This is a genomic window from Marinobacter sp. (assembly GCF_048269445.1).
Lineage (GTDB): Bacteria > Pseudomonadota > Gammaproteobacteria > Pseudomonadales > Oleiphilaceae > Marinobacter.
The window spans coordinates 115343-173013 of sequence record NZ_JBLXIQ010000008.1 but is presented as its reverse complement, the minus strand read 5'-3'; the positions used below and the strand labels follow the sequence as shown (position 1 = coordinate 173013).

Below are 57671 nucleotides of genomic sequence, written 5' to 3'. Positions count from 1 at the left end.
GTCGCTCCGGCCGCCGGTCGGCGCTATGGGTGCGGCGTTGGACGATGTGCGAAGCAACGTCCGAATGGAGGTAAATGCTGCCCCGCAGGACATCTTCTATCGCATTGATGACCTTTGACGCAGCCTGCTCTTTATTGATATAGCCGTGAGCACCGGCTCGTAAAACCCGTTCTGCGTACACCATGTCGTCATGCATTGAGGCGACGAGAATCTTGATCGAAGGCTGATAACTATGGATCCGCTTGATCAGCTGAAGCCCACTGCCCTCAGCGAGCGTGAGATCAACAATAACCAACTGTACTGCCTCCTTTTTCAGAAGCCCCATCGCTTCTGTCGCCCCTGCGGCCTCGGCGACAACCTCATACCTTTGGTCGCAGCTAATCAGATTCGCCAGGCCGGCACGAAATATCGGGTGATCGTCCACGATCATTATTTTAGCTGTCATTGCTGATTACCCGTGTATTTTATGATCTGGCGGTCGTTCCAGCCGACATACCACCTTTGTTCCGTGCGGATGGAAATTGGTTATCTTCAAATCACCTCCGACCAGGCCGCAACGATACTGCATGATGCGTAAGCCCTGACCTGAGTAACCAGCCTGTTTCGCTTTGGACACGCCTTGGCCATCGTCAATAACCTGCAATTCAATCCGGCCTTGCTTCCCAGAAAGGCTCACGACGATCTGTTTGGCCTTGGAATGTTTCCTGGCGTTATGAACGGCCTCCTGGGCAATACGAAGCAACTGGATCTCTGTTTCCCGATCCAATCCCATGACTGGCTCTGAATGGGACAGGTGAAAAATACATTCAACCCCTTCCTGCGGGGGAATAGATCTCGCCAATGCTTCCAGTGCATCAACGAGTCCGCCGTCAGAAACATCAATCGGGGCAAGATCAAAAATAATATTTCGGAGCTGTGAGATACACCTTTGCAGTTTTTCACTGAACTCCCTGAATTTGGAAGCTGCGTCCTTGTTCGTTTCAGCCATCTCTTCGGAAATAACACGCGTGTCAAGTGACATTGCCGCCAGCTCCTGGCCCAGACTGTCGTGCAGCTCCCGGCTAATTCGGCTACGCTCATCCTCGGCAATTTGCATAACCTCCCATTCCAGGTGTCTTTTCTCACGTAGGTCTCTGAAACTTACCGTAAAGTTATCTTCTTCGTCGACTCTGGCCAGAGCCATTTCCACCGGGATTCGCTCGCCACTCTTGTGCATACACAAAGACTCTCGGCGAACGTTTGGTGCTTGCCCTACGGTCTCTTCAGCACAGTCTGCCAGCGCATTCCTGAAAATCATCGCGCCAGATTCGGTGAATAATTTCAACAGGCTTGTGCCAATCAATTCATCTTCGGCATAACCGAAGATCCGGGATGTCGCCCGATTCAGGGAGTGGATCATGCCTTCCCCGTCAATGCTGACAATCGGGTCTGCAGCGGCATTGAGCACCGCCATGATCTCCTGACGGCTGGCAAGATACTGCTTCGCCCTGAGCTGAACCCGCTCTTCAAGTTCCTGATTGAGTGTGAACAACTCGGACTCGAGCCTCTTTTGGGCCGAAATATCGGTCAGGGATGCAAACCAGCTTAATTCGCCCGGATTGAGCTTTCGATCCAGTTCGCTCTCCAGAAGTACGGTCTTGGTTTCTCGGCCTTTTGTCTTGATTTTCAGCTCAGTTACCTGCCTGGTGGAGCTCTTCACCAACCCATAATGGTGCAGGTGGAGGTCGTCCTGAGAGTCCGGGGTCACAAAATCGTGGATGGGGTGACCGATAATATTCTGAACCGGAACCTCAAATAATTTCGCGCCAGCGCGATTACAGGTCAATATATCGCCTCTCGTTGAGAGGGTCAGGAAGGCAACCGGAGCTCTGTCGTAAAGCGCAGCATATCGATCCCGGGCCGCCTGCAGGTCGCGCTGTATATGCCGCAGCTCTTCATTCTGGACCTCGAGTTCAAGTTTGTGAACGCTGAGCTCTTCGACCAGGGTGTCGAGCTGCTCATGTTCTTTTCCCTCTGCAGCTCGTTGACGGCGCAGTTTTTCTTCGGCTATTTGCCGTAACTTGCTACCAGGGCCTGTAAGCTCATTGTTGGAATTATCCTCTTCACGCCCTTGTTTGTTCATCGTGCACTCACCCAAGCCAAGACCGGTTCATCCATGCCCGTAAGCAATTTTCTGATCTCAAGAGTCCGGGATTGGTTCCCCACTGCTGCATTCCCGGAAGGTTCGAGTGCCAACAGCGCCGAATCCTGAGTGCCATCAAGCACCTGCCCCAAGGGACCGAGAAAATCCTGAACCTTGAACCGCCCTTTAATGAGGTCTGCAAATGGCTTTCCTTCGACAGCGGCTCCCTCAATACCCAATACTTTAACCATAGCTTCACTGATCTGAAACACAACTCCACGAGCGTCTACCAACAGAAAGGGATGCGGCAGTTGAGACAGAAGCGTTCGAAAACGGAGTTCCGAGTTTTCCGTGTTCTTGATCTTGTCAATTTCAACAAAACTGCATATGAGGCCGTCTACGACATTTTCACGAGTGCGATAAGGCAACAGTTTCATTAGATACCAGTGCCCCTGCACCGTTTTCACCTCTTTTTCGATACCCTGCAGCGTCGACAGAACGTGTTCTGCGTCCTCGATCAAATGTTCATTTTCAAGGTATATGGCCAGCTCGTTGATGAGCCGCCCCTCATCAGAATCCCGGACTGCAACTATCTCTCTCGCTTTATCGGTGAATCGCTTGAGTTTCAGTTCGTTATCCAGATACAGAATTGCCATGGCTGTGCTGTTCAGTAAATTCGCCATATCATCATTGGCATCTGAAAGATTATTCACCTTTTCTATCAGCTCCGAGTTGATGGAGCTCAACTCCTCATACAACGATTGGGTTTCCTCTTTGGCCGTTTCCAGCTCTTCATTACTGCTTTGCAGTTCTTCGTTGGTAGACTGCAGCTCTTCATTGGCAGATCGTAGCTCCTCATTGGAGGTTTCAACCTGCTCCAGCAAGGCCTGATACGATTCCCGGGAATGCTCTAGCTCCCGCTCAAGCTGGAAAACATGTCCGGAGGGCTCGTTCTCGCCACGCTTCTCCTTCGCTTTCCTGGTAACGCTTTCCGGAGGCTGTTCGGTCCTATCACGGAAAACAATAAGAAAAAGCCCTCGCATTGCCCCCGGGGACTGGAGCTTCTCGACACTCACACTAGCGGCTCTTCCGGTCTCCCGATCAACTGTCATGACCTTCTCAATCATTTTTCCCTCGGAAGATGCAGCCGACCGGATCAGCGCCGGAAGCTCTTTCGGTATATTGCCCCGGCCCATTTCAAGAACGTTATAGCGAGGCTTGCCTTCCGCCGGTTCCAGCAGACTCCCTGCCTTACCATGAAAATAAAAAATGTCGCCTCGTTCACTGGTCACGAGAGCGGAGGGCGCATACTTCAGGGCGAGAAGCTTCCAGACATGGTGGGCGAGCTCATCGGGTTTCTGATTGCGCGAAGCTTGAACCGGAGGGGTTCCCTGTGCCAATGCGTTTGGGAGCCCCATTTCACGAAAGGCTCGCATCGGATCACGGTCGGAAAGAATGTCTGGATTCCGTTTGAATACCTTCCACTGCCCGTCAATGATTTCAAAAAGCTTGGAAGATTCACCGATGGACTCCGACGGCCCAAGTATCAGGGTTCCATCTTGTCTTAATGCCATATGAAACATGGACAACAGACTTAGCTGTGTGACCTGTTTCAGATAAATCAGGAGATTGCGGCAGGATATAAGGTCGATATGGGTAAAAGGCGGATCCTTGATAACATTGTGGGGAGCAAATACGATTTGCTCACGAATGGATTTACAGATTTTGTAATGATCGTCGGAGTATACGAAGTAACGGTTCAGCCACGTCTCTGGCACTTCGCTGATAATGCCTGCAGGGTATTCCCCCCGCCTCGCTATCGTGATCGCATCGGCGTCCAGGTCCGTGGCAAATATCTGAAAATCTCGGTTTATGCCACTTTCGCGGATAACTTCACTCAATAGAATTGCGATCGTGTAGGCCTCTTCTCCCGTGGCACAACCAGGAACCCAGACACGAAAGCTCACGCCTTCGTTGTGTTGACTAAGAAGCTTCGGGAACAGTGTGCTCCTGCAAAATTCCCACTGCTCCGGATCTCGAAAGAATCGCGTCACCCGAATAAGCATCTCACGAAACAGCAGGCCGGCCTCTGATTCATCCTGATTGAGGTAGCGAATGTAATCGGTTACGTTGTTAATGCCATGCAGGGCCATGCGCTTGGCTATGCGGCGCTGGATCGTACTGGGCTTGTATGAGGAAAAATCATTGCCGGTCCGGGCATGGAGACGACCGCAAATTCGATGAAGGTCGATGTCCGGGATGATTTCCGTGGCATCCTCTCCGAGGTCATACTCTCCTCCGTTTCTGAGGTAATTCTCAAGTGGCGGGCCCATGTCCTCGGGCCGCAGAATGAAGTCGGCAAGCCCTGTGGCAATGGCATTCTCCGGCATGCCGGTGAACTCGGCCGATGCCGGCTGCTGAACCAAAATCAGACCATCGCGCTCTTTAATGGCCTTCAACCCAAGTGCTCCGTCACTTCCTGATCCGGATAGCACAACGCCAATCATCGGCTGCTTGAACTCTTCGGCAATCTGTTGAAAGCTGAAATCAACCGGATGGTAAACCTTAACCGGCGAGTCTGCAGTTTTGGTGTCTCGAAACGCATATTTTACGGCCCGGTCCTTCCCGAAAAGCTTGAAAGCGCCGTTTTCAAGCGCCGTAAACCACTCTCCCGCAGGGTTGCTGTAAATGCAGTTTGGCTCCATTTTCATGCCGTCCGCAATTTCCAACGCCCGCCTCCCGGAGCTTCTGGCAAGCAGCTCCGGCAGAAGACTTCGTTGTTGACTTTTGTGGTGTGTGATAACCAGATAGGCACACTGAGTGTCCCCTGACACACCTCTGAAAAAAGCATTCAGCGCGTCCAGCCCACCGGCGGAAGCTCCAATCACAACAACGGGAGGCTGTTGAAGGTCTTTTTTTGGTTTGGCACTCGGTCGAGCTTTATTCATGACATCTAGTCTTCTGACTGTTATTTAAAGAAGCATAAGGGAGTTGATAATAAAGTGAATGACCCAGTCTTCACCAGCCCCCGACAATTGCCATCAAGTGCCTCTCAAATGATAGCCGGTCTTGACCTTCGGGTATGGTTTAGGGATTTCTCTTAAGCCTTATTCAAAAGGTTCCTTATATTTTCCGCCTGGATGCACGCCTATAGTTTCAACCTCATGGGTAAGAACTCCTGCAGGGTCTAAGCGGGACACCACAGGTACGATCAGACAGCCACGGAGTCAGGTTATGGTGCAAAATCAGCAGGTAAAAGCAAATCAGTCTTCCCTCCGGGGCATGGATGGCTACAATCGGACAGTGAGTCAAAGAGTGAGTTTGAAGATAGCCAATACAATAAAATACAGCTTTACCTATCTGTGCCTGGATGAACTTACACCGCCTTCAACCAGTGCTGGACAGACCTCTAGCGGGTATGACTGTTTTGCAGAGGCGACACAGCTAATCAGAAAGCTGCTCCCCCCAGAAGCTGCCCTCTACCATACCGGCAGCGGCGAATCAGTCCTCATTATGGAGGAGGATGATCAGCACTCGGCGATTCCCGTTGCCCTGAAGCTCATTAACGTGGTTCGCGCCCGTTTTCAGCTCTCGAACAGTGCCGGTGCCCGCGTGGGGTTGTCGGCCGGTATACTGATACTCTCCCCCAATCCGTCAAGGCTCAAACTGAATACCACACTGATCATTGAAACTGCCCGTCAACTTTGTCGTGAGGCTCGAGAGCTGGGCAACAATGCGCTTCAAGTATATGACATGAATTCTCATCAGGCGTCAGCATCGCCGCTTTGACGCTGCCGCAATGGACGATCTATTCCGTGGAAGCTCAAATCTTGTGTACTCATTTGGGCTCTGCTAGCTTTCAATTAGCCAGTCGTGAATTACAAGCAATAACAGCCCTACCGTAAAAACAAGACCTAAATCGCCTTCGACAAGGCTTGGATTGGCAGAGGAAAGCACCATGGAAGATCTCAGAGGTAAAACCGCCATTGTTACGGGTGCATCCCGTGGAATCGGCAAAGAAATTGCGAAACTACTCGCCAAGCGCGGCGCTGACGTGGCAATCAATTATGTATCCCGGGAAGCAGACGCCAACTCCGTGGTAAAGGAGCTTGAAGATCTGGGTGTGCGCGCCCTGGCGTTCCAGGCAGACCTCTCGCAGATGTCAGCAGGCCGTGAATTGATACGCAAGGTTCAGAACGAGTGGGGGCGAATTGACATATTGGTCAATAATGCCGGCATCACCCGCGACAAGGCCATGAAAAACCTTACCGATCAGGATTGGACGGAAGTTCTCGATACCAACCTGGGGAGTGTCTACGCGACCTGCTCAGAAGTCCTGCCGATCATGATGGAGCAGAAGTTCGGGCGCATCGTCAATATCACCTCGTTCGTGGGACAGGCAGGTAACTTTGGCCAGGCGAATTACGCGGCCAGCAAGGGCGGAATAATTGCGTTTACCAAAACCCTGGCGCTCGAGGGAGCCCGACACAACATCACAGTAAACGCCATTGCGCCGGGCTTTACCGAAACTGAAATGCTGGCCCAGGTTCCCGAAAATATTCGCCAGAAAATCATCGCCCGTGTACCTATGGGGCGCTTTGGCCGGCCTGAAGAAATTGCCAAAGCGGTCGTGTTTGTAGCTGCGGATGGAGACTACATCACTGGCCAACAGATCAATGTCAACGGCGGCGTTTATATGTAGCTGCAATAACTCCTGCTTGCTTGAGCCTTATCAGACGCGCTGTTTCCGATCCGGTTAAGTGCGTTCTGGGGGCTCAGGCTAGGCATTTCCCGATACATTTCCTTTTCAGGTTGTTAGCGGCCCGCTCCGTCTAGGTCAGACGCCAAGCCGCCGCATTTTTTCATACAAAGACGCGCGCGATATCCCCAGCACTTCTGCGGCCTGTTTTCTGTTGCCATTGGTTCCTGCGATAGCCTGCCGCAGAATCGTCCGCTCAGCGGCGGCCATCTGATCCTGCAGCGGCACCTTTACCTGATAATCCGGCACCCGTTGCGTTTCTGAACGCCGGTCCTCTTGTGCTCCCACGGAATTGCCTTGCAGGTCGACACCTATCAACTCCCGAATCAGGTCAGCGCCTATCTCGGGGTTGTTATCTGAGAGAATGATCGCACGCTCCAGCACGTTCCGGAGTTCGCGTACATTTCCAGGCCAGATATGCATGCGCAGCACCCCGAGGGCTTCAGGCGTCAGGAAATACAGCTGAAGGTTCAACTTGCTCGTGAGTTCGTCAAGAATTCGCTCCGCGATCAGGTCGATGTCCTCCAGGCGGTCCCTCAACGCCGGCAAATGGATAGGCATCCCGTTGAGTCGGTAGAAAAGGTCGGCCCGGAACTGGCCATCCCGTATCATCCCCTGCAAGTCCCGGCTGGTGGCTGCGACGATTCGGACATTGGCCTTCTGGACTTTGTTCGAGCCAACCGCTTCGAACTCCTGATCCTGCAATACACGAAGCAACTTGCTTTGCACGTTCGCTGGCATATCGCCTATTTCATCAAGAAACAGGGTTCCGCCTCTTGCCAGTGCAAGCTTCCCGTCTCTTCCCGCTTTGCTTGCCCCGGTGTACGCGCCAGGAGCAACCCCGAAAAACTCAGCTTCAATAAGGTTTTCCGGAACCGCGGAAACGTTCAGGGAGACAAAAGGCTTGTGGGATCGATGGGAAAGCTGGTGAATGGCATGGGCAAAGAGCTCCTTGCCAGTACCTGTTTCGCCGGTGAGCAAGACGGAAATATCGAACCTGGCGACCTGTCTGAGTTTCTGTTTCAGCCCCTGTAACTCCCGACTGCGTCCTACGATATGGGAGAGACGATATTTACTGCGCCGCTCCAGATCCAACTGGCTTGTAACGCTGTCCAGCTCTTTCTGCAACTTGTTGTATTTATTGGCCAGCTTGCCAAGACTGGTGTTGTCCGCCATGGCAACAAAGCCAAACCCCCCAACGATGTCACCGGTCTCGTTCTGCAGAGGCAATGCGCTGACGATGACCCACTGCTCACGTACGTAGAGCAGGTCGAGGAAAACCGGTTTGCCGGTATCAACGACACGCGGCATGAAACTGTTAGTCACGTGGCGGGTGATGGGCTCGCCCAGAGGTTCATAATCGAGCCCCAGGAACCGCAGGTAACCTTCGCTGATCCAAGTGATTTTGTGATCTGTGTCGACAGCAATGGCATGCTCATAGAACGTGCCGAACGACTCGGCCAGCATTTGCACTGCACTCTCTCTCACCCCTTCGGGGGGCGAATTTAATTTGGTCACCTCTACCTCTCTCGAAACTCACCGGTCACTAGCATGTTCAGAATCTTAGACAAAACATGTCTTATTTACTAGACACCCATGTCCAGTTTACTTAACACGAAATTGAAAGAATATATTCGAATGGTTCTAAAACAATGCCTTAGGATAATGGCACGGTTGTTGATGAGTCATCTTATACAACGATAAATATATGACTGGTTTACAACACTATGAATATTGCCAAGACCCTGCAGGAATCGGTAGTGCGATATGCGGATCTCGCTGCCCTCACAGACGCGCATGGCGTCACCGTTACTTATTCAGAATTCCATAACCGTGTTCAGCGCCTGGCTGGCTGGTTCCAGTCCGAAATGGGCCTCGAGCCTGGTGCCCGGGTCGCGATTTTCATGGAAAACCGGATGGCCTATCCGGAGATCATGCTGGCCGTGTGGTATGCCGGTCTGGTGGTCGTTCCTGTCAATGCCAAGCTCCACATCCGGGAATTCCTTGATATCGCGGAGAGAAGCGATACCAGCGTCGCCTTCGTGAGCAACAAAGCCGCTGCCAGCATCGCTGAATCAGACGACCTGCCCTCTTGCGCCGTCATCAACGTGGATGAACCGAAATATCAGGCTTGCCTTAATGGCAAGCCAGGCAACCTTGTTGAACGCAAACCGGATGATCTCGCCTGGCTGTTCTACACCAGCGGAACCACAGGCAAGCCTAAAGGCGCCATGCAGTCCCACCGCAACCTTTACGCCATGCTGGACGGTTTTCTGAACCGGGTTAAGAACGTTCAGCCCGGCCAGGGTGTCTATCATGGCGCGCCTATGTCTCACGGCAGCGGCTATTACATACTTCCGTTTCTCGCCAACGGCGGGTGTCAGATCATCCCTCCTTCCGGTGGTTTTAGTGTCGAGGAGCTTTGCTCCATTCTCGCCAAATACGACTCGGTTTCGTTTTTTGCGGCCCCGACGATGGTCAAACGGCTGCTGGACCGCCCCAATCTGCTCACGGAATCTGCCATCGCCGGCCTTGACTGCATTATTTATGGCGGTGGCCCAATGTATCTCCATGATCTGGAGCGCGCCCATACGGTGCTGGGTTACAAGCTGGTTCAGATCTATGGCCAGGGCGAGTGCCCGATGACTATTACTGTGCTGGATGAGACTCATCATCGGGATACGGAACACCCACGCTACCGCAGGCGATTGTCATCAGCCGGTCAAGCTCACGCGGGCATTGAGCTGCGCATTGCAGATAGCACTGGCAAGGAACTACCAACGGGAGAAACCGGCGAAATCCTGGTCCGCGGCGACGCCGTGATGCTGGGGTACTGGAATAATCCTGATGCTACCGCGAAAACTCTCACCGAGGATGGCTGGCTCCATACGGGCGACGTGGGTCACCGGGATAACGATGGCCTTCTCTACCTCACCGACCGATCCAAAGACGTCATTATCAGCGGTGGTACCAACATCTATCCACGCGAAGTGGAGGAGGTTCTGCTTCAGCATCCAGATGTCCGGGAAGTTTCCGTGATTGGCGCGCCGGATGCCGATTGGGGAGAGCGTGTGGTCGCCTGCGTGTCCACTAAAGATGGCCAGCCCTGCCCACCCGAAACACTCACTCAGTTCTGCGAGGGTCATCTCGCCCGCTTCAAACTTCCAAAAGAATACCGATTCTTCGAAGAGCTACCTAAGAACGCAACCGGGAAGATTCTGAAAACCGCCCTTCGGGACGGGGTTGGAGAGATTGGAGGAGACCGCCATGTATGAAGCCGTTATCTCCGGCATCGGCCACACGCCGTTCCGGGCCCACGAGGACTCCCTTGAAGAACTCTTAACGGCCGCGGTTCGCGAAGCCCTGAACGATTCAGAGATTCCCGCTTCGGAAATCGACGAAGTATTTCTCGGCCATTTTGGCGCCGGCATGGATCCTCAGGGATTTATCTCCTCGCTGGTGTTGAACGCTGATCCGGCTTTCCACCTGAAGCCGGTGCACCGACTGGAAAATGCGTGCGCCAGCGGGTCGGCGGCAGTTCATGCCGGCGTCCGTGCGGTCATTTCTGGCCAAAGCCGCTGTGTTCTTGTTGCGGGTGTCGAAAAAATGAGTGCCTGTAATCAGGTTGGGCAAGCGCTGGCCACGGCCAGCTACCAGTCAGAAGAAGCTCGCTACGAGTCGTTTGCGGCTCTTTTTGGCGAAATCACGGAGCAGTATTTTGAGCGCTTCGGCAACCACGAACGGGCAATGGCTCAGATAGCGGCCAAGAACCATCGCAATGGCCTGGACAACCCCCTCGCGCAGCTCCGGAAGGATCTCTCCGTGGACTTCTGTGGTCAGGTCTCGGAAAAGAACCCCAGAGTTGCCGGAACTCTGAAGCGTACCGATTGCTCTCCAGTTTCCGACGGCGCCGCAGCGCTGATCATAAGCCGTCCCGAGTGGGTCCATTCCCCTTCACGTGCTGTTCGCTTCCGTGCCATTGCCCAGGTGAACGATTACCTGCCTCTTTCAAAGCGGGATCTCTCGGAGCTTAGGGGTTGCCGTGAAGCATGGAATCTGGCGTTTCGGCGAGCAGAACTGTCCGGGGTCACGAACCTGGATTTCGTCGAAACCCATGACTGCTTCACCATCGCTGAGCTGATGCAATACGAAGCCATGGGCCTAACAGAACCCGGCCAGGGATTCCGGGCTCTGGACGAAGGTTGGGTGATGGCAGACGGGCGCTTGCCGGTCAACCGTTCAGGAGGCCTGAAAGCCAAAGGCCACCCCATTGGTGCAACCGGCGTTTCCATGCATGCAATGGCGGCACTGCAACTCCAGGGCCGGGCCAACGCCATGCAGCTGAACAACGCCTCAATCGGTGGGGTTTTCAATATGGGCGGCTCCGGCGTCGCCAACTACGTGAGCATCCTGAGTCTGTAAGGAGCAACAACAATGAATAACGACAACATACTAATCACCGGCTCCACCAGTGGTATCGGCCTCGCGACCGCCCGGGTGCTGGCGGCTCAGGGGTTCAACCTGATGCTTAACGGTTTGGAGTCTGAAGCCGAAGGCTCTGCGCTGGCTGATGGGCTCAAGAGAGAGTTCGGGGTAGTCGCGTCCTATTACCAGGCCGATCTGGCCAACACGGATCAGCTTTACAAGCTGATTGAAAAAGCGGAGACCGACCTGGGCCCCATTGGCGTTCTTATAAACAATGCCGGCATTCAGTACACAGCAACGCTGGCCGAGTTTCCTCCCGAAAAATGGGACGCAATCATCGCGATTAACCTGTCAGCGGCGTTCCACACCATGCAACGCTTGATGCCCGCCATGAAAGAAGCAGGCTGGGGTCGGGTTATCAATATTGCCTCGGTGCACGGTATTGTCGCCTCTCCCCAAAAGGCTGCGTACTGCGCCGCAAAGCACGGATTGATTGGGCTTTCCAAAGTCGCTGCGCTCGAGTACGCGGAGCATGGCGTTACCGTGAACTGCATTTGTCCAGGCTGGACCGACACCCCCATTCTGAATCATCAGTTCAATGAATATGCCAAGGCCCATGGGGTCAGTTTTGAAGAGGCGAAGTCCGGGCTGATACAAACCAAGGCGCCCTACCCTGAACTCATCAACCCTGAAGCCATTGGCAAGATGATCCAGTTTCTGATTTCCGACAGTGCAGATGCCATCACCGGAACCTCTCTTCCGATTGATGGTGGCTGGACTGCCCAGTAGTGCACCAACCGGAATGTTCCGGACATTTACCAAAAACAAGAACCCGAGGTATTTCTCATGACAAAACTGAAAACACTCTCAAAGGCAATCATGGTCACCGGAGCGGTGGCCCTGTCCGCCCCGGCAATATCGGCTGACCGTCTTCTGCTGAAAACCCCGGTAGCATTCAGCACCAGCCTGCCAGCGCTGGGCACAACCATTACCTGGGTATCCGAGCGGCTGAGTGAAATCAGCGACGGCAATGTGAAGATGAAGCTTTACGAGCCAAACAAGCTGGTAAGCCCCTTTGAAATCCTGGATGCGGTTTCCACGGGTAAAGTGAACTCCGGTTATGCGCTGCCAATCTATTGGCAGGGAAAAATCCCGGCTGCGCCGCTGTTCTCGGCCGTACCCTTTGGCCCCGAAGCGCCGGAATATATGGCCTGGATTTACAAGGGTAACGGCCTTGAGCTGTACCAGGAAATGTATGACAGCCACGGTTACAACGTGAAGGTGCTTCCCTGCGCCATCGTTTCCCCGGAAACCTCAGGATGGTTTTCCAAACCAATCAATTCGCCGCAAGATCTGGAAGGCCTTAACATACGCTTCGCCGGCCTCGGTGGCGCCGTTCTGGAAAAACTGGGCGCTAATGCATTGCAGATTCCGGGGGGTGAAATCTTCGGTGCTCTTGAGAAAGGCGCCATTGATGCCACTGAATTCTCCCAGCCCGCCATCGACGAACTACTCGGCTTCCGGAAAATAGCGAAATACAACTACTTCCCGGGATGGCACCAGCAGGCAACCATCTTTGAGCTACTGATTAACAAAGACACATGGAACGACATGTCGAAGAGCCATCAGGCGATGCTCGAAACCACCTGTATGGCGTCTATGACCAATTCTGTGGCTGAAGGTGAAGCCATGCAGTTCCCGGTTATGGCCAAGGCGAAGGAAAACGGCGTGGAAATCCGCTACTGGAACGATGAAATGCTGACCGCCTTCCGCGACGCCTGGGACGAAGTGGTCGCTGAAGAACAGGCCAAAGACCCATTTTTCAAGAAAGTCTGGGCGGACATGAGTGAATTCCGCAAAGGCTACGAGCTCTGGGAAGACAACGGCTTTCTGCCGCGCTGATCTGACCAACTTCGAAACCAGCCGGGCGAAATGCCCGGCTTACCTTCCTCCGAGCATTTGTGATTGCCATGAACGCTGACATTAAAGCTGTGCCGCTCTGTGACCGGATCGATTCGGTGTTATACCGGATTGGCTACGTTATGGGGTGGTCTTATGTATTGCTGGTTCTGGTCATTATTCTCCAGATCACCCTGCGAAAGGGCTTCAGTGGCGGGTCCATTGCACTGGAAGAACTCCAGTGGCATTTGTACGCCGTTGCCATGATGTTCGGTCTCACCGCCGCCCAGGTCAAAGACAGCCATGTTCGGGTCGACCTGTTCTATTCCCGCTTTTCACCGCACACCCGGTATCTGATCGAGGTTATCGGGATTTGTGTGTTGCTGATGCCATTTCTGGTCGTCGTATTCTTGAACAGCCTGGATTACGTCTGGGAATCCTGGCGGGTTGGCGAGCGTTCTGACGCCAGCGCAGGCCTGCCCTACCGCTGGCTGATTAAAGCGGTCATTCCTGCGTCGTTCGGTTTGCTGATTCTGGCGGCACTATCCCGCCTGGTTAGAGACTTCGTACTGTTGACCAGCCGTGGAGTATCCGATGGACGCTAATACCATTCTTGTGATGGCCATGTTCATCACCTTTATTCTTCTGCTATTCACCGGTTTTCCTATTGCTTGGGTTCTCGGCGGTATTGGCGTGCTGTTCGCCTTTATAGGCCAGCTATCAGACAGCTATTTTGGCACCTGGACCGGCCTGGACTACACCACGCTGGGCCTGGTCGTGAACAGAATCTGGGACATCATGGATAACTGGATTCTGGTGGCGCTGCCCATGTTCATTTTCATGGGCGTGATGCTCGACAAATCCAACATAGCGGAAAAGCTGATGCAATCCATGCAGGAGCTGTTTGGCCAGGTCCGTGGCGGACTGGCCATTACCGTAACAGCCATTGGCATCATTCTGGCTGCCTCTACAGGCATCATTGGCGCCTCCGTGGTGCTTCTGGCAATGATGTCACTCCCTGCCATGCGCGCACAGAACTACAACCAGCCATTTGCCCTGGGCACTGTCGCGGCTGCAGGCACCCTGGGCATCCTGATCCCGCCTTCCATCATGCTGGTAATCATGGCGGACCAGCTTGCCCTTTCTGTGGGTGACCTGTTCATGGCAGCGGTGTTTCCCGGGCTATTGCTCGGCGCCCTTTATATGGTCTACATCCTCGCTTCGAGCTGGTTTCGGCCTGGTCAGGCGCCATTACCGGAACAGGCTGAGCCGGTCAGTTTTTCGATCGCTCTGAAAGTACTCAAGGCAACCGCCCCAACGATTCTGCTGATCGTGGTGGTCCTCGGTTCCATCTTTGCAGGCTTTGCCACGCCAACCGAAGCCTCCGGCGTGGGCGCCCTTGGCGCAACTGTGCTGGCCGCACTCAATCGCAGGCTAAACTGGGGCGTGCTCATGGATGTGGTCGCTAAAACAACAAACACCACGGCCTATATCTTTGCGATTTTTATCGGTGCAACCTGTTTTTCTCTGGTACTGCGCGAGTTGGGCGGCGATCAACTGATCGAATCGTTCCTTACGGGTATGCCTTTCGGCGACTACGGCACTGTGTTTTTCATTCTGGCCGTGATTTTCCTCCTTGGCTTCTTTCTGGACTGGATTGAAATCACTCTGATCGTTCTACCGTTGCTTGCACCAGTGGTTAACGCTCTTGATCTTAACATCACCGGCCCCGACACCATTGATAACGTGAAAATGGTCTGGTTCGTCATGCTCGTGGCAATGACATTGCAAACGTCTTTTCTGACACCACCGGTTGGTTTCGCCCTGTTTTATCTGAAAGGGGTATGCCCCCCGGATGTGAAAATCACCGACATCTATCGCGGCGTTCTGCCATTTATCGCTTTGCAGCTTATTGCACTGGCAGCTTTGATCCTGTTCCCCGTCATCGTTACCTGGCTACCGTCAGTGGTTTATGAGTAGAAAGAAGTCAGGTCAGCCAGTATCCAAAAGAACATATGTCTGCAAACCCGGACGGGAATGTCCGGGAAGTCTGACAGTTCTGAAGCGGTTTGCTCCCGAGCTGTCCTAATTCCGGGACACTTGCTGCAAAAGACTGAAACAAAAAACTCGGAAGAATAGAAAAGCGCTATAAAACAGTATCCTATGTTCTTGGCACGGTTTCTGTATAGGAAATAGTCACAGTAATAACTATAAAAACTGCCTGAAAAACAACTCGTTAAGAATGCTGTTTTTCACCTTTGCTCGGATAATAATAAGGAATAACTATGCGTCTTCTCCTTCTGGCTCTTTTGCTGGTAAGCCCTCTTTGTTTCAGTAAAACCGTTGTTATCATCCAAAGCTATAACATCGAGTACAAATGGGATGCGGATTACATCGCTGCCGTTCAGTCCGTCCTTGGCGACGATCATGACATTCACGTTCTTGAGCTTGACACCAAACGCCTGCCCAAGGCGCAGTGGCCTCAGAAAGTCGAAACCACACAACAAGCCATTGCGAAAATAAATCCGGACGTCGCCATTCTGGGTGATGACAACGCCTTTTCATTAATGGCCGCACATCTGGTTGAAAAGAATATTCCCGTTGTCTTCCTCGGTGTTAACGGCGGTGTCGCGCAGCACCCTGTTCTCGGACATCCCCTGGTCACCGGCATACTGGAACGGCCTTTTTTCGCGGAAAGTATCCGCCATCTGAGGAAAGTACTCAGTCAGAAAGAGCATTTTCTGGTGTTGATGGACGATTCACCAACCATGCGCAATGCCGTCAATGAATACTTCGGTGACAAAAGACAAGCCACCCTTTTTGGCTCGCAACTGGATATTGTGCTTACCAACGACAAGGACACCTGGTTGCAAAGCGTTTTCAATGCGCACGAAACCTACGATGCCATAGTGGTGGGCACTCACCACACCATTCGCGACAAGGCGAATAACTACACCACGCCAAAAGAACTAATGACCGAGGCATTTACCCGCACCCGGATTCCGATCTTTTCATTTTGGGATATTTTCATCGGCGAGGAACAAAGCATCGGGGGATTCACTATTTCCGCTCACCAGGAGGGCCTTACCGCGGCCCGCCTCGCCTCCCTGATCCTGAACGGAGTCAAGCCCAACCGCATACCCCAGCTCAAGTCCCTGAGTGGCCACTACGTGTACAGCGAAAGTGGATTGAAACACTGGAACCTGGATTTATCGCCACTGATCGCCAGCCAGGCGAACTTTGTTGACTAAATCGCGACGTTTTACTCCAGACAATCCACGCTCGGTCGTTAACTGAACTATTGGGCACTTTCGAAGAGGTTGTACAGTGACTGCCACCATTTTTGAATCTATTGAGCGTCGGCTCGGCGTGCGCGGCAAACTGCTGATCGCACCGGTGTTTATCCTGCTGCTGTTTGCGCTTGTCACCTTTTACAGTGTTCGCGAGTTCCGGAGCCTGGATAGTCGAATGGGCACGGTCGCCAGAGACCTGGCTCCGGAAACGGCAGTTGCCACAGGTGTTCTCATCAACCTTTACCGATTGAGACTTTGGGTTTTCGACTATTACGCCACCGGTAACCAGGAACTCCTGTCCCGTCTTGACCAGCTCGAGTCCGAATTTCTCAACGATTTAGCAGACGCTCAGGCAAACATCCAGGCCCCGGAACGCACCCGGCTGGTCAAGGAAATCGAGCAGGCCACTTCCCGGTACGTTAGCATCTTCAAAGAAGAGCTGGTGCCCGCCAAACAGCAGGTACAGCGAATTGTTGCCGAGGAACTGGACCAATACGGCCCGGCTGCCTCCGAAGCCTTACGCAGAGCCATAGACGGCATCACAAACCGGGAGCCGGACAGTCCGCTCCGGGTCGCGCTTGAGCAGATGATCCACGACACGCTCCTGATGCGAATGGCAACCCAGCGATATTTTGCCGATGGCACGGAAAACTCCGAGAAAGCGTTGAGTTATGCCATGGAGGATGTATCAATTGCCCTGTCCTTTCTTGATATGGATGCAGTGCCCGATTTCATTCGCCAATACCTCGATACGGCCATTGAAGCGCTGGAAAAATATCAGGCCTCAGTGAACGATCTCCTGCTTCATCAAAGCACCATGAACAGAATAAAAACAGAACAACTGGATGTTCTGGGTCCCGAAATCACGCAACTGGCCAGGGACCTGGAGCAAAAGGTCTTTGTTGCGCTGGAAGCCGTGGCAGATCAGGCAGAATCAGAAACCGACACTGCCCTTCGCTTTACCTTGCTTGCCTTCACAACCTCTGTGGTGCTGGGGCTGGTGGTTGCCTTCCTCTTTAGCCGGATTATGGCCGCTGGCGTGAAACGCGCTCGCGCGGAAATTCTCGGATACCTGGAAGACATTGGCAACAGTCGAGGCAACGTCTCAACCCGGCTCACCAAAGGCCGGCCTGATGAAATCGGGGATTTCATTTCAGCCGTCAATTCGTTTCTCGCGACCCTCGAGGAAATAATCTCAAAGATCGCCACGGCATCCCGCGGGTTAACCAACGAATCCGAGTCCCTGTCCGGCATTACCGACAGGACGACGACGAATTCCGAGCAGCAAAGAGATCAGATTACCCAGGTATCAGCGGCGATGCAGGAAATGGTGTCCACATCCGATGAAATTGCTTCCAATACCAACGATACGGATGAATCTGCCCGGCAGGCAGCGAAACTGGTCGATACCGGTCAGGCAACCGTGACCAATGCCATTCAGTCGGTAACCCGGCTTGCGGAACAGGTTCAAGAGGGCTCCACACGCATTCAACGTCTGGAACAGGAATCCGGTGAAATTGGTGGGGTTCTCGAAGTGATACAGAGCATCGCAGGGCAAACCAACCTCCTGGCCCTTAACGCCGCCATTGAAGCCGCCCGGGCGGGTGAAGCCGGACGGGGATTTGCCGTGGTTGCAGACGAAGTGCGCGGCCTCGCCAAGCGGGTTCAGGATTCCACGGTCGATATTGAGCGGATTGTATCGAATCTCCAGAGCGGTGCCGCGGGGGCCGTGGTTGATATGAGCAAGGCCAGACAGATGGCTGAGGAGGCCAGCGAAGAAGCCGGCAAGTCCGGGACGGCGCTGTCGGACATTCTGGCAGCAGTAAACCGCATTGTGGACATGACGACACAGATTGCCAGTGCCACCGAGCAACAACGGGCGACCGCCGCTGAAATGACTCAGAACGTTGAAGCCAGTAGTGGTGCCATCGATGAACTGACTGGCGACATTTCCCACGTCAATCACTCAAGCAAGGCACTTGCCGGTATGGCCGAAGAGATGGACAGCCTGGTTCGCCGGTTCCAGGTTTGATTTCTTTGGTGGGATGGCTGGCTGATGTGAGCGTCAGCTCTGCAGCCGGTCCTTGAAAACCTTCCAGTCGACTACGTTGCCATCCGAGTCGAAATGAACGTAGCCGCGGAAACTGGGGTCTTCTTCCCAGGCCTTCACGAAGCCTACGGTTTCACCTGCGTCGGAAACGATTTCAAACGCCTCGCTCCGGGCAACTGCAATTTCGCTATCAGGGACAATCTCAGAACGTTTGAGGGTAACGGAAGAGTCTAAAGGTAAGGTGCTTTTCAGGAATTCCTGGATCATCGTCGAGCTCTCCTTTCAGGGTGAACCGTTGGGGTTCTGGAGGTAGCCAAACTATAGACTGAACCGCTCATGGAAAATACAGATTCAGATCAACTTTCTTATACTTTTTCGAGATAAAAACACTTTAAGAACAATGGCATATTTCATTTTTGTGACATTGCGTAAACCCTGAACTGGTGATTTTCTCACCAGTTCAGCAAGTTACCGGTGTAATTGCCGGTCAGTTCTTCCGGATCAATATTTCCAGAAAGGTGTACTCAGTTTCTGTTCAACCATTTCGGGGGAAAACCCGACGTCGTTCAGCAAATGACGATCCATAGTCATAACCAGGTGAATGAAGTTACGCTTCATCCGCCAGCCTTTATAAAGAGAAGCTGCTCTTTTCATTTCTATACTCCTGAGTCAACGCAAAATGTCGGTCGTTCAAAACCGGGACCTTGTTTAAGTAGGATCCTATTTTAGAGTTGACGAGGAGTTATCTAAATACTTGGAAACCCGTACACACGCGGTCTCTCAGCATTTTTCCGTGAAATTCAGGTTACACCTTCATTGTGTATTTATGATGACTTACCGTTTGAAACCAGCGTCTGGTAAAGAGCATCTTTTAGCTGGGCGCGCTTCTGTTTCATGCGGTGCAGTTTGTCGTCACTGATGGGCGAATCCCTCTTTTCCAGCCCCTCTATTTCCTGATCCAGCTCAGCGTATTCCCGGAATTTTTCATCAAACCTCGGGTCGCTGGTCTTTAGCTCGTCAATAAGGTCGCTGTACTGGGGAAATTCTTTGTGAAGCTCATGGCTGGAAATGCCCATCGTCTTGCTCTCCTCTTCTGTGCAGAGTTATGCATCGTGTCGATCAAAGCTGATCACATTCAGCATAGACGAGCCTGCCAGTTTCTGGGCTTCTTTGACAAATCGCTAATTACGCACGACGTTGCATGGGTATAGCATGGAAGGACGTTAATCCAGTTACGCCTCGGGACACTCGCGAATGACCTTTGCACGAATTACCGGCACCGGCTCTTACCTGCCAGACAATATCGTTACCAATAAAGACCTTGAGAAGATGGTCGATACAACAGACCAGTGGATTCGCGAGCGTACAGGGATCGAACAACGGCACATTGCCATTGAGGGCCAGACCACGGTCGACCTCGCCGAGCAGGCCGCGCGGAACGCCATTGAAGCCGCTGGAATCGACGCTCAAGACATTGATCTGATTGTGTTCGCCACCTCAACGCCTGACAAAATATTTCCCAGCTGCGCCTGTATTCTTCAGGCCCGGCTTGGAATCCATGGCTGCCCGGCTTTCGATATTCAGGCCGTCTGCAGCGGTTTTGTCTATGCGCTGGCAACCGCTGAGAAGTTCATTAAAACCGGCAGCAGCAAAAAGGCGCTGGTCATCGGTGCCGAGGTGTTCTCCCGCATCATCAACTGGGAAGATCGTGGCACCTGTGTGCTCTTCGGGGACGGTGCCGGCGCGGTGATCCTGGAAGCCGACGAGGAAACCGGCATTCTCTCCACACATATCCATGCCGACGGCCAATATGAAGAGTTACTTCATGTGCCCTGCGGCATTGCGCATGGTTATGACCAGGTCAAAGCCGGGCGCGCGTTTGTGGAAATGAAGGGCAACGAAGTGTTCAAGGTGGCGGTGAACACCCTCGGTAAGATCGTTGACGAAACCCTCGAAGCCAACAAGATGCAAAAATCGGATATTGACTGGCTGGTGCCCCACCAGGCCAACCTGCGAATCATCTCGGCCACTGCCAGAAAACTGAACATGTCCATGGATCAGGTGGTGGTGACTGTCGGCCAGCATGGCAACACCTCTGCCGCTTCGATCCCCCTCGCTCTGGATGTCGCCGTGCGCGATGGACGAATCAAGCGCAATGAAGTGATCCTGCTGGAGGCCTTCGGTGGTGGATTCACCTGGGGTTCGGCACTGCTGAGATACTGATTTCCCCTTCCCGTACCCTGCCGTTCCGGGCTTCAGCAACCGCTGAAGCCCGATCGCCATTGTGTTGACTGCCCCCTGTCGGATAGACTGTGTTTTTATACAGTACTAATAACGCTCACTGCGAGGAATGACCATGGCAGTACAAGCAGTCTACTTTTCCGATAGGGACGGCCTGGATATGGCACTGAAACATCCTGATACGATGCTGTTCACCTCAAAAGCCGAAGCCGATGCCCGGGACAAGGTTCTGGAGCTGGCCGAAGAGATTCAGGTATTTCTCAGCCGTAAGGTTGAGGGCCTTGGCGATGACCTGGCTGAACGCTGCGCCATGGCCATCGCTGAAGAAAAGGATCTGTTTCAGAAATCGCTCAAAAAGCCCGATCTGCTTAACGCGGAGCAGGAATAAGAGCCAGGGGCGGCCGGTAGAGGCCGCCCTGCCTCACACCACACTCTTCCACACCCCATTGCAGTAACGCTCTGCGCCATTCTCAGACAGCCGGCACAGACAGACCCACTGATTCTCCACCAAGGCCGCCACATCAGGCTGTCGTCGAATCACGGATTCAATACGCTCCGCCGGGGCATCAATCAGCACTGTCAGCCGAACCGGTTCGTGGCGCCAGTAGGTTCCGTCGTGCACCGATTGCAGGGGCAGGCCGATCCTCAGATGCGAACCATTACCCTCAACCACGCCGACATTGCCGCCAACGACTGAGTGCAGCAGCTTGTTCCCTGAGCCATACACTTCCGGAACCGTTACCGAGGCAAAGTACTGGAGGTTAATCCAGTTGGCGACGATCATGGGAGCTGCAAGCAATCCTTCCAGAAGGCTGCCATCGCCATCCCGGGCGGGATCGTAATCGTGCAGAAAGACCCGCCCTGCAAGGTTCCTGCCACGGGTTCTTGCCCGTTTGGCAAAAATGATGGCCGCATTGTTCGCCAGCCCCCACTCGGGCCTCACTTCCGACCAGTCTCTGGTTCGGGTCTCCATGGCCTCTTCCAGCTGGGCATCACCCAACCCATTCAGTTTCAGTGGCGTTGCCCGCTCCTTGCGAACCCGAACACCCGCCGCCTCAAACCCGGCCTCCAAATCCGCCAGCTTCTGGATGTGGGAGTCCGGAACCAGATGGCGATCTGCAATGGTCACCTTGTCTGTCGCTGTGCAATGCTCAGCCGCGATGGCCCAGGTGTAGTCGGGAATCCTGATGCCCCGGGCGGCCAGCCCTACCCGAACCTGAGGCTCGTTGACCAGGCGAGCAGCAAGGCGCGCGTTTACACCGCCACTCTGCCCGCCACAGGCGCCGCAATCCAGGCCGGCCTGGTTCGGATTGTTATCGGTGTGGCTGCCATGGCCCACAAACACCAGCAAGGGCGCAAAACCACCGGTTAACGACATGCCCCGAAGCATGTTCTCAACCAGCGTTACCTTTTCCGAATCTGAAAGCGGGTCGCCGCCGTGGTTATGAACCAACCGCCCTTCACAACACTGTTCACCCCTGCTGTGCTGGCCACGCTTCAAGCTATCCTTCAGCAATTTCCAGGCCCACGCGAGCCCGGTCGTTTCCACCAGGGTGAATGTTGAAAGACTGCTGTATTTCGCCTTCCTCACCGATTCACGAGCAATTTCCTTCTGATCAATGGCCCTGTTTTCAGCGAGATCTTCCCGTGCATTGCCATTGGTATCGATCAGCCGGTATGGCGCTGGCAACAGCCCGGGCAGACGCCGGACAGGCGCGAACGGCCCGTGTTCCTGGTGCGCAATGGGCATTCCAAAAAAACCTGCAAAGCCCAATGTCTGCATGCCCGGATACACGTCTTCCAGATGCCTGCGCATCACTTCAGACCGGACATCGATACAGAACACGGCCTGGACTTCCGGCGTCCCGCTTGCTGGAACCGGGACCGAAACCATCCCCGCCCCCGGTTCGAATCCTAGCGACTGCCAAAGAGTGCGCTGATAACCGAGCTCAAATGCACGCTGCCATACCCAGAGCCTGCTCCGATTGTTATGGTCGCTGGCACGGCACGCCCGGGTTCTCTGTTTCTGCCAGTCGGCTCTCTGGGGCGAAGAGGCAAAGCCAACGCCGAGGGACTCCCAGACCAGCATGATGGCAAGCAGTTCTGCGCAGCGATCAGACGACGTGCCCTCCAGGTCAGCGCGCCAGTCCTCTCCACGGCACCAGGAGGCCCAGCCGTTTACCCGAAGCAACAGACTGTGGAAAAGAGCCTCCAGTTCCTGATCAGACCCCCTTATCGCCTTGATTGACTCCGCAATCGCCTCATCCATGGTTTCCGGCACGGATTTGAAAAACGCTCGGACACCGGGCAGACCGGTTCTAAAGTCCAGCGAACGATCCTCGCGAACCGACTCAAGCCAGAAGCCGAACAAATTCGTGCCGCATCCGCCTCGGGTAACAGACCAACGGCCCTGACGGTGGTCAAAAAAGGCACCACAGGTTTTCGAAACCTGATCGCAAACAATCTCAGCCAGGCTCTCCTCACTCATTTCAGCTGAATTGGCCCGGCCTTTTGAAAAGGTATCAAGAATAGATCCCTGCAAGGGCCCAGCGGTCTTCGTCGTGCCGCCGAGCCAGTCCAGATACCCCGTAAGATCCACCTCCTCGCCAAGCTCCTCAAGACTCGCCTGAAGGTCCTCTTCCCGGATCCGGCCGCCTTCCCAGGCTTCCCGGTAGTAGTCCGCCGGCATCAGAATATTAATTCCGCCACGCGCCTGGAGAGCCTGGTCTGCCATCGATGCCGGCAGGTGCCTGAGCCCCCAGAACGGGTTAACCGCAATCCACTGATCCAGTGGCCAGACCGGAGCGATGAGAACGCAGGCCTTACGAAACGACTCACGCCAGGCATCATCCATTACCTGCAACTCCGGCACCGACACAGATAAATTGGTCATGATCTTTCCTCCAGTCTGAATGGATGATGGGGAACCCTACGAAACATGGACGGCACCCTTAGCGCTTCGGCCGCCAGCTGACGGGTCAGCCGGTCAAACGGCAATTCAAGGTAGAGCCCTTGCCGGAAGTGGGCGCAGAGCACCCGGGTAGCCCGGAAACGGGCGCCCAGAATAATCAGCAGGGAACACAAAGCCAGAACGGCCACCATTACCAACCCCATCGCGTATCCAGCTGGAGGAACGGCGAAACCCTGATGCACCGGCACCGCCGGCCCCACCAGCGTATGAAGCAGTGAATAGACCGGAACCAGAAACACCGCCATGCCGGCAAGTTTGAGTTTTACGGTAGCGGTTGCGCCGGCCGGTATGCCCATGGCTGCAGCGGAAACCGCAAGTACCAGCAGAGTGCCGAAAACCAGGTTATGCTCAACTATCCACGGAGCCTGGAACAGGATCAGGGTTGCGACCAGCCCGGTTGAGCCCGCCCAGAGCAGCCGCCTCGCCACTGGAGACTCGGGAAAAACACCTGCCGCCGACACCACCACTGTGCGCCCCGAGGCCAGAAAGGAGTGGGCCTTATACAGTGAATGCGCCAACAGATGCAGTAGCGCCAGGGTGTAGGCACCCATACCGATTTCAAACAGCATGAAGCCCATCTGGGCACAGGTGGACCAGGCCAGGGCATGTTTCACGGAGTACTGGGTCATCATGGTGAGAACGGCAACGACCGCAGTGAGGCCGCCAATCCCGAGAAGTATCAGGTGTCCGGCGGTGAAACCGTCGAAGACCGGAAACAGTCGCAGCCACAGAAATCCGCCGAGGTTGATCACGCCCGCATGCAATAGAGCGGAAACCGGTGTCGGTGCCTCCATTACGCGGATAAGCCAGCCATGGAAAGGGATTTGGGCACATTTGAGAATGGCCGCCAGTGCCAGGACCACCGAGGCCATGGTCAGCTCCTGCGAGCCGCCTGCGCGAGCGCTCTCACTCGCCACCATCTCGGGCAGGTTGAAGGTGCCGTAGTGGAGATACAGCAAACCCACGCCGGATATCACCAGAGCATCACCGACGCGGCTGACAATAAACTTCTGTACCGCAGCCATTCGAGCCTGTGGTCGCTCCCGGTAAAGGGTAAGCAGGTGGTGCAGAGCCAGGCTGACACCAATCCAGGCGCCTGCCAGAATCAGCAGGTTATTGGTGAAGACCAGAACCAGAACCGAGGCGATAGTCAAAAGGAACCAGGGTAAGAAACGATCTCGGCCGGGATCCTGGCTAAGATAAGTGTTCGCGAACCTTAGAATCACCCACCCGACGAACGCCACCATCAAGGCCATCCAGACGGCAATACCATCGGGGTACAAACCAAAACGACTGCCAAGGGTAGCCAGGTTGTTGCTGTCACCACCAAGCACGTACTGGATGACAAGCAAAGTGGCAACCAGTAAAGACGCGGCCATTGAGAACACCATCAGCCAGCCGGCGATATTCCAGCAGTGATTCAGCTTCAGAGGGCTTTTCAGCCAGCCGCTCAGTCCGGCCAGACCGAACAGGGCCACCGGTAGCATCAGCCAGATGGCCAGTACCAGTAACGAAGAAAATTCAGCAATTGGAGTCATAGGGCAAACCTTCTGTTTGGCGGTTCCGTTTGGCAGTACTTTGCCCGTGGTCGACCGATATAAAAAATGGTTTATACTGATCACTTCATTCTGTTTTTGAGAACAGTTGATGATGAAACTCAATTACCACCATCTGTATTACTTCTGGAAGGTTGCACGTACCGGCCATCTCACCCGGGCCGCGGATTCGCTGCACATCTCCCAGTCCGCCCTTTCCGGGCAGATCCGGAAACTGGAGGAAAGCCTCGGCCACGATCTGTTCATTCGGGAAGGACGCCGGCTCAAGCTGTCCGAGGCCGGGCGCATGGCTTTCTCTTACGCCGAAGAGATTTTCCGGCAAGGTGAGGAGCTGTCGGCCCTGTTTGCCTCTGGCGCACAACCCAACCGGGAAATGCTTCGAATTGGCGCGGTCGCGACCCTGTCACGAAACTTCCAGGAGGGATTCCTCCAGCCCTTGCTGAACCGGGAGGATCTGGAACTGAGCCTGCAGAGCAGCCACATCGATGAATTACTGAGAAGACTCTCGGCCCACCGGCTGGATCTGATTCTTTCCAATCAGGCCGTACAGGGGGATGAGCAGAACCCCTGGCGATCCCGCCTGATCGCGAAACAGCCCGTGAGCATCATCGGCCCCGTGGGGCTGGAGATGCAGGGAGAATTCCCCGACGTACTCAGGGGCCGGAGCCTGATTGTTCCCGGGCCGGACAACAACATTCGCCAGGCATTTGATCAGCTCTGCGAATACCACAGACTCCGGCCCAGCATTGCCGCTGAGGTGGACGATATGGCGATGATGCGACTGCTGACAAGGGACACGGGCCACTTTGCCATCATGCCGCCGGTGGTGGTGCGGGACGAACTGAAAACCGGAGCGTTGGCAGATTACGGTGCCCTGCCCGGCGTCTTCGAGGAATTCTACGCCATCAGCATCCGCCGGCAGTTCGAGACGCCGGCACTCCGGGAGCTGCTGTCACAGCCGTTTGATAATTTCCTTACCCGGGGCCCGGTTGATCGTTCTGACTAGCCAGTCTGACCAAAAATGTCATCCATCAGGGCCAGTTACACCCGTATACTCGAGCCTGAAAGACCACAACAATAACGACGGACAAGCCTCCATGACCCAGCACAGCGAACGTGCACGCCCGTCCATTCTGATTATTGGCACCGGATTCGGTGGCCTCGGAATGGCTATAAAACTGAAACTGGCGGGCTACACCAACCTGACACTGCTGGAAAAGGCCGACCGCGTCGGTGGCACCTGGCGTGACAATACCTACCCTGGCGCCGCCTGCGATGTGCAGTCTCACCTCTACTCCTACTCGTTTGAGCCCAAACACGACTGGTCCAGGAAGTTTGGTCTGCAGCAGGAAATCCTGGGATACCTGGAACACTGCGTTGCCAAATACCAGCTTGCTGGTCACATCCGCTTTCATTCGGAAGTGCAGGCTGCGGCTTTTGATGACATCACCAATCAATGGACCGTCACGCTGGCGACCGGAGAGCAGCTGACAGCCGACGTAGTGATTACGGCGACCGGCCAGTTGAACCAGCCTGCCTGGCCAAAGCTCAATGGCCTGGACCTCTTCCAGGGCAAGATGTTCCATTCAGCCCGCTGGGATCACGACTACGATCTGACCGGCAAACGGGTCGCTGTGATTGGTACGGGCGCCAGCGCTATCCAGTTTGTCCCGGAGATTGCCCCCAAAGTGAAGCAACTGGACCTGTTCCAGCGCTCGGCAGCCTGGGTGCTGCCCAAGCCGGACCGCCCGTTTAAACCCTGGGAGCAGACTCTGTTTCAGAAGATACCCGTTTGGGACCGGATCTACCGCTATCTGATCTACTGGAAAAACGAAAGCCGGGCCCTGGCATTCACCAGATTCAGCGGATTGCTCGAGTTCTATGCCAGGCAGGCAAAACGGGAAGCCAGCAAGCAGGTCACCGACCCCGCAAAGCTGAACCACATCATCCCCGATTACAAAATCGGCTGTAAGCGCATTCTGATTTCCAACGATTGGTATCCGGCCATTAACCGCCCGAATGTGAATCTGATTACCGACCCCATTGACCATGTTGATCACACCGGTTTGGTCACCCGCGCCGGCCACCACCACCCGGTGGATGCCATCATCTGCGGCACCGGGTTCCGCGCCTCTGAGTTTCTCTCCCCCATCCGGATAACCGGACGCGGCGGGAAAGCCCTGAACGACGCCTGGAAAAATGGCGCAGCCGCCTTCAAAGGCATCACCGTCAGCGGCTTTCCCAATTTGTTCATGCTGTATGGTCCCAATACCAACCTGGCCCACAACTCCATTCTGTATATGCTGGAGTCTCAGTTCCGTTATGTTCTCGGTTGTCTGGAGGCGCTCGGTAAGTACCCCGGCTCCGCCATGGACGTTCGCCAGGACAGGCAGGATCGTTTCACCCATGTTGTGCAGCACGGGCTTGAAGACACTGTCTGGAATGCCGGCTGCACTTCCTGGTATCTCGACGCCAATGGCCGGAATACCGTTAACTGGCCCGGATTTACCTTCACCTACCGGTTCGCCACCCGGCGGGTCGATACCGCCGATTACCAGTTTATCTATCCGTCCCAGCCCGCCCAGTGAACCAAAACCCGCACCTGCTACTTGAAGCTTTGCTTAATTCATAGGATGATTGGTTCATCGGTTTAACAGATGATAGACACATGCTTGAGCGTATCCGCAAAGGTTCTCTGGTGGAAACTGCCATTGAAAGCCTCAGAAATGCCATTGAGAAGGGTGACTGGTCTGTCGGCGCCCGTCTGCCGGTGGAATCGGAGCTGTCAGACTCACTCGGCGTCAGTCGGAACACCGTCCGCGAAGCGGTTCGTGTGTTGGTGCATGTGGGTATGCTGGAGACTCGCCAGGGAGACGGTACCTACGTACGCGCCACCCGCGATGCCGGCGAAACCCTCCGCAGGATTGCCCGCACCCAGCTGGCGGATCAGCTGGAGGTTCGCATCATGCTGGAAACCGAAGCTGCCAAACTGGCTGCGGCAAGACGCACAGAACAGGATTTGCGGAACATGACCGGCGCCCTCGATGCCCGGGCCAAAGCTGGTGACGACCTGCAGGGCCGGATCCGTCATGACGAGGCGTTTCATCATGCCCTGGTGGCAGCCTCCCATAACTCGGCACTGGTTGAGCTCTACGATTACTTCTCCCACGCCGTCAGCCAGACCATCGAGCAAACCGAAACCAACACCGATCTGCCGGAGCCCTCCCAGGAAGATCACGAATTGCTGCTGGCTGCCGTGCGTCGGCAGGATGAAAACAAGGCAGAGAGCCTTGCCAGGGCGCTGTTGAAACCGAGCCTTCAGGCGCTGAAGCGCCAGGAGTCCTGAGCCATGAAATTCAGGATCGATACCTTTACCTTGCTGCTGCTCGGCACCATTGTTCTGGCAACCTTTTTGCCTGCCACTGGCCAGGCGGCAGCCATTCTGGCGACGGCGGGTACGGTGGCCGTTGCCCTACTCTTCTTCTTCCACGGGGCGGCACTGTCCCGGGAGCAGATCATTGCCGGGGCTACCCACTGGCGCCTGCACATTCTGATCACCTCGCTGACGTTTATTTTCTTTCCGCTGGCGGTATTACCCATCAACGGGCTCAGCGACATTGTTCCAACCTGGATGCCGAAAGATCTGGGACTGGGGTTTCTGTATCTGGGCGTGCTGCCCTCTGCAGTCTCCTCCTCCATCGCCTATACGGCCATGGCCCGGGGAAACGTGCCAGCGGCCATCTGCAGCGCCGCCGCGTCCAATGTCTTCGGCATGATGCTGACACCGTTCCTGCTTCTGCTGCTGGTGAGCACCTCCGGAGGTGCGGACTTTTCAGTGGCCGAAGCGCTGAAAGACATTGTCTTGCAGCTACTACTCCCCTTCGCGGTTGGCCACGCCATGCGGCCCTGGCTGGGCGGTTATCTGGCCCGGAATGAACGCCTGATGGCGCGCTACGATAAGTGTGTCATCTGGCTGATCGTCTACTCGGCCTTTTCCTTCTCGGTGGAAAGCGGCCTGTGGCAAAAGCTGCCGTTGCAGGCGATTCTGTTCGCTATCGCGTTGTGTCTGGGCTTGCTCTTGCTGTTTATGGTGTTTGCGAGGTTTCTGGTGCGGAGATTCGGCTTCAGCCTAGAAGACGAGGCGGCTGTGGTGTTTTGCGGCTCCAAGAAGAGCCTGGCATCCGGATTGCCCATGGCGAAAGTGCTGTTCTCCGGCCACCCGGGCTTCGGGATGATCGTTTTGCCGATCATGTGCTATAACCAGATCCAGGTGATCGTCGGGGCTATCCTTGCGCAGAAGTATCGGGAGAAAATCGAACAGGCGAACGCAGAAAAAGCGGAATAACAGGGGCAGCGGCCTTAACCGCCCCCCATGCCGCCGAACAACGCTGCAAGGATAACCAGGCCCACAATCCAGCCAATGATTGCAGGCCAGAAATTAACCATCTGCGGCGGCTGATCTTCCTGCGCTTCCGCCATCTCGGAATCCGGGATGTTTCGGTCATCCGGCAGATCCTGAACCTGCTCAACACCAAACCAGTTAAACCAGTCCCCCAAAAACTGGGCAACGGGAGCGGGAAACGTGCCGTTTTCTGCCATTGGCCGCAGCTGGGGTTCAAGTTTGCGGCCGATCTCGCGGCGCAGGGGCCCCTCATCCGCAGGAGATTCATTCAGGATCGCTTTCCAGATACCAACATCCTTGCTTCGGGAAGGATCGTTCAGCAGAGCCTTGATCTGTATAACCACCTCACGGACGACCTGGCCGTCGCTGGCATCCAATGGACGCTCAGCTTCCTCTCCGTCAGCCTGGCCCTGATTCGCCGGTTGAGCGGCTACCGGCTGTTCCCTCACAGGCGCCGGGGCATCGCCGACCGCTTCCCGAAACGCCTGTTCGAGACGCCGGACCTCGTCGTCAGAGGCGAACTTTAGCTGTTGCTCATACGCATCCTGGATCCTCCGACGATCGCCAGTGGGCTCAATTCCAAGGATTTCCCAACAATTCATACAGCTATAACTCCCGGGCCTGACATTCATTACATTTTAGAGAGACAAAAAGCCTGTAGTCCCCTACGATACACTTCAACAATAAGATGGATTTATCCCTTTATCTCGGCAGATTATAGAACGTGAACCATGCATCTATCGACTAAAACGGCTGCAATGCTGATTGAGCGCCCTCTCATTGCAAGCCTAGTTTCCGCTTGCGCTATTGCTGTCCTCACTCCGACAACTGTCCGGGCTGAGTACAGGGATGAAACTCTTTCTGCAACCTTTCCCGAGTTCCAGAGCGAAGACACTCTTCTGCCTGAAGTCTTGACCACTACCAGACTTCGACAGTCCAAAACCCGAGTTCCAGGCACCACCACCATTATTACCGGCGATATGATCCGGGATCTGGGGGTCATGAACCTCGTTGAGGTATTTCGGCTTGTACCGGGCATGGTTGTGGCTGAAGTGGGCAGCAATACGCCTGTTACAAGCTACCACGGCACAGTGCATTATGAACAACGCCGGCTCCAGATTCAGATAGATGGCCGAACTGCCTACCGCGCCAGCCTGTCAGATATGGACTGGATTGCCATGCCCGTTGCCCTGGAACTGATCGAACGCATTGAAATCAGCCGCGGCCCAAACTCGGCCGCCTATGGCATCAATGCCTTTCTGGCCAGCATCAATATTATTACCCGATCGCCCGCTGATACCGCCGGAGTCGAGGCCTATACCTCCGTTGGCTCCCGTGGACACCTGCGAACCTTTACCTCTGTCGGTGATGCCAACCAGGACGGAAGCTGGCGACTCGCTTACGAAAAACGCAAATCGAACGGCTTTGATAAGCAGGTTGAGGGAGGCGTAGAAATTCCGTTTCACGACGGGTACAACACCAACAACGTTAATTATGACAGTATCTTGAAGCTGGCTGGCAACAATTCACTTGAACTCAGAGCTGGCGTGGTGGACGGGGTAAACCAGGAGGACCAGTTCAAATCCGGCAAGCTGGGTGCCACCACAAACCCGGACATTGTGATGGATGATTATTACCTCCAGACTCGCTTCGATGGCAACGTCTCGGATGATCATTTCTACCATGTTCAGGTCAGCTACCAAAATCAGAAAAGACGTCAGCGCTGGTCTGTCGAGATACCAGCCAACGAGTTCGTAGCGATATTGCCGCCCGGATCTCCGTCGCTGCCAACCAATCAGGGACCCTTCGTGGCGGACCTGAACGAAGACATTGAAGAATCCCGGCTCGAGTTCGAGGTACAGGACACGCTGATCTTCACTCCGAACCTCAAACTTGTCTCCGGGCTCGGTTATCGGGAAGACACTTACCGTTCAGAGACCTTCTTTAATGGCCGCGGTCATAATTACCAGGGCCGGGCCTTTGGTAACCTTGAATACTCCCCCTCCCGCTGGCTTACCCTGAACGCGGGCGGTAACTATGAAACGACCACGACCACCCATGAAAATTATTTCTCGCCACGAGTGGCAGCGAACTTCATTTTCAACAACAATCACGCACTCAGGTTCGTTTTTTCAAAGGCCGTGAGGACGCCTGATGCCTTTGAGCAGGACCCGGACTGGTCCTACACAGCGCGCAACGTCCAGCCCCCCTTCCAGGCCCTGGAAAACCAGCGGTTTCTGGTTGAGGATCTGGTTCAAACCCTCAGTGACCGGCCGTCAACATTTGGCGAGGAGCTTGAAGAAGAGCATATAACCTCTCGGGAAATAAGCTATTTCGGTCAGTTCAATCTCGATAGTGCCCTATTTTTACTTGAAGTCCGATACTTCAATGACGACCTTGATGACATGATCAGCGGCGTCATTAATGAAGAAGACTGGTTCATCGACAACAACGTGGCACTTGAGCAGGAAGGCTTTGAGCTGGAAACCTCACTCGAGCTTGCGGGAACCACCCTGAGGGCAACCTACGGCTATTTGCATCAGAGGGGCGAATACACCGGTGATCCCAGCAAACTGGTGCCGGACGACCAGGAGTATGTCGTGGATTTGCTCGCCAGGCTCTCGGCAAGGCATTCTGGCAGCGTGGCCTGGATTCAGGAGTTGCCAATGGGGATCAGTGGTGCGGCCGTGCTCTATTGGACCGATGAGTTTCGTCGAGACCAATTCGAGCGCGCGGATTTTCGGATCAGTCGGCGAATTGACCAGCCAACATTCAGCTATGAGCTAGCGTTAACAATGCAGCACTATCTGGTGAGGGATCCGGCCACCAGCCCGGATAACATAATCGAAGACCACAACCAGTTCTTTGTTGAGGCCGGAATACGCTTCTGAACCAAAACCATGGAAAGCACCCGAGCCAGGACGGTATGACACAGCCAGTAACCCGGTTGAAGAAGAAACGGACCACGGGGATCGCTTTGCTCTGCCTCGGGCTTTTTCTATTGGCATTCTGCCATGGGGCCCATGCACAGGGTAACGGGGCTGGCAGAACTGTCTATCTGGTGGGCTCTGGAAATGACGCTCTTGATCAGCACCTGTCAACCCTGCTCAAGGCGCAGCTAGAGGACAGCATTATCCTCATCCCGGTCACCGAAGATCAGGTGGCCACGATTGAAAAGTCCCCGGTCATCACTATCGGAACGGCCGCCTTCTCTCGGGTTCGCCAGGCCAACCGCTCGGCGCCCGTTCTTGCGATGCTGGTGGAAAAATCGTTTATTTCGACATTTGCCGAACGCTCGCCGGGCCAGATTTCGGGCATTCTTTACGACGTCCCCCTGATCCGCCAGGCGTTGACAGGAAAGGCGATTCTGCCCCAGGCGACCAAGATCGCCCTACTGGCAACGGCAGATTCCGTGGAGCTCTATGAACCATTGATAGATGAACTCCCGGCCTTCGGGATGGCTGCCCGGATATTCCTGGTGGAAAGCAGCGACAAGCTGATTCCGACGCTGGTAAGGGCGCTCGGGTATAGTGATTTTGTGTTGGCCGCGCCGGACAATGCGATTTACAACCCGAGAACCATCAAACATATCCTGTTGACCGCCTATCGCCGAAACCAGATTGTCATTGGACCAACCCAGGCTTATGTAAAGGCGGGATCCCTGGCCTCCAGTTATGCACCGTTTCCCGAAATGATTGAGTTGGCTAGCTCATTTCTGGACACCTACTTTGAGACCGGAAAGTTCCCTCCGCCCTCTTACCCGGATGAGTTCCGGGTTGAAATAAACAAGCAGGTTGCCCGCTCCCTGAACATCCCCTTGCCCAGCCGGGAGGATATTGCCGCCCGAGTGGATCGACAACTGAGCGGCAATGGGGAGGTGTCTGATGACTAATACACCCAGACCGCAACGCCCGTTGTCCCGCAAGCTCTTGCTCCTCGGGGCGCTGCCCGCCGTTGTCATGTTTCTCGTGCTAATGGTGTTTTTCACATCGGCCCGGCTGGAGGATGCCCGTCGCGACTTATCAGCCAGCAGCCAAATGCTGGCAGACAGTCTGGCCCCAGCTCTAGAGTACGCGGTTGTATCCGGCAACACTCTCGCCCTGGAACAGACCCTCTCTCAGTCCCTGCACCAGAGCAGAGCGGACTGGATCCGGGTATCCGATGTTCTAGGCGAGCAGATCGGTTTCGTTGCCCACGAATCGGTGAATTTTCAGGAATATCCGGAACGCTATCAGATTTTTGAAGCGGAAATTATCCAGCAGCCCCTGGAGCTCGATTCAGGGCGCACCGCAGAGTGGTTTGAGCCGGATTATGGCTTTGGTTCTGGCTCATTGAGAGTGGGGACTGTCCAGGTCGGTGTCAGCACCGATGTGCTGGCGGACCGACGCCAGGACATTTTGTGGACCTCCACTGCAGTCGGTGTTGCGTTGCTTCTGTTCACCGTCCTGATCATCAACCATTTCTTGAGCGCCATTCTCTCTCCGATCCGTGACCTGGCAGGCCGTATCGGTAAGCTGACCGCTGGCGATTACCAGGAACGACCGCTGAATACCCATCAGACATCCCGGGAAGTTGTCGCCATTGAGGAGCAACTAAATCAGCTTGCGAAACGCCTGGCTGACCTGCGGACGGCCAGAGATCAGACCCTGACGGCGTCTGAAAGCGCTCGCGAAAAGGCAGAAATGGCGAACCAGGTGAAATCCGAGTTTCTTGCAAGGATGAGCCATGAGTTACGTACGCCCCTGAATGGTGTGCTCGGCATGGTTGACCTTATCCAGGAAGAACCACTCAGCAACCGCCAGCGCGACTACCTCACCACCGCCCGCCAGTCCACCGAGGATCTTCTCACCGTTATCAGCGATATCCTTGATTACTCCCGTATGGACAGCGGAACTCTCAAGCTGGAGACCCAGGAGTTTGACCTCAAACAACTCATCTCGAACTGCACTGCTACCTACAGGCATGTGGCCGAGCTACAGGGCCTGGCACTGAATCTCAAATTCCACGGCGAATGGCCCGACACCCCACTGGTTACCGGCGACCCCGCACGTCTTCGCCAGGTGCTCGCCGGGCTGATCGACAATGCCATCAAGTTTACCGGTGACGGCTTTATCAATATTCAGGCCGGCTACTTCGCCCTTGAAGACAACTGCGTCATCCTGAACTGCTCTGTAAGCGATTCCGGTTCCGGCATTCCGGTGGAGCGCCTGCAAGACATTTTTAATTCGTTTGAACAGCTCGACGGCGGAAACACCCGGCTGCATGGAGGTACCGGGCTGGGCCTGTCTCTGGTACAACGCCTGGTGGAACTGATGGGTGGCCACATTCAGGTGGAGACTGACCTTGGTAAAGGTTCGTCCTTCCGGTTTGAACTGCCTTTTGAGCTGGCGAAATCCAGCGCCCAACCGAATTTCACCGATACCCCTCTGCGAGAGTCGATAGACGGGACCAGCCATGCCCTCGTAGTGGAAGACAACCCGGTAAACCAGCGGGTTGCCACGGCCATGCTCAGCCGGCTTGGTTTCCAGACCGATTCGGCCGGCAATGGCAGGGAGGCGTTGGAAAAGGTGACCACCAAACACAACGGGTACGACGTCATTCTGATGGACTGCCAGATGCCGGTTATGGATGGTTACGAGGCAACCCGGTATATCAGGGAATGGGAGAAGAGCAACGGTCAGTCAGGAACGCCAATTATTGCCCTGACTGCGGATATACTGCCAGGCACCGAAAAGAGCTGCCTTGATAGCGGAATGAACGACTATCTGGCCAAGCCGGTTCGGAAGGAAAATCTGCGCGAAGTACTGAGCCGATGGGTACAGCTTTGAGGCGGGGGTGCCCTTCCCTGGGCGCCTTATGGTCATTCCGGAGTGACTCAAGGATGATGAAGGGCCGACTCAGGCTACCGGTTCTCTCATGGTGACGAACTCTTCCGCTGATGTCGGGTGAATCCCCAACGTGGAATCAAACTGCGCCTTGGTGGCTCCGGCCTTGATGGCAACGGCGAGACCCTGGGTTATCTCACCGGCATCCGGCCCGACCATATGGGCACCCAACACCCTGTCGGTTTCATCGTCCACCACCAGTTTCATCAGGCTCCGTTCATCCCGTCCGCTGAGTGTGTATTTCATCGGCCGGAATTCTGAGCGGTAAATCCGCAGGCGATGCCCTGCTTCGCGGGCCTCTTCCTCGGTCAGGCCAACCGTACCGATGTTGGGCTGGCAGAACACAGCCGTGGGAATGGCGGAATAATCCATTTCGCCCTGACCATCACCAAACAACCGCCGTGACAGCACCATGCCTTGCGCCAGAGCCACCGGTGTGAGCTGTGGCGTACCAATCACATCACCCAATGCCGTGATTGAGGGAACGGCGGTCTGGAAATGGTCATCCACAACTACGTGCCCGGAGGCACTCAGCTGAACGCCTAGATCGGTCAGTCCCAACCCGTCGACCAGAGCCCGTCGACCCGTCGCTGCCATAACCAGACCGGTTTCCATGATGTCACCGTTACTAAGCTGTACCCGGTAATGGGCATTTTCAGCTTCGACCGATTCGATGGTTACGCCGAACTTCAGGTTGATGCCCTTCTTGCGCATTTCCTGTTCCGTGAACCGCCGGACATCACCATCAAACCCGCGCAGGAACAAGTCACCGCGATACAAGAGCGTGGTCTCGACACCCAGCCCGGCCAAAATACCGGCGAACTCAACGGCTATGTAGCCACCGCCCCAGACAACTGCCTGTTTGGGCAGTTGTGGCAGGTAGAACATTTCGTTGGAGGTAAGAATGCACTCTTTACCCGGTACGTCAGGAATGACCGGCCAGCTACCGGTGGCCACGGTAATGTGTTTCGCCGTAAAGGAAGTCTCGCCGACCACAACCGTATGGGCATCAGACAGAATGGCGGTGCCTTCGATAATGGTAACCCCGGCATTCTCAAGTAGCCGGCCGTAGATGCCGTTCAAGCGCTCAATTTCAGCGTTCTTGTTGGCGACCAGTTTGGGCCAGTCGAAACGGACGTCATCCAGCGGGACCTGCCAGCCATAACCGGCCGCGTCTTCCAGCTCATCATGAACGTGGGCACCGTATACAAACAGTTTCTTGGGTACGCACCCCACGTTGACACAGGTACCTCCCAGGTACCGTGATTCCACCACGGCAACCCGGGCGCCTCGTTGCGCCGACATACGAGCCAGCCGAACGCCGCCGGAACCGGCTCCGATAACAATCAGATCAAAATCCTGCTGGTCAGACACAGCCTCTCCCGTTACGAGTTAAAAAATCAGATATGGCCTGGCGCGGCCTTTTTGCTTTCCGGGTGCACTTCCCGGAACAGAACGTGATCCTCGAAATCTCCGAGCTGGATCTTGCCCAGGCTTCGAAAGCCTTCCGATTCGTAAAAGGGCAGATAACGGCTGTTTCCGGTATCCAGAACCAGTCCGCTGCCCTGCGGATTTTCTGCACAGAGTTTCTCAACCGTTTTCAGCAACAGCCGGCCATAGCCCCGGTTCTGATACTTGGGGTTCACCCCCATCAACGGCAGTTGATGGGCCTGGGGCTGAGGCAACAGGTTGCGGATTTTCTCGTGGTAATCCAGATACCGGCGCGTCGATGCGAAACCTGTGGTCAGCACCATACGGATGCGCCAGCTTATCTGGTCTGCCAGATTCATACGCAGTTCGGGATCACCGATGAAAGCCACTGCCACGAGGGTATCGTCGACCATAACCCCGATTGCGTCCTGGTTATGCTCCAGATACAGATCAATCAGTTCGCGTACGGTGGCCCTAACCCGCTGATCATAGCCCGGCCTACGGTGATCAAACAGATACTGAAATGTCGGTTCATCCCGGTAAGCGTGGAAAAGTATGGATCTGGCTTCATTGCGCGCACTGTCGTCCAGGCGAACAATGGCCGGCTCGGTTTTATTCTTGTTGTCGCTGCCGTTACTCATCACGTTCCTCTCTTGCGTCAGTTCCGGGCACCCGCCCGGGATCTGTTATTCAGAATCAGATGGTCAGGGTGAAACGAGCGGAAACGCGCCCCGGTTCACTGGCCCTGTCCATCGAGGCCTGATCGATCATCACGCCGTGGTTCGTATTCAAGTTCTCAAGCCACGCCGCAACCTCGGCGAATGGTGCGTTCTCCAGCCAGACCCGAATGGCGCCTTCGCCGCCTGGCTCAAACCGCTGCAGTGACAGTCCGGCTTCGCCAGCGGACCGGGTCACCAGGGCCATCAGGGCACGACCGTCTTCCGGCTTGTCTGCGACAGCCGACGCGCCACCCCCACCGGAATTGCCCAGCCGCTGAATCGTCTGTTCATTCGTCTCCATCCAGGCCAGCAGCTCGGCGGCATTATCCCGGGTATTCAGCGACCGATCATAAAACTCTGCCGACGGTCGCCAGACGGCAAAGTACAGAATGCCAATAAAGACTGCGATCGCGAGCGCGATCAGAGCCTGCTGGTCACGCCTCGGCAACTGATCGTATTGGGCAATCAGTTTGCCCACCGCTGGCTGATCCTTGATTCTGGAAAGCATAACCTTAACCTCCGGATACAGTCAGGCGGCCGCGGGCACCGCTGGTTTCGTTTACTACCGAACCAATCTGGGCTTCAAGGCCCTGACTGGCCAAGCCATTGCGCAAGGCACTCAGGCGGTCGTAGCTGTCGGCCCGCACATCCACGATCAGCTCTCCCCGGGAGCGGCTGTAGTTCACTGAACTGAAATTGACGGACTGGCTGCCCGGCAAGCGCGCGTATTGCTGGCCTGTGTATTTCATCAGCGTGATGAAGTCCACCTCAGGACCGCCGGCGCCGGCAACCCGGAGTTGCCCCTCGATGACACGCCTGACATTTCCGGCATGGGTTCGACGATCGGTGGGGAAGGCGTCACGGTAGATTGCCATGGCGTCATTTCGAAGCTTCTCCGCCTGGTTCTGATAATAGAAACCCATGCCAGCCTGCAGCCCGACCTGAATGACGAACCATACCGCAGCGACCGCAATCAGAGGTTTCCAGGGCTTCAACCAACTTGATTTGCCGGACGTAACCGAAAACATGCCCTGGCACAGATTGACCGGTTCACACAGATGGTGATGATGGGCGTAAGCCAGCAATTCGAGCGGCATGAGCTCGAGGACTTCCTTCCGCAGCACAAGTCGGCCAGAAGCGTTCAGCTCAGCAATGCCCGATTGGTGAAGTTCAAATTCGTCCTCGGTGCCATAGAGGGTCACGGGTATTTCCGCCACCACTTCTTCCGCGGAGGGTGCCGCGAGCGTGTGCACAAACATGCCAAGATTGGCCGATTGCATACTCAGCCACTCACCCCGTTCACTGACCATCATCGCCGTATCACCATCCAGACAGATAGACCAGCCACCAGCGGTGTAAGGTAACAGCGAGGCATCCGCATAGATTGCGTCCAGTCGCACGTAATCCCAGCCACTGAGCAGGTTTACCCACTGTGCCATGCGCTCGCGGTCAATCGCAGCTACCCGGTAGCCGTGATCGGTATGGCTACCCAGTGCCAGATGAACGGAATCAATATCCTGGGCGATCTGCTCTTCAACGGCGTAAGGCAGCGCCTGGTGGATGAAGCGACTTTGTCTGGCGGGGATGTCGGCAAGGCAATACAGTGCTTCGTCGCCGGGAATCAGACCAACCAGCAAAACGTTGTCCAGGGCGTTCTGGCCCAGAGTCTGCTCAATGCTATCGCGACTGTCTCCGGTTCCACGGGCCTGGGTATCGCCACTGGCGTCATGCAGTACCCAGTTGAACATCTGGGCACCCGGATCCTGGTCAGCGTCCGCAAAAGGCGGTATCGGGCGGACGTAAAGGCGATAAGACATGGTTATCCTTCTGAAATGGTAAAAGGCTCTTTGGTGATTCGGTTTTTCTGCCCGGTATCCCTTTGAACCGTCCGGACTTCCCCTTCCGGGGTCCGGTACACGATACTGACCATATTAACGACACGGTTATCGTAGGTAATCCTCGACGCAACTTCAAAAAAACGAGTCTGCAAACCGAGGCCCGCCGGCTTGAGTCCGAGGCCGGCAAACTCCGGTAGTGCCAGAAAGTCCTGCAGATTCTCGAAGGGTTCTTCCTCCCGCTTCTCTAGAATAGCTGCAGCCTGGGCGTCCGTCAGCTCTTCATGCAGCGAGCGAATCACCATCCCAGTGGCAGTATTGACATTGATGCCAGCCCCGGACACCGGCAGTGCAACGACATGGTCCCTGAGGGCCTGATAGATTTCCTCAGTCATGCCCTCAATCAACCGCAACTCGGTCACACTGGTAAAGGGCTGATTCCCGGCACGATAGCCCGGATCCGCCATCAGGTACTGGCCGTCCTCGGCACCGTAGGCAGTCACCGTCTGATCATTCGGGTCAATCCAGTCAACGAGAGAGTCTACTGACACGGCGGTAATTCCCAACGCCGCAAAAAGCCGGACAAAACGCTCTCGTGCCAGTGTGTCAACCTCTCCATTTTCGCCGACTAGATCGTTCAGATTCAGGCGCCCACCCAGATCGTCAATCTGCACTTCGGCCACGCCATTATCATCCAGTGGCAGTACCGCAGCGCTGGCAGCCCAGAATTCATCCAGGCTATCGACCATCAGGTTGTCTTCTTTATCTTCCTCGAAATCCCTGCTCAGAATCTGTCGGGCAAAGACCTCAGCGCCCAATGCAATGCTTTGCCCCTGTTGTTGAGCCAGGTAGTGACCCGCCTTGAAAACCCGGATGCTCTGTTGCTGGGTCATCCCTGAGGCAAGCATGACCACCAGAGCCATGGCAAGAAGCACCATGATCAGCGCCACGCCCTGCTGGCCCTTGCCGGAAAAACCGGGGATTCGCTGCATAACCGGTCAGCCCCCCTGGCCCGGAACGCCGGCGCTGCCGCCAGCCGATTCTTCCGCAGGTTGTTCTTCAGACTCGCTGCTCGCCTGATTGGCCTGGTTGATGGCGCCTTGGGCGACCGCAGGATCGAAGTCGGGCAACGCGAAGGTTCTGACGATTGTTCCAAAACGTTCATGCTCAAGGGTAATTTCGATCCCCAGGGGCAGCGTTATATCCGGACGGCTACCAGGGGTTAGCCCGGCCATCACTTCGTCGGTGGGCCATTCGGGCTGCCAGCTGCGATTCGCATCAAGAAACCGGACCTCCAGACGGTTCACGCGCTCCAGCAGCAGCACTTCGCGGCTGTCATCCTCCTGGCCCTGATCCACCATCGGCCAGTAACGCCGACGCAATTCGCTGCCGGTATATTCCCACGCGACCCGTTGGAGCCCACTGCGCCGGATACCCAAGGGGTTCCGCCAGCCTTGCCGGGTCAGCAGCAGGGCAAACTCCTCTTCATGGCTCGACAGCGCCGGTTTGAAGTCACCATAGATATCGCGAGAGGGCCTGTTTACCACTTGCAGAATATCCCGCTCCAGGAACAGCATGGCTTTTTGGAGGCCGTCGAACTGATCGGCAAGTTCATTCACCCGATCCCGTGAATTCACCACGCCGCCGATCATCTGCCACACGCCCAGACCAATCACCGCGGTAATCGTGACGGCAATCAACACTTCCAAAAGCGTGAAGCCGCCCTCGGATCGCGAGACAGGCTGAGCGTTCGTCAGCTTCATTATTCCCCCACGAAGGCAGAGAGCGTGTGGATTGGCACCGGTTCGGGGCGATCATCCCGGTACCGGGCGACGGTCACTTCAACGCGGCGCATCTTGGCTTCTGCTGTGGCCAGAACCGCGGTTGTTACCCGCCAGCGGTACGGCCCGAAATCGGTGTCCCGGGAGGTTTCAGAAATGCCCGGCAGGGTTTCCTGCAGTCGGATCTGCTGGATCCGGTTATCCGCCAGCCAACTGGCCAGGGTTTTATCCCGTATCCGTTCATAACTGGAGATATACTGGCTGCCAACCTGGGCCGCTGCGGTTGCAATCAAACCGAAAACAAGCAGCGCGATCAGCACTTCGATGAGCGTAAAGCCTTTCTGAGCCCTCACTCGCGGCTCCCGTCATCACCCGGTTTCCGCCACTCCATCGGCGACACACCATCAGATGCCAGTACCTGCTTGTAATCCGACCCGCTTCCGATCGTGAACTCCATCTCGAAAGCGGTGGTCTCGCCACTGGAGAAAAACACCACATCCGGCAGCAGGCGATCCTCGGCCGAGGCCAGCCTCGGCGCATCGCTTTCAATGAACTTGGTAACGGTCAGCCATTCGGGCAGGCTGCGGGCACGAAACAGACGCTCTCCGGATGCTTTCCAGTCGCCCGACTGATCCTGGAACGCGACAAATTGATAACCGCCCTCCTCCAGCCGAAGCCCCAGCTCCAGGTTATTGAGAACTGCCTGCTCCGAAGCCGTTTGCATCAGCAGGTAAAGTTCGCTGACTTCATTCTCGAGTTCACGCTGTTGGGAACTTCCGCCCATGGTAAACACGGCGAGGGACGCCAGCAGCCCCACAACCACCAGGACAACCAGTATTTCAATCAGGGTAAAACCGGTATGCCGGGTGCTGAGCTGCACAATGGTTCAGCCCTTGGCGTTCCAGACACTGATGTCCGCAGCGTCGCCATCACCACCTGGTTGCCCGTCGGAGCCATAGGAATACAGATCGTAGGGGCCTTCAGTGCCCGGGCTCACATACTGATATTCAGCGCCCCAGGGATCTTCCGGAACGCTCTTGAGATAACCGTCGGGGTTCCAGTTTTTCGGTTCCGGGCTGCCACTGGGCTTCGACACCAGCGCTTCCAGACCCTGTTGGCTGGAGGGATAATGACTGTTATCCAGGCGGTAAAGATCCAGCGCATTGGCGATATTGTTCAGTTGGGTTTCCGCAACGGTCACTTTCGCCTGATCGCTGCGCCCCATGATATTCGGGGCAACGATGGCCACCAGCAGGCCAAGGATGACCATAACCACCATAATCTCGATCAGGGTAAAGCCCCGGCTGCGCTTCGGTGTATTCAGGTTCTCGATCGTCATTATTTCACTCGTCATTGGCATGGATTCCATTCAGTTCGGGTCTGTCTCCTGACAACCCGGAGCGGGTTCAACCCACCAGATTACTCATGTTCAGTATCGGCAGCATAATGGCCAAAACAATAATCAGCACTACCACACCCATCACTAAAAGCATCATGGGCTCAAACAGCCCCACAATGGCAGCGATTTTCGACTGCAGGGTGTTTTCCTGCATTCGCGCCGTGCGCTCAAGCATGCTGTCAAGCTCACCACTGGCCTCCCCGCTGGCAATCATATGCAGCATCATGGGAGGAAAGTACCCTGTCTGGTCCAGCGCACGATGCAACGAGCCACCTTCACTGACCTTTCGGGCCGCGTCCCGGAGTTCCTGTCGCAGGAAATCGTTCGAGAGTACCTCGCCGGCGATACGCATTGCATCCACCAAGGGCACGCCACTGGTGGTAAGAATACTCAGCGTACTGGCATAGCGGGCGGTGTTCACCCCGCGCACCATCCCTGCAAAAAGCGGCAAATGCAGCAAACGCTTGTGAAACCGCATTCTGAACGCAGGTTTAGTCAGAAAATACCGGAACACCATCAGCGCTCCTACCAGCAATATAAACAGGTAGACACCGTAATTCGCCAGAAATTCCGACACCGTCAGCATCGCCCTGGTGAGGGTTGGTAATTCCTGCCCCTGTCTGAGGAACACATCAATGATATCCGGCACCACATAGGTCAACAGGAACACCACGATGGCGATGGCAACAATACTGAGAATGATGGGATAAATCGCTGCCAGCTGAATTTTCTGGCGAGCTTCCTGGCGACTCTCGGTGTAATCGGCCAGCCGGTTCAACACCAGATCCAGGTGGCCGGCATGTTCACCCGCAGCAACGGTAGATCGATAAAGCCTCGGAAAGGCCTTGGGAAATTCGCCAAGGCTGTCAGCCAGCGTGTAGCCCTCCATAACCTTGGCCCGGATCGCAATCAACATACTGCGAATTCTCGGCTTGGACGATTGCTGCGAGGCCGCCGATAGGGCCTGCTCAATGGGAATTCCGGACTGGATCAGTGTTGCCAGCTGGCGGGTAACCAATGCCAGGTCCGCCGCAGCAAGAGAGCCGCGGCTGCTCAGGGGATTGCTATGGGCCTGCTTCTGGACTGCCGGCTCCACGGCCAGGGGGGTCAGCCCTTTGTCCCGGAGCTGCTGGCGTACCGCCCGGGGCGCATCGGCTTCCACCACACCGTGCTTCTGTTTGCCCCGGGCATCAAGGGCCTTGTACTCGTATGCAGGCATGGTTTACCGACCCCGGTGCGTGACGCGAAGCACTTCTTCCACCGTAGTGACACCGGCCAGAATCTTCTGCACTCCGTCGGCATGGATGCTCGGGCCGTGCTGGCGGGCAACCCGCTCCAGGTCCAGTTCGCCGGCACGCTTGTGGATCAGGGAGCTGATTTCCTCAGAGATTTCCACCACTTCATAGATACCGATGCGGCCACGATAGCCAAGCTGGTTGCAGTGGGAGCAGCCTTTCGCACGGTAGATAGTCAGCGAGTGGGCCGAATCCTGCTGCAGAAATTCGCAGTGCTCGTCGGAGGGGGTATATGGCTCGCGACATTCCTTGCAGAGCACCCGCACCAGGCGTTGGGCGACGATCCCCACCAGACTTGAAGATATGAGGAATGGCTCTATGCCCATGTCCATCAGACGCGTAATCGCACCAACAGCGGTGTTCGTGTGCAGCGTGGAAAGCACCAGGTGGCCGGTCAGACTGGCCTGAACTGCGATTTCCGCGGTCTCCAGATCCCGTATCTCCCCGATCATCACCACGTCGGGATCTTGCCGGAGAATGGCCCGAAGGCCACGGGCAAACGTCATGTCCACCTTGGTGTTGACTTGGGTCTGGCCGATACCGGGCAGGTTGTACTCGATCGGATCCTCGACCGTGAGGATGTTACGGCTGCGGTCGTTGATTTCCTGCAAGGCGGCGTATAGCGTCGTGGATTTACCGGAACCGGTCGGCCCGGTTGCAAGCAGGATTCCGTAGGGTCGATGGATCAGCTTTCTGAGCACTTTCAAGTCATGGCCGGCCATGCCGAGGGATTCCAGGCGGATCGCCCCTGCCTGCTTGTCCAGCAGACGCAAAACAACCCGTTCACCGCTGGAAGACGGCATAGTGGAAACCCGGATATCCACCTCACGCCCGGCTACTCGCAACGCAATACGGCCGTCCTGTGGCACCCGCTTTTCGGCGATATCCAGCTTCGCCATAACCTTGATCCGGGAGACCAACAGAGGCGCCAGTGCCCGCTTGGGCTCAACCACTTCTCTCAAAACACCATCCACGCGGAAACGAACAACAAGCCGCTTCTCATAGGTTTCAATGTGCACGTCCGAGGCACTGGTTTTCACCGCTTCCGTCAGAATGGCGTTGATCAGGCGGATGATCGGCGCATCGTCTTCCTGCTCAAGAAGATCCTCGGTTTCCGGCACGGAATCAGCCAGCGATGCCAGGTCCATGTCATCGCCAATGCCCTCGACCATCTGCATGGCTTCGGCTGAATCATTCTGGTAGGCAGAATTCAGCGCCTGGTCGAACCGGTCCGGATCGATCGTGGCAAAACGGGCACGGCCGCCACTGATGCGGTTCGCCTCCGCCAGCGCGGAATGCGACGCGCCAGGCCGAACCAGAATGACCGGCTCGCCAGCATCCGAACGGGTCAGGATCACTCCATTACGCTTGGCAAAGGTAAAGGGAAGACGGCCCAGCGGAGCATCCTGCGGCTGAAGTTCAGTGTCTGTGGTCAAGGTCGTCCTCGTTCGTGAAACCCTTTTCGATTCAATCAATTCAGAAAGGCTACCACAGGATATGGACCCGCTGAATAACTCTATACACTATACTGCTAATAAAACGTTGCAGTCTGATAACCTGTGAGCTTTTTCGCGGCCCACTAACTTGCATTCAGGATGATCCATGCTCCTAAACAACGAACGGCTTCCCCTGGTTTTCACGCTTCTGGCAGGGGTGGCCATGGTAGCCCTGACTGCGTGGCAGGGCTACCGCTTCTGGCAGATGGAAAGCCGGCATGATGATTTCAACATGGCACAGCCCCTGGGTTCCGAGACCGATCCGGCCCGGGAACCGCCTAATGTTGATCTCTCGTCCCTGGCCCTGTTCGGGGAAGCCACAGGCGACAGCACATCAGCTGTGATAGATACCGAAAACCTGCCAGAAACCAACCTTCGGCTATTTTTGCGCGGCGTTCTGGCGGCAGACGGCGATTTTCCCGGCAGCGCACTGATCGAAGACGACAAAAGCAAAACCGAAGCCTACCTCGTGGGCGATGAACTGCCCGGCAATGCGAAGCTTCGGTCAGTCCACCCGAACCGCGTCATCATTGAACGGGCCGGCAAGCTTGAGAATCTGTATTTTCCGGAATCAGAGGATCGCGAAGGGATGTCATTCGCCGCAGACCGTGAGGCCGAACCAGCCAACGAGGTCCAGCCTGCGGCGGCCTCGACAACCTCCGGAGCGCCAGCCACCGCAACAAGCGATGACCAGCGCCGTGAGGAAATCCGCCGGCGCCTTGAACAGCTCAGGGAACGCCTCCGGAACAATAACTGAGGCCTTCCGTGGAGATGGCCGCTACCCATATCCGACGCCGCTCCGGCCTTTTGCCTGTGCTTTTGCTGGCATTTTCCGTTAGCGCGTTTGAACTCAGCTCACAGCTGATGGACTACGTACTCGACGAGTTCGGGCCCGAGGCCCACCAGCGGCTCGAGAACTGGCAACGCCTGCAGGCGTTGGCAAGTAAAGCTCCGATCAATCGTCAGCTCCGGCTGGTTAATTCGTTCTTTAACCGGGCCAACTTTGTCAGTGACATTCGCCACTGGGGCGAGGAAGACTACTGGGCCACTCCGGTGGAGCTGCTCACCACCAATGCAGGCGACTGCGAAGACTTTTCTATTGCCAAGTACCTGACCCTCAAGTCCATGGGGGTGCCGGATGAGCAAATGCGTATTGTCTACGTCAAGGCGCTTGAGTTGAACCAGGCACACATGGTGCTGGCATGGTATCCAAAGCCGGACGCCGACCCGCTGATTCTGGATAACCTCATAAACGAGATTAAGCCTGCCTCCCAACGCTCTGACCTGAAACCAGTTTACAGTTTTAACGGCGAAGGCCTCTGGCTCAACAAGTCCGGCGGCGAGCGCGAACGGATCGGAGAGCCGGGCAAGCTCTCGCGATGGCGGGACCTCAACAGCCGACTCACCGAATCCCTTCGCCCGTGAAGTACCCTGACGACAGAAGCTCTGGCGGCAAATGACAGCGCCCCTGGCGCCAACCGACACCGGCGCAGGGCGCAACTTGTATAGAATGCCCCCACATTCATTTTAAATCCGGGAGAAAAACATAGATGCGACGCTGGAATGGCTGGGGTGATGAGACGTTCAATCTGGCAATGCCGGAACAGGGTCATGACTTTCTGACCGTGAAGATCGGCACCGGCCGTCCGCTAACCGATGCAACCCTCGAGTCGGTTTGTGCCCGCGTGCCGGAAACCCGTCTGTCTCCCGAGCCGGAACTGGACGCCCTGATCGACACCAGCCAGGAGACCCGGGTACGGCACGCCTGTGGGCAAAGCCTCGCTGACTGGCTTGCCATGCGCAGCGGAGATTTTGGAGCATTCCCGGACGGCGTCGCCTATCCGTCTTCGAACCAGGATGTCCGGAAACTGCTTACCTGGGCGGCGGACCAGCAGATCAACCTGATTCCCTACGGAGGCGGCACCAGCGTGGCGGGGCATATCAACCCACTCGATAACGGCAAGCCCGTGCTGACCGTGGACATGGGCAGAATGAACCGCCTGTTGGACCTGGATACCGACAGTCAGATAGCCACCTTCGGCGCAGGCACACCCGGCCCGCTGGTGGAATCCCAGCTACGTGCCCATGGCTATACCCTCGGGCACTTCCCGCAATCCTTTGAACTCTCCACCATTGGCGGCTGGGTGGCCTCCCGCTCCAGCGGCCAGCAATCCCTGAGGTATGGCCGTATCGAGCAGCTGTTTGCCGGCGGTCGCGTAGAAACCCTGAAAGGTACCCTTATCCTGCCGACCATTCCGGCCTCCAGCGCCGGCCCTGATATCCGGGAAATGGTATTGGGCTCCGAAGGTCGCATCGGTCTCATTACCGAAGTGAAAGTGCGGGTAACTCGGCTTCCAGAACGCGAGAGCTTTCACGTTGTGTTCTTTCCGGACTGGGACCTAGCCCGTACCGCAAGCAGGAAGCTTGTCCAGGATCGAACCCAGCTGTCCATGCTGCGGCTGAGTAATGCTGTGGAAACCGAAACGCAACTCGCCCTGGCAGGCCACCCCCGGCTGATCGGCATGCTTGAACGCTTCCTCTCGCTCCGGGGAGCTGGAACCGGCAAGTGCATGATGACCTTTGGAGTGACCGGGAGTCGCCGCCAGTGCCGAAGTGCTCTGGACGAAGCCCGAAGAACCTGTAAGGCCCATCAGGGAGTCTATACCGGTACCCGGCTGGGTGATAAGTGGGCGGCCAAACGTTTCACCATGCCCTATCTCCGGGAAACCCTGTGGCAAATGGGCTATGCCGTTGACACCCTGGAAACGGCAACTGACTGGGACAATGTCGATAACTTGTTGGGGCTTATCGAAACCAACCTCCGGGAAGGTCTGGCGGAGGAACAGGAAAACACCCACGTATTTACCCACCTGTCCCATTTCTACACGCAGGGCTGCAGCATCTACACCACGTACGTGTTCCGGGTAGGCGACAGTTACCAGGAAACCCTCGCTCGCTGGCAAAGACTCAAAACGACGACCTCCGAACTGATCGTGAACAACCGCGGCACCATCAGCCATCAGCACGGTGTTGGCAAAGACCATGCGCCCTACTTGCCGGTGGAGAAAGGCGAACTGGGCATGCTGGCCATCCGTTCGCTGTGCCACACCTTTGATCCGGATGCGATCCTCAACCCGAAGACCCTGGTGGAGTAGGACCAATGATGATTCGGGCTGACACACTAAAGGCACTGGCAACCGACGACACCGGATTTGATGTCGTCGTGATTGGCGGTGGCATCACCGGAGCCGGCGTGGCCAGGGAAGCAGCAGGAAGCGGCCTGCGCACCCTGCTGGTTGAGCAGAAAGACTTTTCCTGGGGCACTTCCAGCCGCTCATCAAAGATGGTTCACGGCGGGCTGCGGTATCTGGGCAGCGGGCACTATGGCCTGACCAGGGATGCCGTCCGTGAGCGGGAACGATTGATGGCGGAAGCACCCGGGCTTATCGACCCACTTCGCTTCATCATGCCCCATTTCAAAGGCCAGTTTCCCGGGCCTCGCCTTTTCCAGTTGCTGCTCCGGGTTTACGACTTTATCGCGCAATCTCCAAGCAGGCACTTCCTGAGCCCGGCGCAATCCGAGCTGTGGGTTCCGGGACTAACCCGCGAAAACCTGGCCGGTGCCAGCGGCTTCACTGACGCGGTGACCGACGATTCCAGGCTGGTCCAACGGCTGATTGCCGAGGCTCGCCGGGACGGTGCCATTTGTCTGAACTACACCCGGGCCCAGGAAGTCCAGCGCAGTAACGGTATGGTGTGCGGCCTGATTATCCAGCCAGAAGAAGGCGCCTCACCGATAACGGTTTCCGCCCCCCTGGTGATCAATGCAACCGGTGCCTGGGCCGATCTGCTCCAGACCGGCGAAAACGGCAGCGGATCCATGAAGATCAGGCCCCTTCGCGGTAGCCATCTGGTTCTGCCCTGGGCCCGTTTGCCCGTTTCCTGCTCGGTTTCGCTGTTTCATCCACAGGACCGGCGCCCGGTGTTTGCGTTTCCCTGGCAAGGCACAACCGTTCTTGGCACCACCGACCTTGACCACGAAGGTAACCTGGACCAGGAACCCGTCATTTCAGAGGCAGAAACCGATTACCTGCTTCAGATCGCCTCTCGCCTGTTCCCGGCCAGCCACATCTCCCGGTCCGACATTCTCTCCACCTGGGCCGGCGTTCGCCCCGTGGTCACCGATGGCACCGGCAAATCGCCATCGCGGGAGAATCGCGAGCACGCACTTCGGGAAGACCGGGGACTCATCAGCATTGCCGGCGGCAAACTGACGACGTTCCGTGTGATTGCACGGGAGGCACTGAAACAGGGTCTCGGGGAAAAGGCACACAGTATTTTGCGACCGGGTAGCCAGTCGGTGTTCACTGCCCCACGGGAACTGGAGCGACCGGAACAAGTGGGGCATCAGACCTGGCAGCGATTGCAGGGACTTTACGGGCCCGACCTGGATCAGGTGATCGCATCGGGCGCCTTGGAGCCCGTGGTGCCCGACCATCCCTGGGATTTGCTTTGGGCAGAGCTGTTATGGGCTTGCCGAGCAGAGGATGTGCGACACCTGGACGATCTGTTACTCAGAAAAACTCGGCTTGGACTAATACTCCCGGAGGGTGGCAAGGCGCTGTTGCCGGACATAAAATGCCGCTGTCAGGCAATTCTGGACTGGGATGACCAGCGCTGGGCAGACGAGGAAGCCCGGTACCTCGGCATTTATCACGGCGCCTATTCCCTGGCCCCGAAGGGACCATCCGATGCCAGCTAACCCTCTGATCCTGGCCATCGACAATGGCACCCAGAGTGTCCGCGCCCTACTCTTCGACACCAGAGGCAACTTGATTGGCAAAGGCAAACAGGAGATTGAGCCCTATTATTCAAGGCAACCTGGCTGGGCCGAACAAGATCCGGAGTACTTCTGGGAGCAGCTCGGCGAGGCCTGTCGATTGCTATGGGACACAACCAGCGCCACGCCCGATCAGGTGGCCGGCGTCACCGTGACCACCCAACGGGGCACCGTGATCAATCTGGATGAGAACGGCAAACCGCTGCGCCCGGCTATTATCTGGCTGGACCAGCGCCACGCCCGGGTTGATGGCCCGGTTAAAGGGCCCTGGGGCTGGCTGTTCAAACTGGCACGCCTTGAAGACACCATCAACCGGTTCCGGGAAAAGACACAGGCCAACTGGATTGCCCAGAACGAACCCGAACTCTGGGCCAGAACCCGGCATTTCCTGCTGCTTTCCGGGTACCTCAACTTTCGCCTCACGGGTGAGCTTAAGGACTCAACCGGCAGTCAGGTCGGCTACCTGCCCTTCGATTACAAAAAACACCGCTGGGCTGGCCCCCGGGATTTCAAATGGCAGACCATGCCAGTCACGCCTTCGATGCTGCCCGAACTGGTCTCACCTGGAGAAACCCTTGGGTATCTGACGGACCAGGCCTGCCAGCATCTGGGCCTGACCAGAAGCCTTCCCGTAATCGCGGCAGCATCGGATAAAGCCTGCGAGATTCTAGGCTCGGGTGGCCTGACGCCGGACATCGGATGCATGAGCTATGGCACCACCGCCACTATCAACACCACCAATAAGCGTTACGTAGAGCCGGTCCGGCTGATGCCACCCTATCCTTCAGCGCTTCCGGGCCACTATTCAACCGAGGTGATGATTTACCGGGGTTTCTGGATGGTGAGCTGGTTCAAACGGGAATTTGGCCTGAGGGAACAGAAAATCGCGGAACAACGGGGTATTGAGCCAGAAGCACTGTTCGATGAACTGGTGGAATCCGTGCCCGCGGGTTCGATGGGCCTGATGCTGCAACCCTACTGGTCACCGGGTGTGCGTCAGCCGGGGCCGGAGGCGAAAGGATCGATTATCGGTTTCGGGGATGTCCACACCCGCTCACACATCTACCGGGCCATTCTCGAGGGCCTGGCCTACGCCCTGCGTGAGGGCAAGGAAAAGATCGAAAAGCGCAGCGGTGTGAAGATTAAAAAGCTTCGCGTCGCCGGGGGCGGATCCCAGAGCGACGCCGCCATGCAATTGACCGCGGATGTGTTCGGCCTGCCAGCCGAGCGCCCACATACCTACGAAACGTCAGGACTGGGCGCCGCCATTGATGCGGCGGTAGGCCTCGGGCTTCATCCGGACTTTGACACCGCTGTGGCGGAAATGACCCGGGTCGGGGACGTGTTCTACCCCAACGAGAAAACCCGGGACCTTTATCAAAGACTTTATTCCGAGGTGTACCTGCGAATGTACCCGCAACTTCAGCCGCTGTACCGGAAAATCCGGGAGATTACCGGCTACCCGAGCTGAGACGTTCCGCAACCCGGCCTGAAGGCAGGCTTCAGGATGCCTTCACCACCGAGTCTGCCAGCATCTCGGCAGTGATGGCCGAGAGCGTCCAGCCCAGGTGACCGTGGCCGGTGTTGTAGAACACGGTAGGCAGGCGCCCTGGCCCGACTCGCGGCATCATGTTGGGCAGCATGGGGCGGAGTCCGGCCCAGGGCACAACACGCCGGGTACAGACTCCGGGGAAACACTGCTCGACCCAGCGGGTGAGTGGCCTGATCCGGTCATCCTTGATGTCGCGATTGTAGCCGCTGAATTCCGCGGTCCCTGCGACCCGAAAACGACCATCGCCGAGTCGGCTGGTGACGATCTTGGTAGCGTCGTCCAGCAGACTGACCGTTGGCGCTGCTTTCTGAGAGGCCTCGTCGTCCAGCTCCACGGTAATGGAGTAGCCTTTGACCGGATAAATATTGACCCGGTCGCCCAGTTTCGATGCCAGCGCCCGACTGCCAACACCCGCACAGATCACCACACCATCAAAGGTATCCCGGGATTGCTCTTCGCCATTGTGCACCGTAACCCAGGCACTGTTTTCATCCGCGCTCAGTTCGGTCACCGTGTGTCCGTAGCAGGTCTTGACGCCAAGACGCTGGATCGCGTCGGCCAGACCGTTGGTGAACTTATGGATATCGCCGGTGGAATCACTCTCCGTGAAAAAGCCGCCGTAATAGTTTCCTGCCAGGGTGGGCTCGATGGCTTTCATTTCTTCCGGCGTGACTGAGCGTCGCTCCAAACCTCCGGCGGACAATAGCCGTGAGACCTTCGCGGCGTGATCAAAACCGGCCTTGTCCCGATAGATATGCAAAATGCCCTGCTTCTTGAGATCGAAATCAATCCCCTCTTCCTGCGCCCAGGCAAACAGGTGGTCACGGGCAGCAATGGCCAAACGGGCGGTTTCGGTGGTGTTCTTCTCGTACTGGGGAATGGCAGCCATGAACTCGGCAAACCAGCTCAGTTTGTGCCAGGAGGGCTTGGGATTAACGAGCAATGGCGCGTCTCTTCGAGACATCCATTTGATGCCCTTGATCACCGTCTGCCAATTGTTCCAGACCTCCGCATTGGAGGCCGAAAGCTGACCGCCGTTGGCGAAGGAGGTTTCCATCGCCGCATAGCGGTGCTTCTCGTAAACAGTAACTTCGAGCCCGCGCTTGGCAAGGGTGTAAGCCGTGGTAATGCCGGTAATACCGCCGCCAATTACAGCGATTCGCTTCATGATGATCTCCGTGTTCCGTGAGGCGTCCAGGGTTCCCTCTCTACCTGAAATCAGTAGAAAGCACCCCTTCCGTCACGGGACCTGAGAGATTCACGGGCTGCTTCAGCGAAACGGGCCGCTTGCTCCTTCGGTGTGCCGACTGACGCAGTCGCCGACAACTCTTCGGAAAGTTTTCATGTCAGCGGTCCGTTTGCCTGAGAGTTTCCGGGGCAGTTGCTCCTTCGGCGCTGATCGCCTGCTTAGGCGATTCAGTCTCTCCCGCTGACATGTCTGATCTGCAATTGGTGCTGATCAACACGAATAAACATAGCAAATAACCGGGGCCCAGGAAACCGTCCGCTCCACAGCTTTGACAGGATCAGTTAAGGTGGTGGAATGAATCAGAACTCCAGAACCCGCAAACTCCTCCAACGACAATTGGACCAGGCCCGTAACTACCAGCAATGGTATGAGGCCGCGGCCGCCCTGGACGACATGGACGGCCTGCTCGCCTGGCGCGAACAGGAAGAGACCGGGATGCTGCACGAGAGCCTGATGCGCGAACACATGGCCACCATGGACCGGTGCCGCCAAGATGGTGACCCCCGACGCCTGATCCGGGTACTGCAGGAAAGCCTCTATCGCCACCTTGGGGAGCTTTCCAATCCGGACCTGTACGCTGTCGCGCGGAGCGGCACAAACCGTCTGGTGGGTGAATTTCTTGACGCCGTGGAGACCTCCATGGCGTTCGTCTGCGACCACCCGATTCCTGAGGTCACAACTGCCCGCAAACTGAAAATGTTCCGAGACGCCGAGCGGGTCTATGGTCGGCCGGCGCTGATGCTCAGCGGTGGTGCAGCTTTCGGCATTTACCATATTGGGGTCACCCGGGCGTTATGGCGCAACGACCTGCTGCCGGATGTGATTGCCGGGTCCAGCATGGGAGCGATTGTAGCGGGAGCCATCTGCTGTCGGGATGAACAGGAACTGAAAGGTTTTTTTGAACACCCGGAGCGCATCCATCGCCAGGCCTTCCGTTGGCTGGGTATCGCCCAGGCGCTCCGCAGGGGCCACGCCATGGACCCCAAACAATTGCAGGAACATGTGCAGTACAACCTGGGCAGCGTCAGTTTCAGGGAAGCCTTTGAACACAGCGGCCGCACTCTGAATATTTCGGTCTCCCCCACCCGGACCCAGCAAAAGCCAAGATTGCTGAACTGGCTGTCCTCACCCGCGGTACTGGTGGATTCTGCGGTCATGGCCTCCTGTGCAGTACCGGGCATTTATCCGCCGGTGATACTTCGTGCCCGGGACCCGGACGGCGGGAATGACAGCAGCGTACCTTACATGCCCAGCGAAAGCTGGATCGACGGGAGTGTGCATGGCGACCTGCCACTAATGAGGATGGCCCGCCTTCATAATGTGAACAAAACCATCGTGAGCCAGGCCAACCCCCACGTGGTGCCATTTATTACCCATCCTGACGAACATGGCATAAAGGCCTGGGCCAAGAAGGCTGCAGTTTCGGTAGCCCACGGCCAGCTCGCCACAGCGCTGAAATTTACTCGCCAGAGCCTTCAGCCGGGAATTTTCCGGCCTCTCGTGGAACAGGCCTATGCCATGGCCAGCCAACGCTACCTCGGGGATATCAACATCCACTTCCCGCTCAAGCCGGCACTCTATGGCAAGGTGCTTTCGAATCCGGATGCCGACGACCTGGAGATGTATATCCGCCTTGGGGAACAGGCCACCTGGCCACGAATGGCCATGATCAACGATCAGACTCGAATCAGCCGGGCCTTCGATCGGTGTATTCGGCAGCTTGAAACGGATCTTGAAAAGGAAAGTGCGCAGGAGCCGGAGCGCTAAAAGAACCCGCCTCCTATCCCTGCTCATACTCCCGAACCAGCTCCTGCAGAAAATAGAGACCGGCGGAACTCAGGAAGCAGCGGCCTGCGCCGGAGCGAAACAACAGGTTGCGTTTTTCCAGATAATCCAGCGCTTCGGGCGCACCTTTTTCAAAGCGTGCCGCCCGAAGAATCTCCCGATATTCTTCATCCTCGGCCAACGCCGTAAGATCCTGCTCATTCAAACCGGCGTCCGGGCGGCCAAGGTAATCCAGATCGCGGCCACTGCGAGCGAAATAACGCCCGATGATCAGCAGTATGACCTGCACCCGGAAGGCGTTTTCATCGTGCTCTTCGCTCTCGTCGTCACTGCTTTCCTTGAGAAAGAAAAACGCTCCGGTCTCGTTGAACACCAGCTCGCTGCCCAGGTGTTCATAAAAGGTCCGGAAGTGGGACAGATGGTTATAAAGCAAATTATAGAGCGGGTTGGCGCGAAGCTCGGAGCGGTTGCTGTCCCATACATCACGCACGATTACCCGACCAGCCTGGAATTCCCGGTAAATCGCGGCGCTGTGGGCCGGGAGGATCTGCTCGAAGCTACTTGAAGTTTGGGAATCATCAACGGATGTGTTGGTATCGATCGCGTCGGAGAAATCAGGCATGGTGTCGCTCTTCTTGATTGGCCGGGGCAATAGCTTCCAGACGGCGCTTGCGGTAGACAAACTGCTCGCTGTCGGATGACTGATCCAGGATTCGGAAACGGTTGGTAGTGACCACCTGCAGGCCCTCTGGTGGCGAGTTTACCAGTCGGTTCAGAGCCGCCAACAGATCCGGAAAGCGATAGCCGGGGATAAAGCTATCCAGCCGGCCGTGGAGCTCCCGCACCAAGTCCGTGGTAGGCCTCAATTCCAGGGTTTCCAGCCATTGATAGAGCTGGTTGATACGCTGCACATCAATGCGGGTGTGACGGCCGCTGCCATCGACCTGCTGGAGAACCGGCACCTCGGCTTTACGGCGAAGATCGTTCAGGCGCAGTTCCAGCTCGCTAAACAGCAACTGGTAATAGCTGGACGAGTTCCCGAAGGCATAGTTTTTCGGGCGCTGCTGGGCCCGCAGACCCACCAGGAAACCGGTGCTGCGGGCAAAGCTCCCGCCTTCGAGCCATTTTCGTTTCAGGCTGAGGGTCTCGGTTTCGCCTTTGAGTTCTTGAAGTTTGCCGTAGAAATGCTCCATGGCGTTGTACTGGACCATGCCCTGGCGAGTCTTGCGGAGGAAGTGCTCCACTTCCTGGGCCACCGCCTGAATGGGTTTATACAAGGCGTTGAGGCTGATGGAAGAACGGAACAGCTGGTCCGCCAGGCTGTGATCGCCGTGGTTTTCCAGCAGCCGGACCATGGCTTCCAGGGTCTCGAACAGGTTACTGCCATCGGGCAGCCGTGTATCCGGGTTCAGGAATACCAGGGTCGGTTTGATATGGCGCTCGTAGAGGGTAACGATCTGCTCAAACAGATTCTGGCGGAATTCCAGATATTTCTCTGGCGCCCGGCTGGCGTCGCCCGACAGATCTGCAAGCTGGGCACTGATAGTCTGCATGCGCAGGACATTCTGGCGCAGCAGACCGATGAGTTGGCTGACCCGCTCGTTCAGATCGTCCCGCAATTCGGTGTGGTCCGGGTCGGCGTCGCTGAAGCTGCTGGTTTCCAGGCGATTGCGCACATCCCGCAAGGTCACCAGGTGGCCTCGCAGGCGGGCATCGGTCAGTTCCTGATACAGCGAGGCGTTACAGGCCCGCATCAGGTTGATCAGGGCATCCTGGAACACAAGTCGCCGCTCGCCCTCGGCCTTGATGATGTCGATCACCAGGCCGCTTCGGAACAGATTGTCGGTGTTCAAAGCCAGGCGCACCCGGTCCCGATCCGCCTTACCGAGGGCGCTGGTGTAGTCCATCACCTCGGCCACAAGGTCGCTCTCCCGGATATACCGGCTCTCGTTCCGGTCCATCCGCTCAATCATCCGGAACAGAATCTTTGGGTGCTCGAACAGCAGTCGGGTGGTGTCCAGGGTGCTGAAGCGCTTACTCATCCACCGGCTCCAGCAGGCTGTTCTGGGTCTGGTCGACCCAGTGGCTCAGGCGCTCGCCGTTGGTGAACCCTTCCGCCCCACCCCAGAACACCAGAGTGCGCTGCGGGCTATAGGGCCGTGCGGTACGCATCTGCCCCACTTCCAGGTGCCGGCCGATCAGGTAAATCACTTCCGCGCTGGCACTGTGAGTGGCGGCGGAGAAGAGGTTGAAGCCCTGCTGGCGTAAACGTTCCAGCAGCGAGGGCATTTGGCTGATGTCCACGCTGGCCAGCTCATCAAGCACCATGGGGAACGACAGCTGCACGCCGGGATACAGCACCCGTTTGAGCAGCCGGTACACGAGCTCCAGGTTAATCAGTGCGGTGGTGGAAGTGGACTGGCCTTTCTTGTCCAGGTTCGCGGCGTTTTCCTTGCGCGTGCGGTAGGAAATGCCGGTGATCACCTTGTCCATGGTCAGCCGATTGCTACCGCCCTCCCCGAAAAAATCCGCCACAAACACACGCAGACGGTCGTAGAACGCATCGGACTGCAGCTGGTTGCCATAAGGATCGATGTTATTGGCTTCTTCCACCAGATTCCGGAATTTGGGATCGGTGTGGATATCCACGCGAATTTCCACCAAGTCGTTGATACGCACGCCGTCC

The 57671-nt window shown here is 56.2% G+C and carries 50 protein-coding genes, 1 pseudogene and 1 riboswitch (2 of these 52 running past the window's edge); of the genes and pseudogenes, 25 read left to right on the top strand and 26 right to left on the bottom strand.

Going from position 1 to position 57671, the window contains the following annotated elements; all coding sequences use genetic code 11:
* The 4 genes and pseudogenes from ACN0XM_RS16890 to ACN0XM_RS16875 all read right to left on the bottom strand — a co-directional run.
* Positions 1-445, bottom strand: the 5' portion of a protein-coding gene (locus ACN0XM_RS16890; protein ID WP_417568103.1) for a response regulator. The gene continues 206 nt to the left of window position 1, outside the view; the window shows 445 of its 651 coding nt (coding positions 1-445); the start codon lies at positions 443-445; its stop codon lies off the left edge, out of view.
* 6 nt (positions 446-451) lie between these two features.
* Entirely contained in the window at positions 452-2122 is a 1671-nt protein-coding gene (locus ACN0XM_RS16885) for a PAS domain-containing sensor histidine kinase (protein WP_417568102.1), read from the bottom strand.
* Entirely contained in the window at positions 2119-4455 is a 2337-nt protein-coding gene (locus tag ACN0XM_RS16880) for a CheR family methyltransferase (RefSeq protein ID WP_417568149.1), read from the bottom strand. Before ACN0XM_RS16880 ends, ACN0XM_RS16885 begins: the two co-directional genes overlap by 4 nt.
* 3 nt (positions 4456-4458) lie before the next feature.
* Positions 4459-5070, bottom strand: a pseudogene (locus ACN0XM_RS16875) (chemotaxis protein CheB); the annotation flags it as partial.
* A 286-nt stretch (positions 5071-5356) separates the two neighbouring features.
* Here ACN0XM_RS16875 and ACN0XM_RS16870 point away from each other — a divergent pair.
* Together ACN0XM_RS16870 and fabG are read left to right on the top strand one after the other, a co-directional pair.
* Entirely contained in the window at positions 5357-5911 is a 555-nt protein-coding gene (locus tag ACN0XM_RS16870) for a hypothetical protein (protein ID WP_417568101.1), read from the top strand.
* 169 nt (positions 5912-6080) lie between these two features.
* Positions 6081-6824 carry a 3-oxoacyl-[acyl-carrier-protein] reductase gene (gene fabG, locus ACN0XM_RS16865; RefSeq protein ID WP_417568100.1) on the top strand — a complete coding sequence of 248 codons (744 nt, stop codon included), beginning with the start codon at positions 6081-6083 and terminating at the stop codon, positions 6822-6824.
* Positions 6825-6959: 135 nt separating this feature from the next.
* Here fabG and ACN0XM_RS16860 read toward each other — a convergent pair whose 3' ends face one another.
* Positions 6960-8399: a sigma-54 interaction domain-containing protein gene (locus ACN0XM_RS16860; RefSeq protein WP_417568099.1), complete on the bottom strand. Its 1440-nt coding sequence runs from the start codon at positions 8397-8399 to the stop codon at positions 6960-6962.
* Between the two features lie 209 nt (positions 8400-8608).
* On the opposite strand from ACN0XM_RS16860, the gene ACN0XM_RS16855 reads away from it, so the two are divergent.
* The 8 genes from ACN0XM_RS16855 to ACN0XM_RS16820 all read left to right on the top strand — a co-directional run bounded on the left by ACN0XM_RS16855 (position 8609) and on the right by ACN0XM_RS16820 (position 18530).
* A complete protein-coding gene (locus ACN0XM_RS16855) occupies positions 8609-10156 on the top strand; it encodes a class I adenylate-forming enzyme family protein (protein ID WP_417568098.1) in 1548 nt (515 codons plus the stop codon).
* The gene (locus tag ACN0XM_RS16850) at positions 10149-11303 is read left to right on the top strand and encodes a thiolase domain-containing protein (RefSeq protein WP_417568097.1); all 1155 of its coding nucleotides are present in this window, start codon (positions 10149-10151) and stop codon (positions 11301-11303) included. Before ACN0XM_RS16855 ends, ACN0XM_RS16850 begins: the two co-directional genes overlap by 8 nt.
* A gap of 12 nt (positions 11304-11315) precedes the next feature.
* Positions 11316-12095: a 3-hydroxybutyrate dehydrogenase gene (locus ACN0XM_RS16845; protein ID WP_417568096.1), complete on the top strand. Its 780-nt coding sequence runs from the start codon at positions 11316-11318 to the stop codon at positions 12093-12095.
* 57 nt (positions 12096-12152) lie between these two features.
* Positions 12153-13208: a TRAP transporter substrate-binding protein gene (locus ACN0XM_RS16840; RefSeq protein WP_417568095.1), complete on the top strand. Its 1056-nt coding sequence runs from the start codon at positions 12153-12155 to the stop codon at positions 13206-13208.
* Positions 13209-13276: 68 nt separating this feature from the next.
* Positions 13277-13810 (top strand): TRAP transporter small permease subunit, encoded by a 534-nt coding sequence (locus ACN0XM_RS16835; RefSeq protein WP_417568094.1) that lies wholly within the window; start codon positions 13277-13279, stop codon positions 13808-13810.
* Complete coding sequence (locus ACN0XM_RS16830; protein ID WP_417568093.1) at positions 13800-15185, top strand: TRAP transporter large permease; 1386 nt, start codon at positions 13800-13802, stop codon at positions 15183-15185. The genes ACN0XM_RS16835 and ACN0XM_RS16830 overlap by 11 nt, the downstream gene beginning before the upstream one ends.
* A gap of 305 nt (positions 15186-15490) precedes the next feature.
* Positions 15491-16456, top strand: a complete 966-nt coding sequence (locus ACN0XM_RS16825; protein ID WP_417568092.1) for an ABC transporter substrate-binding protein — start codon at positions 15491-15493, stop codon at positions 16454-16456.
* A 76-nt stretch (positions 16457-16532) separates the two neighbouring features.
* Complete coding sequence (locus tag ACN0XM_RS16820) at positions 16533-18530, top strand: methyl-accepting chemotaxis protein (RefSeq protein WP_417568091.1); 1998 nt, start codon at positions 16533-16535, stop codon at positions 18528-18530.
* Between the two features lie 33 nt (positions 18531-18563).
* Here the strand turns inward: ACN0XM_RS16820 and ACN0XM_RS16815 are convergent, their stop codons facing one another.
* From ACN0XM_RS16815 to ACN0XM_RS16805, 3 genes are all read right to left on the bottom strand, one after another.
* Positions 18564-18815, bottom strand: coding sequence for a hypothetical protein (locus tag ACN0XM_RS16815; RefSeq protein WP_417568090.1), 252 nt, complete (start codon positions 18813-18815; stop codon positions 18564-18566).
* 234 nt (positions 18816-19049) lie between these two features.
* On the bottom strand, positions 19050-19202 hold the full coding sequence (locus ACN0XM_RS16810) for a hypothetical protein (protein WP_417568089.1): 153 nt from the start codon (positions 19200-19202) through the stop codon (positions 19050-19052).
* A 170-nt stretch (positions 19203-19372) separates the two neighbouring features.
* On the bottom strand, positions 19373-19624 hold the full coding sequence (locus ACN0XM_RS16805) for a YdcH family protein (RefSeq protein ID WP_417568088.1): 252 nt from the start codon (positions 19622-19624) through the stop codon (positions 19373-19375).
* A 178-nt stretch (positions 19625-19802) separates the two neighbouring features.
* On the opposite strand from ACN0XM_RS16805, the gene ACN0XM_RS16800 reads away from it, so the two are divergent.
* Both ACN0XM_RS16800 and ACN0XM_RS16795 read left to right on the top strand, forming a co-directional pair.
* Entirely contained in the window at positions 19803-20771 is a 969-nt protein-coding gene (locus ACN0XM_RS16800) for a beta-ketoacyl-ACP synthase III (RefSeq protein ID WP_417568087.1), read from the top strand.
* 133 nt (positions 20772-20904) lie between these two features.
* Complete coding sequence (locus ACN0XM_RS16795) at positions 20905-21177, top strand: YebG family protein (RefSeq protein WP_417568086.1); 273 nt, start codon at positions 20905-20907, stop codon at positions 21175-21177.
* 33 nt (positions 21178-21210) lie between these two features.
* Here the strand turns inward: ACN0XM_RS16795 and ACN0XM_RS16790 are convergent, their stop codons facing one another.
* Together ACN0XM_RS16790 and ACN0XM_RS16785 are read right to left on the bottom strand one after the other, a co-directional pair.
* Positions 21211-23682, bottom strand: coding sequence for a YbcC family protein (locus ACN0XM_RS16790; protein ID WP_417568085.1), 2472 nt, complete (start codon positions 23680-23682; stop codon positions 21211-21213).
* Positions 23679-25298 (bottom strand): NADH-quinone oxidoreductase subunit L, encoded by a 1620-nt coding sequence (locus ACN0XM_RS16785; RefSeq protein WP_417568084.1) that lies wholly within the window; start codon positions 25296-25298, stop codon positions 23679-23681. Before ACN0XM_RS16785 ends, ACN0XM_RS16790 begins: the two co-directional genes overlap by 4 nt.
* Positions 25299-25410: 112 nt before the next feature.
* Here ACN0XM_RS16785 and ACN0XM_RS16780 point away from each other — a divergent pair, with 112 nt between their 5' ends.
* The 4 genes from ACN0XM_RS16780 to ACN0XM_RS16765 all read left to right on the top strand — a co-directional run bounded on the left by ACN0XM_RS16780 (position 25411) and on the right by ACN0XM_RS16765 (position 29661).
* Positions 25411-26322, top strand: coding sequence for a LysR family transcriptional regulator (locus ACN0XM_RS16780; protein ID WP_417568148.1), 912 nt, complete (start codon positions 25411-25413; stop codon positions 26320-26322).
* A 91-nt stretch (positions 26323-26413) separates the two neighbouring features.
* The gene (locus tag ACN0XM_RS16775) at positions 26414-27904 is read left to right on the top strand and encodes a flavin-containing monooxygenase (RefSeq protein ID WP_417568083.1); all 1491 of its coding nucleotides are present in this window, start codon (positions 26414-26416) and stop codon (positions 27902-27904) included.
* A gap of 80 nt (positions 27905-27984) precedes the next feature.
* The gene (locus ACN0XM_RS16770; protein WP_417568082.1) at positions 27985-28662 is read left to right on the top strand and encodes a FadR/GntR family transcriptional regulator; all 678 of its coding nucleotides are present in this window, start codon (positions 27985-27987) and stop codon (positions 28660-28662) included.
* 3 nt (positions 28663-28665) lie between these two features.
* Positions 28666-29661, top strand: coding sequence for a bile acid:sodium symporter family protein (locus ACN0XM_RS16765; protein WP_417568081.1), 996 nt, complete (start codon positions 28666-28668; stop codon positions 29659-29661).
* 14 nt (positions 29662-29675) lie between these two features.
* Here ACN0XM_RS16765 and ACN0XM_RS16760 read toward each other — a convergent pair whose 3' ends face one another.
* Complete coding sequence (locus ACN0XM_RS16760; RefSeq protein WP_417568080.1) at positions 29676-30320, bottom strand: J domain-containing protein; 645 nt, start codon at positions 30318-30320, stop codon at positions 29676-29678.
* A gap of 309 nt (positions 30321-30629) precedes the next feature.
* On the opposite strand from ACN0XM_RS16760, the gene ACN0XM_RS16755 reads away from it, so the two are divergent.
* From ACN0XM_RS16755 to ACN0XM_RS16745, 3 genes are read left to right on the top strand one after another with little or no spacing between them, the layout of a single operon-like run.
* Positions 30630-32609, top strand: a complete 1980-nt coding sequence (locus tag ACN0XM_RS16755; protein WP_417568079.1) for a TonB-dependent receptor plug domain-containing protein — start codon at positions 30630-30632, stop codon at positions 32607-32609.
* 35 nt (positions 32610-32644) lie between these two features.
* The gene (locus ACN0XM_RS16750; protein WP_417568078.1) at positions 32645-33610 is read left to right on the top strand and encodes an ABC transporter substrate-binding protein; all 966 of its coding nucleotides are present in this window, start codon (positions 32645-32647) and stop codon (positions 33608-33610) included.
* Positions 33603-35546 (top strand): ATP-binding protein, encoded by a 1944-nt coding sequence (locus ACN0XM_RS16745; RefSeq protein WP_417568077.1) that lies wholly within the window; start codon positions 33603-33605, stop codon positions 35544-35546. The genes ACN0XM_RS16750 and ACN0XM_RS16745 overlap by 8 nt, the downstream gene beginning before the upstream one ends.
* A gap of 69 nt (positions 35547-35615) precedes the next feature.
* Here ACN0XM_RS16745 and gorA read toward each other — a convergent pair whose 3' ends face one another.
* The 11 genes from gorA to gspE form a co-directional block, all read right to left on the bottom strand.
* Positions 35616-36977, bottom strand: a complete 1362-nt coding sequence (gene gorA / locus ACN0XM_RS16740) for a glutathione-disulfide reductase (RefSeq protein ID WP_417568076.1) — start codon at positions 36975-36977, stop codon at positions 35616-35618.
* Between the two features lie 26 nt (positions 36978-37003).
* The gene (locus ACN0XM_RS16735) at positions 37004-37675 is read right to left on the bottom strand and encodes a GNAT family N-acetyltransferase (RefSeq protein WP_417568075.1); all 672 of its coding nucleotides are present in this window, start codon (positions 37673-37675) and stop codon (positions 37004-37006) included.
* A gap of 55 nt (positions 37676-37730) precedes the next feature.
* Positions 37731-38261 (bottom strand): type II secretion system protein GspM, encoded by a 531-nt coding sequence (gene gspM, locus ACN0XM_RS16730; RefSeq protein WP_417568074.1) that lies wholly within the window; start codon positions 38259-38261, stop codon positions 37731-37733.
* Positions 38262-38265: 4 nt separating this feature from the next.
* Positions 38266-39570 carry a type II secretion system protein GspL gene (gspL, locus tag ACN0XM_RS16725; RefSeq protein WP_417568073.1) on the bottom strand — a complete coding sequence of 435 codons (1305 nt, stop codon included), beginning with the start codon at positions 39568-39570 and terminating at the stop codon, positions 38266-38268.
* A 2-nt stretch (positions 39571-39572) separates the two neighbouring features.
* Positions 39573-40580, bottom strand: coding sequence for a type II secretion system minor pseudopilin GspK (gene gspK, locus ACN0XM_RS16720; protein ID WP_417568072.1), 1008 nt, complete (start codon positions 40578-40580; stop codon positions 39573-39575).
* A gap of 6 nt (positions 40581-40586) precedes the next feature.
* On the bottom strand, positions 40587-41351 hold the full coding sequence (gspJ, locus tag ACN0XM_RS16715) for a type II secretion system minor pseudopilin GspJ (RefSeq protein WP_417568071.1): 765 nt from the start codon (positions 41349-41351) through the stop codon (positions 40587-40589).
* Positions 41351-41722, bottom strand: a complete 372-nt coding sequence (gene gspI, locus ACN0XM_RS16710; RefSeq protein ID WP_417568070.1) for a type II secretion system minor pseudopilin GspI — start codon at positions 41720-41722, stop codon at positions 41351-41353. Before gspI ends, gspJ begins: the two co-directional genes overlap by 1 nt.
* Positions 41719-42249, bottom strand: a complete 531-nt coding sequence (gene gspH / locus ACN0XM_RS16705) for a type II secretion system minor pseudopilin GspH (RefSeq protein WP_417568069.1) — start codon at positions 42247-42249, stop codon at positions 41719-41721. The genes gspI and gspH overlap by 4 nt, the downstream gene beginning before the upstream one ends.
* Positions 42250-42255: 6 nt before the next feature.
* On the bottom strand, positions 42256-42708 hold the full coding sequence (gene gspG / locus ACN0XM_RS16700) for a type II secretion system major pseudopilin GspG (RefSeq protein WP_417568147.1): 453 nt from the start codon (positions 42706-42708) through the stop codon (positions 42256-42258).
* A gap of 67 nt (positions 42709-42775) precedes the next feature.
* Positions 42776-43987, bottom strand: coding sequence for a type II secretion system inner membrane protein GspF (gene gspF / locus ACN0XM_RS16695; RefSeq protein WP_417568068.1), 1212 nt, complete (start codon positions 43985-43987; stop codon positions 42776-42778).
* A 3-nt stretch (positions 43988-43990) separates the two neighbouring features.
* Positions 43991-45499 (bottom strand): type II secretion system ATPase GspE, encoded by a 1509-nt coding sequence (gene gspE / locus ACN0XM_RS16690; protein WP_417568067.1) that lies wholly within the window; start codon positions 45497-45499, stop codon positions 43991-43993.
* A 166-nt stretch (positions 45500-45665) separates the two neighbouring features.
* On the opposite strand from gspE, the gene ACN0XM_RS16685 reads away from it, so the two are divergent.
* The 5 genes from ACN0XM_RS16685 to ACN0XM_RS16665 all read left to right on the top strand — a co-directional run bounded on the left by ACN0XM_RS16685 (position 45666) and on the right by ACN0XM_RS16665 (position 51870).
* Positions 45666-46316: a type II secretion system protein N gene (locus tag ACN0XM_RS16685; RefSeq protein WP_417568066.1), complete on the top strand. Its 651-nt coding sequence runs from the start codon at positions 45666-45668 to the stop codon at positions 46314-46316.
* 14 nt (positions 46317-46330) lie between these two features.
* The gene (locus ACN0XM_RS16680; protein WP_417568146.1) at positions 46331-46984 is read left to right on the top strand and encodes a transglutaminase-like cysteine peptidase; all 654 of its coding nucleotides are present in this window, start codon (positions 46331-46333) and stop codon (positions 46982-46984) included.
* A gap of 125 nt (positions 46985-47109) precedes the next feature.
* Positions 47110-48714, top strand: coding sequence for an FAD-binding oxidoreductase (locus ACN0XM_RS16675; RefSeq protein ID WP_417568065.1), 1605 nt, complete (start codon positions 47110-47112; stop codon positions 48712-48714).
* Between the two features lie 8 nt (positions 48715-48722).
* A complete protein-coding gene (locus ACN0XM_RS16670; RefSeq protein ID WP_417568145.1) occupies positions 48723-50321 on the top strand; it encodes an FAD-dependent oxidoreductase in 1599 nt (532 codons plus the stop codon).
* Positions 50311-51870, top strand: a complete 1560-nt coding sequence (locus ACN0XM_RS16665; RefSeq protein WP_417568064.1) for an FGGY-family carbohydrate kinase — start codon at positions 50311-50313, stop codon at positions 51868-51870. The genes ACN0XM_RS16670 and ACN0XM_RS16665 overlap by 11 nt, the downstream gene beginning before the upstream one ends.
* Positions 51871-51901: 31 nt before the next feature.
* Here the strand turns inward: ACN0XM_RS16665 and ACN0XM_RS16660 are convergent, their stop codons facing one another.
* Positions 51902-53119, bottom strand: a complete 1218-nt coding sequence (locus ACN0XM_RS16660) for a D-amino acid dehydrogenase (protein WP_417568063.1) — start codon at positions 53117-53119, stop codon at positions 51902-51904.
* Between the two features lie 172 nt (positions 53120-53291).
* Positions 53292-53390: riboswitch (glycine riboswitch) on the bottom strand.
* A gap of 104 nt (positions 53391-53494) precedes the next feature.
* Between ACN0XM_RS16660 and ACN0XM_RS16655 the strand changes: the two genes are divergently transcribed.
* A complete protein-coding gene (locus ACN0XM_RS16655) occupies positions 53495-54967 on the top strand; it encodes a DUF3336 domain-containing protein (protein WP_417568062.1) in 1473 nt (490 codons plus the stop codon).
* Between the two features lie 13 nt (positions 54968-54980).
* On the opposite strand, the gene ACN0XM_RS16650 is transcribed toward ACN0XM_RS16655, so the two are convergent.
* The 3 genes in view from ACN0XM_RS16650 to ACN0XM_RS16640 are tightly spaced (each overlapping or abutting the next) and all read right to left on the bottom strand, a layout consistent with a single transcriptional unit that may run on beyond the window.
* Positions 54981-55607: a condensin complex protein MksE gene (locus tag ACN0XM_RS16650; protein WP_417568061.1), complete on the bottom strand. Its 627-nt coding sequence runs from the start codon at positions 55605-55607 to the stop codon at positions 54981-54983.
* Complete coding sequence (locus ACN0XM_RS16645) at positions 55600-57027, bottom strand: hypothetical protein (protein ID WP_417568060.1); 1428 nt, start codon at positions 57025-57027, stop codon at positions 55600-55602. Before ACN0XM_RS16645 ends, ACN0XM_RS16650 begins: the two co-directional genes overlap by 8 nt.
* Positions 57020-57671: the final stretch of a hypothetical protein gene (locus tag ACN0XM_RS16640; protein ID WP_417568059.1), read on the bottom strand. Its footprint extends 2288 nt past the window's final position; only the last 652 of its 2940 coding nucleotides appear in the window; its start codon lies beyond the right edge, outside the window; it ends in the stop codon at positions 57020-57022. Before ACN0XM_RS16640 ends, ACN0XM_RS16645 begins: the two co-directional genes overlap by 8 nt.

Coding starts and splice junctions, on each gene's coding strand:
- ACN0XM_RS16885 (WP_417568102.1), bottom strand. CDS start 2,122: ATGAACAAACAAGGGCGTGAAGAGGATAATTCCAACAATGAGCTTACA.
- ACN0XM_RS16880 (WP_417568149.1), bottom strand. CDS start 4,455: ATGGGCCCGCCACTTGAGAATTACCTCAGAAACGGAGGAGAGTATGAC.
- ACN0XM_RS16870 (WP_417568101.1), top strand. CDS start 5,357: ATGGTGCAAAATCAGCAGGTAAAAGCAAATCAGTCTTCCCTCCGGGGC.
- fabG (WP_417568100.1), top strand. CDS start 6,081: ATGGAAGATCTCAGAGGTAAAACCGCCATTGTTACGGGTGCATCCCGT.
- ACN0XM_RS16855 (WP_417568098.1), top strand. CDS start 8,609: ATGAATATTGCCAAGACCCTGCAGGAATCGGTAGTGCGATATGCGGAT.
- ACN0XM_RS16850 (WP_417568097.1), top strand. CDS start 10,149: ATGTATGAAGCCGTTATCTCCGGCATCGGCCACACGCCGTTCCGGGCC.
- ACN0XM_RS16845 (WP_417568096.1), top strand. CDS start 11,316: ATGAATAACGACAACATACTAATCACCGGCTCCACCAGTGGTATCGGC.
- ACN0XM_RS16840 (WP_417568095.1), top strand. CDS start 12,153: ATGACAAAACTGAAAACACTCTCAAAGGCAATCATGGTCACCGGAGCG.
- ACN0XM_RS16835 (WP_417568094.1), top strand. CDS start 13,277: ATGAACGCTGACATTAAAGCTGTGCCGCTCTGTGACCGGATCGATTCG.
- ACN0XM_RS16830 (WP_417568093.1), top strand. CDS start 13,800: ATGGACGCTAATACCATTCTTGTGATGGCCATGTTCATCACCTTTATT.
- ACN0XM_RS16825 (WP_417568092.1), top strand. CDS start 15,491: ATGCGTCTTCTCCTTCTGGCTCTTTTGCTGGTAAGCCCTCTTTGTTTC.
- ACN0XM_RS16815 (WP_417568090.1), bottom strand. CDS start 18,815: ATGATCCAGGAATTCCTGAAAAGCACCTTACCTTTAGACTCTTCCGTT.
- ACN0XM_RS16810 (WP_417568089.1), bottom strand. CDS start 19,202: ATGAAAAGAGCAGCTTCTCTTTATAAAGGCTGGCGGATGAAGCGTAAC.
- ACN0XM_RS16805 (WP_417568088.1), bottom strand. CDS start 19,624: ATGGGCATTTCCAGCCATGAGCTTCACAAAGAATTTCCCCAGTACAGC.
- ACN0XM_RS16800 (WP_417568087.1), top strand. CDS start 19,803: ATGACCTTTGCACGAATTACCGGCACCGGCTCTTACCTGCCAGACAAT.
- ACN0XM_RS16795 (WP_417568086.1), top strand. CDS start 20,905: ATGGCAGTACAAGCAGTCTACTTTTCCGATAGGGACGGCCTGGATATG.
- ACN0XM_RS16790 (WP_417568085.1), bottom strand. CDS start 23,682: ATGACCAATTTATCTGTGTCGGTGCCGGAGTTGCAGGTAATGGATGAT.
- ACN0XM_RS16785 (WP_417568084.1), bottom strand. CDS start 25,298: ATGACTCCAATTGCTGAATTTTCTTCGTTACTGGTACTGGCCATCTGG.
- ACN0XM_RS16780 (WP_417568148.1), top strand. CDS start 25,411: ATGAAACTCAATTACCACCATCTGTATTACTTCTGGAAGGTTGCACGT.
- ACN0XM_RS16775 (WP_417568083.1), top strand. CDS start 26,414: ATGACCCAGCACAGCGAACGTGCACGCCCGTCCATTCTGATTATTGGC.
- ACN0XM_RS16770 (WP_417568082.1), top strand. CDS start 27,985: ATGCTTGAGCGTATCCGCAAAGGTTCTCTGGTGGAAACTGCCATTGAA.
- ACN0XM_RS16765 (WP_417568081.1), top strand. CDS start 28,666: ATGAAATTCAGGATCGATACCTTTACCTTGCTGCTGCTCGGCACCATT.
- ACN0XM_RS16760 (WP_417568080.1), bottom strand. CDS start 30,320: ATGAATTGTTGGGAAATCCTTGGAATTGAGCCCACTGGCGATCGTCGG.
- ACN0XM_RS16750 (WP_417568078.1), top strand. CDS start 32,645: ATGACACAGCCAGTAACCCGGTTGAAGAAGAAACGGACCACGGGGATC.
- ACN0XM_RS16745 (WP_417568077.1), top strand. CDS start 33,603: ATGACTAATACACCCAGACCGCAACGCCCGTTGTCCCGCAAGCTCTTG.
- ACN0XM_RS16735 (WP_417568075.1), bottom strand. CDS start 37,675: ATGAGTAACGGCAGCGACAACAAGAATAAAACCGAGCCGGCCATTGTT.
- gspM (WP_417568074.1), bottom strand. CDS start 38,261: ATGCTTTCCAGAATCAAGGATCAGCCAGCGGTGGGCAAACTGATTGCC.
- gspL (WP_417568073.1), bottom strand. CDS start 39,570: ATGTCTTATCGCCTTTACGTCCGCCCGATACCGCCTTTTGCGGACGCT.
- gspK (WP_417568072.1), bottom strand. CDS start 40,580: ATGCAGCGAATCCCCGGTTTTTCCGGCAAGGGCCAGCAGGGCGTGGCG.
- gspJ (WP_417568071.1), bottom strand. CDS start 41,351: ATGAAGCTGACGAACGCTCAGCCTGTCTCGCGATCCGAGGGCGGCTTC.
- gspG (WP_417568147.1), bottom strand. CDS start 42,708: ATGACGATCGAGAACCTGAATACACCGAAGCGCAGCCGGGGCTTTACC.
- gspF (WP_417568068.1), bottom strand. CDS start 43,987: ATGCCTGCATACGAGTACAAGGCCCTTGATGCCCGGGGCAAACAGAAG.
- ACN0XM_RS16685 (WP_417568066.1), top strand. CDS start 45,666: ATGCTCCTAAACAACGAACGGCTTCCCCTGGTTTTCACGCTTCTGGCA.
- ACN0XM_RS16680 (WP_417568146.1), top strand. CDS start 46,331: ATGGCCGCTACCCATATCCGACGCCGCTCCGGCCTTTTGCCTGTGCTT.
- ACN0XM_RS16675 (WP_417568065.1), top strand. CDS start 47,110: ATGCGACGCTGGAATGGCTGGGGTGATGAGACGTTCAATCTGGCAATG.
- ACN0XM_RS16670 (WP_417568145.1), top strand. CDS start 48,723: ATGATTCGGGCTGACACACTAAAGGCACTGGCAACCGACGACACCGGA.
- ACN0XM_RS16665 (WP_417568064.1), top strand. CDS start 50,311: ATGCCAGCTAACCCTCTGATCCTGGCCATCGACAATGGCACCCAGAGT.
- ACN0XM_RS16660 (WP_417568063.1), bottom strand. CDS start 53,119: ATGAAGCGAATCGCTGTAATTGGCGGCGGTATTACCGGCATTACCACG.
- ACN0XM_RS16655 (WP_417568062.1), top strand. CDS start 53,495: ATGAATCAGAACTCCAGAACCCGCAAACTCCTCCAACGACAATTGGAC.
- ACN0XM_RS16650 (WP_417568061.1), bottom strand. CDS start 55,607: ATGCCTGATTTCTCCGACGCGATCGATACCAACACATCCGTTGATGAT.
- ACN0XM_RS16645 (WP_417568060.1), bottom strand. CDS start 57,027: ATGAGTAAGCGCTTCAGCACCCTGGACACCACCCGACTGCTGTTCGAG.